The organism is Cryobacterium sandaracinum (assembly GCF_004403415.1).
GTDB classification, from domain to species: Bacteria; Actinomycetota; Actinomycetes; order Actinomycetales; family Microbacteriaceae; genus Cryobacterium; species Cryobacterium sandaracinum.
Map to the genome: position 1 here is coordinate 56,657 of NZ_SOGO01000026.1, position 41,014 is coordinate 97,670.

Annotated in this window: 41 protein-coding genes, 2 tRNA genes and 1 pseudogene (1 of these 44 only partly in view); 29 read left to right on the forward strand and 15 right to left on the reverse strand. The window is 67.3% G+C overall.

The window, feature by feature from the left end; all coding sequences use genetic code 11:
• Positions 1 to 968, forward strand: partial view of a CAF17-like 4Fe-4S cluster assembly/insertion protein YgfZ gene (ygfZ, locus tag E3T25_RS09495; protein WP_134373885.1) — the 3' portion only. 232 nt of this gene lie to the left of the window's left edge; only the last 968 of its 1,200 coding nucleotides appear in the window; its start codon lies off the left edge, out of view; its stop codon occupies positions 966 to 968.
• 80 nt (positions 969 to 1,048) lie between these two features.
• Complete coding sequence (locus E3T25_RS09500; protein ID WP_134342230.1) at positions 1,049 to 1,801, forward strand: phosphoglyceromutase; 753 nt, start codon at positions 1,049 to 1,051, stop codon at positions 1,799 to 1,801.
• A gap of 86 nt (positions 1,802 to 1,887) precedes the next feature.
• Here E3T25_RS09500 and phoU read toward each other — a convergent pair whose 3' ends face one another.
• On the reverse strand, positions 1,888 to 2,544 hold the full coding sequence (gene phoU / locus E3T25_RS09505) for a phosphate signaling complex protein PhoU (RefSeq protein ID WP_104100148.1): 657 nt from the start codon (positions 2,542 to 2,544) through the stop codon (positions 1,888 to 1,890).
• Positions 2,545 to 2,724: 180 nt separating this feature from the next.
• Here phoU and E3T25_RS09510 point away from each other — a divergent pair, with 180 nt between their 5' ends.
• Positions 2,725 to 3,879 (forward strand): sensor histidine kinase, encoded by a 1,155-nt coding sequence (locus E3T25_RS09510; protein WP_104100147.1) that lies wholly within the window; start codon positions 2,725 to 2,727, stop codon positions 3,877 to 3,879.
• Entirely contained in the window at positions 3,876 to 4,556 is a 681-nt protein-coding gene (locus E3T25_RS09515) for a response regulator transcription factor (RefSeq protein WP_104100146.1), read from the forward strand. Before E3T25_RS09510 ends, E3T25_RS09515 begins: the two co-directional genes overlap by 4 nt.
• Positions 4,557 to 4,626: 70 nt before the next feature.
• On the opposite strand, the gene E3T25_RS09520 is transcribed toward E3T25_RS09515, so the two are convergent.
• Positions 4,627 to 5,103 carry a hypothetical protein gene (locus E3T25_RS09520; RefSeq protein ID WP_104100145.1) on the reverse strand — a complete coding sequence of 159 codons (477 nt, stop codon included), beginning with the start codon at positions 5,101 to 5,103 and terminating at the stop codon, positions 4,627 to 4,629.
• A 165-nt stretch (positions 5,104 to 5,268) separates the two neighbouring features.
• Between E3T25_RS09520 and E3T25_RS09525 the strand changes: the two genes are divergently transcribed.
• The 4 genes from E3T25_RS09525 to rlmB all read left to right on the forward strand — a co-directional run bounded on the left by E3T25_RS09525 (position 5,269) and on the right by rlmB (position 9,722).
• Entirely contained in the window at positions 5,269 to 5,751 is a 483-nt protein-coding gene (locus E3T25_RS09525; protein ID WP_134373887.1) for a CarD family transcriptional regulator, read from the forward strand.
• Positions 5,752 to 5,956: 205 nt separating this feature from the next.
• On the forward strand, positions 5,957 to 7,195 hold the full coding sequence (gene ispD, locus E3T25_RS09530; protein WP_104100143.1) for a 2-C-methyl-D-erythritol 4-phosphate cytidylyltransferase: 1,239 nt from the start codon (positions 5,957 to 5,959) through the stop codon (positions 7,193 to 7,195).
• Positions 7,192 to 8,607, forward strand: coding sequence for a cysteine--tRNA ligase (gene cysS, locus E3T25_RS09535; RefSeq protein WP_104100142.1), 1,416 nt, complete (start codon positions 7,192 to 7,194; stop codon positions 8,605 to 8,607). Before ispD ends, cysS begins: the two co-directional genes overlap by 4 nt.
• Positions 8,607 to 9,722 carry a 23S rRNA (guanosine(2251)-2'-O)-methyltransferase RlmB gene (gene rlmB / locus E3T25_RS09540; RefSeq protein ID WP_134373889.1) on the forward strand — a complete coding sequence of 372 codons (1,116 nt, stop codon included), beginning with the start codon at positions 8,607 to 8,609 and terminating at the stop codon, positions 9,720 to 9,722. Before cysS ends, rlmB begins: the two co-directional genes overlap by 1 nt.
• A 125-nt stretch (positions 9,723 to 9,847) precedes the next feature.
• Here rlmB and E3T25_RS09545 read toward each other — a convergent pair whose 3' ends face one another.
• Entirely contained in the window at positions 9,848 to 11,176 is a 1,329-nt protein-coding gene (locus E3T25_RS09545) for a DUF4032 domain-containing protein (RefSeq protein WP_134342234.1), read from the reverse strand.
• A 93-nt stretch (positions 11,177 to 11,269) separates the two neighbouring features.
• A complete protein-coding gene (locus E3T25_RS09550; protein WP_134373891.1) occupies positions 11,270 to 12,367 on the reverse strand; it encodes an ABC transporter ATP-binding protein in 1,098 nt (365 codons plus the stop codon).
• A 252-nt stretch (positions 12,368 to 12,619) separates the two neighbouring features.
• Between E3T25_RS09550 and E3T25_RS09555 the strand changes: the two genes are divergently transcribed.
• Both E3T25_RS09555 and E3T25_RS09560 read left to right on the forward strand, forming a co-directional pair.
• Positions 12,620 to 13,534, forward strand: coding sequence for a DsbA family protein (locus tag E3T25_RS09555; RefSeq protein ID WP_134373893.1), 915 nt, complete (start codon positions 12,620 to 12,622; stop codon positions 13,532 to 13,534).
• Between the two features lie 73 nt (positions 13,535 to 13,607).
• A tRNA-Thr gene (locus tag E3T25_RS09560) sits at positions 13,608 to 13,680 on the forward strand.
• A gap of 16 nt (positions 13,681 to 13,696) precedes the next feature.
• Here the strand turns inward: E3T25_RS09560 and E3T25_RS09565 are convergent.
• Together E3T25_RS09565 and msrB are read right to left on the reverse strand one after the other, a co-directional pair.
• Positions 13,697 to 14,275 (reverse strand): nitroreductase family protein, encoded by a 579-nt coding sequence (locus E3T25_RS09565; protein ID WP_104100137.1) that lies wholly within the window; start codon positions 14,273 to 14,275, stop codon positions 13,697 to 13,699.
• 3 nt (positions 14,276 to 14,278) lie between these two features.
• Positions 14,279 to 14,680 carry a peptide-methionine (R)-S-oxide reductase MsrB gene (msrB, locus tag E3T25_RS09570; RefSeq protein ID WP_104100136.1) on the reverse strand — a complete coding sequence of 134 codons (402 nt, stop codon included), beginning with the start codon at positions 14,678 to 14,680 and terminating at the stop codon, positions 14,279 to 14,281.
• Between the two features lie 190 nt (positions 14,681 to 14,870).
• On the opposite strand from msrB, the gene E3T25_RS09575 reads away from it, so the two are divergent.
• The 5 genes from E3T25_RS09575 (at position 14,871) to groL (ending at position 19,161) form a co-directional block, all read left to right on the forward strand.
• Complete coding sequence (locus E3T25_RS09575; RefSeq protein ID WP_134342235.1) at positions 14,871 to 15,182, forward strand: DUF3263 domain-containing protein; 312 nt, start codon at positions 14,871 to 14,873, stop codon at positions 15,180 to 15,182.
• A 62-nt stretch (positions 15,183 to 15,244) separates the two neighbouring features.
• Positions 15,245 to 15,823: a LytR C-terminal domain-containing protein gene (locus E3T25_RS09580; RefSeq protein ID WP_134373895.1), complete on the forward strand. Its 579-nt coding sequence runs from the start codon at positions 15,245 to 15,247 to the stop codon at positions 15,821 to 15,823.
• Positions 15,824 to 16,035: 212 nt separating this feature from the next.
• A complete protein-coding gene (locus E3T25_RS09585) occupies positions 16,036 to 16,239 on the forward strand; it encodes a cold-shock protein (RefSeq protein WP_104100133.1) in 204 nt (67 codons plus the stop codon).
• A 157-nt stretch (positions 16,240 to 16,396) separates the two neighbouring features.
• Entirely contained in the window at positions 16,397 to 17,410 is a 1,014-nt protein-coding gene (locus tag E3T25_RS09590; protein ID WP_206750256.1) for a DUF3048 domain-containing protein, read from the forward strand.
• A 131-nt stretch (positions 17,411 to 17,541) separates the two neighbouring features.
• A complete protein-coding gene (groL, locus tag E3T25_RS09595) occupies positions 17,542 to 19,161 on the forward strand; it encodes a chaperonin GroEL (RefSeq protein WP_104100131.1) in 1,620 nt (539 codons plus the stop codon).
• Positions 19,162 to 19,288: 127 nt separating this feature from the next.
• On the opposite strand, the gene E3T25_RS09600 is transcribed toward groL, so the two are convergent.
• The 3 genes from E3T25_RS09600 to E3T25_RS09610 all read right to left on the reverse strand — a co-directional run bounded on the left by E3T25_RS09600 (position 19,289) and on the right by E3T25_RS09610 (position 22,160).
• Complete coding sequence (locus E3T25_RS09600; protein ID WP_134373899.1) at positions 19,289 to 19,579, reverse strand: WXG100 family type VII secretion target; 291 nt, start codon at positions 19,577 to 19,579, stop codon at positions 19,289 to 19,291.
• 142 nt (positions 19,580 to 19,721) lie between these two features.
• Complete coding sequence (locus E3T25_RS09605) at positions 19,722 to 21,437, reverse strand: sensor histidine kinase (RefSeq protein ID WP_134373901.1); 1,716 nt, start codon at positions 21,435 to 21,437, stop codon at positions 19,722 to 19,724.
• A 30-nt stretch (positions 21,438 to 21,467) separates the two neighbouring features.
• Positions 21,468 to 22,160: a response regulator transcription factor gene (locus E3T25_RS09610; protein ID WP_104100128.1), complete on the reverse strand. Its 693-nt coding sequence runs from the start codon at positions 22,158 to 22,160 to the stop codon at positions 21,468 to 21,470.
• Positions 22,161 to 22,268: 108 nt separating this feature from the next.
• On the opposite strand from E3T25_RS09610, the gene E3T25_RS09615 reads away from it, so the two are divergent.
• From E3T25_RS09615 to E3T25_RS09625, 3 genes are read left to right on the forward strand one after another with little or no spacing between them, the layout of a single operon-like run.
• Positions 22,269 to 23,513, forward strand: a complete 1,245-nt coding sequence (locus E3T25_RS09615; protein WP_104100127.1) for an NAD(P)/FAD-dependent oxidoreductase — start codon at positions 22,269 to 22,271, stop codon at positions 23,511 to 23,513.
• A gap of 10 nt (positions 23,514 to 23,523) precedes the next feature.
• Complete coding sequence (gene folP / locus E3T25_RS09620; protein WP_134373903.1) at positions 23,524 to 24,432, forward strand: dihydropteroate synthase; 909 nt, start codon at positions 23,524 to 23,526, stop codon at positions 24,430 to 24,432.
• Positions 24,432 to 25,160, forward strand: a complete 729-nt coding sequence (locus E3T25_RS09625; RefSeq protein ID WP_134373905.1) for a pyrimidine reductase family protein — start codon at positions 24,432 to 24,434, stop codon at positions 25,158 to 25,160. Before folP ends, E3T25_RS09625 begins: the two co-directional genes overlap by 1 nt.
• Positions 25,161 to 25,179: 19 nt before the next feature.
• Here the strand turns inward: E3T25_RS09625 and E3T25_RS09630 are convergent, their stop codons facing one another.
• Genes E3T25_RS09630 through E3T25_RS09640 form a run of 3 tightly spaced genes read right to left on the reverse strand, consistent with a single transcriptional unit; the run spans position 25,180 to position 29,028 of the window.
• The gene (locus E3T25_RS09630) at positions 25,180 to 26,835 is read right to left on the reverse strand and encodes a DNA repair helicase XPB (protein WP_104100124.1); all 1,656 of its coding nucleotides are present in this window, start codon (positions 26,833 to 26,835) and stop codon (positions 25,180 to 25,182) included.
• A 40-nt stretch (positions 26,836 to 26,875) separates the two neighbouring features.
• Complete coding sequence (locus E3T25_RS09635; RefSeq protein WP_134373907.1) at positions 26,876 to 28,750, reverse strand: helicase-associated domain-containing protein; 1,875 nt, start codon at positions 28,748 to 28,750, stop codon at positions 26,876 to 26,878.
• A gap of 2 nt (positions 28,751 to 28,752) precedes the next feature.
• On the reverse strand, positions 28,753 to 29,028 hold the full coding sequence (locus E3T25_RS09640; RefSeq protein WP_134373909.1) for a hypothetical protein: 276 nt from the start codon (positions 29,026 to 29,028) through the stop codon (positions 28,753 to 28,755).
• A gap of 93 nt (positions 29,029 to 29,121) precedes the next feature.
• Between E3T25_RS09640 and E3T25_RS09645 the strand changes: the two genes are divergently transcribed.
• Together E3T25_RS09645 and E3T25_RS09650 are read left to right on the forward strand one after the other, a co-directional pair.
• Entirely contained in the window at positions 29,122 to 29,502 is a 381-nt protein-coding gene (locus tag E3T25_RS09645) for a cold-shock protein (RefSeq protein WP_104171911.1), read from the forward strand.
• Complete coding sequence (locus E3T25_RS09650; protein WP_134342243.1) at positions 29,495 to 30,136, forward strand: DUF3027 domain-containing protein; 642 nt, start codon at positions 29,495 to 29,497, stop codon at positions 30,134 to 30,136. The genes E3T25_RS09645 and E3T25_RS09650 overlap by 8 nt, the downstream gene beginning before the upstream one ends.
• On the opposite strand, the pseudogene E3T25_RS17065 reads toward E3T25_RS09650, so the two are convergent.
• Positions 30,062 to 30,232: pseudogene (locus E3T25_RS17065) on the reverse strand (DUF2530 domain-containing protein); the annotation flags it as partial. The gene E3T25_RS09650 and the pseudogene E3T25_RS17065 overlap by 75 nt on opposite strands.
• 8 nt (positions 30,233 to 30,240) lie before the next feature.
• The gene (gene serC, locus E3T25_RS09655) at positions 30,241 to 31,359 is read right to left on the reverse strand and encodes a phosphoserine transaminase (RefSeq protein WP_104100120.1); all 1,119 of its coding nucleotides are present in this window, start codon (positions 31,357 to 31,359) and stop codon (positions 30,241 to 30,243) included.
• Positions 31,360 to 31,432: 73 nt separating this feature from the next.
• Between serC and E3T25_RS09660 the strand changes: the two genes are divergently transcribed.
• The 7 genes from E3T25_RS09660 to E3T25_RS09690 all read left to right on the forward strand — a co-directional run bounded on the left by E3T25_RS09660 (position 31,433) and on the right by E3T25_RS09690 (position 36,371).
• The gene (locus tag E3T25_RS09660) at positions 31,433 to 32,140 is read left to right on the forward strand and encodes an iron-dependent transcriptional repressor DtxR (protein WP_134373911.1); all 708 of its coding nucleotides are present in this window, start codon (positions 31,433 to 31,435) and stop codon (positions 32,138 to 32,140) included.
• Between the two features lie 263 nt (positions 32,141 to 32,403).
• Positions 32,404 to 33,252: a C40 family peptidase gene (locus E3T25_RS09665; RefSeq protein WP_241980770.1), complete on the forward strand. Its 849-nt coding sequence runs from the start codon at positions 32,404 to 32,406 to the stop codon at positions 33,250 to 33,252.
• Positions 33,253 to 33,615: 363 nt separating this feature from the next.
• Complete coding sequence (locus E3T25_RS09670) at positions 33,616 to 34,113, forward strand: HNH endonuclease (protein WP_134373913.1); 498 nt, start codon at positions 33,616 to 33,618, stop codon at positions 34,111 to 34,113.
• Positions 34,114 to 34,355: 242 nt separating this feature from the next.
• Positions 34,356 to 35,243, forward strand: a complete 888-nt coding sequence (locus tag E3T25_RS09675) for a CHAP domain-containing protein (RefSeq protein WP_134373915.1) — start codon at positions 34,356 to 34,358, stop codon at positions 35,241 to 35,243.
• Between the two features lie 57 nt (positions 35,244 to 35,300).
• Positions 35,301 to 35,375: transfer RNA gene (locus tag E3T25_RS09680), tRNA-Arg, on the forward strand.
• Between the two features lie 116 nt (positions 35,376 to 35,491).
• A complete protein-coding gene (locus E3T25_RS09685; protein WP_134373917.1) occupies positions 35,492 to 35,803 on the forward strand; it encodes a hypothetical protein in 312 nt (103 codons plus the stop codon).
• A gap of 205 nt (positions 35,804 to 36,008) precedes the next feature.
• On the forward strand, positions 36,009 to 36,371 hold the full coding sequence (locus tag E3T25_RS09690) for a YihY/virulence factor BrkB family protein (RefSeq protein WP_420898241.1): 363 nt from the start codon (positions 36,009 to 36,011) through the stop codon (positions 36,369 to 36,371).
• Between the two features lie 138 nt (positions 36,372 to 36,509).
• Here the strand turns inward: E3T25_RS09690 and E3T25_RS09695 are convergent, their stop codons facing one another.
• Positions 36,510 to 37,295 (reverse strand): acetoin reductase, encoded by a 786-nt coding sequence (locus tag E3T25_RS09695; RefSeq protein ID WP_104100116.1) that lies wholly within the window; start codon positions 37,293 to 37,295, stop codon positions 36,510 to 36,512.
• A 250-nt stretch (positions 37,296 to 37,545) separates the two neighbouring features.
• Here E3T25_RS09695 and E3T25_RS09700 point away from each other — a divergent pair, with 250 nt between their 5' ends.
• Together E3T25_RS09700 and E3T25_RS09705 are read left to right on the forward strand one after the other, a co-directional pair.
• On the forward strand, positions 37,546 to 38,403 hold the full coding sequence (locus E3T25_RS09700) for a Cof-type HAD-IIB family hydrolase (protein WP_166784970.1): 858 nt from the start codon (positions 37,546 to 37,548) through the stop codon (positions 38,401 to 38,403).
• Positions 38,404 to 38,517: 114 nt separating this feature from the next.
• Positions 38,518 to 41,014 (forward strand): non-ribosomal peptide synthetase (locus tag E3T25_RS09705; protein WP_420898240.1); only part of this gene is annotated, 2,497 nt, incomplete at its 3' end.

The following is a 41,014-nucleotide window of genomic DNA, read 5'->3' on the forward strand; positions in this document are numbered from 1 at the left end:
TCAACTCCATCTCCAGCCAGGAGCTGCGCCGCCTGGCGCCGGGGGAGTCCACCGAGACGCTCCTGCTCGACCCGAACGGCCACGTCGAATACGCCATGGCGGTCATCGACGACGGGGTGGAGACCTGGCTGCTGGTCGAGGCAGCCCAACTGCCCGGCTTGCACGCGTGGCTCGACACGATGCGCTTCACACTGCGGGTGCAGGTCGTCGACCACACTCTCGCCTACGCCGTGATCGGGTCGATGGGTGACCCGTCGGTGTTGCCGCTCACACCGGCCGCGCCGAGCGGAGTGCCTCTGGTGTGGCACGACCCCTGGACCCAGGTCTCCGCGGGCGGATACCAGTACGCGCCTGGACCGGCGCACCCGGCCGCCGCGTGGCACTGGACCGAGACCCTCGTCCCCCGCGCGTCCCTGCCGGCTCTGCGCGACGCCGTGCGGAACGGAGGGGTCGCCGCGGCCGGCCTTCTCGCCGTCGAGGCCCTCCGGATCGCGGCGTGGCGCCCGCGCCGGGCCACGGAGGTCGACGAGAAGAGCCTGCCGCACGAACTCGACTGGCTGCGCAGCGCCGTGCACCTGAACAAGGGCTGCTACCGCGGCCAGGAGACCGTGGCCAAGGTACACAACCTCGGGCATCCGCCCCGCCGCCTGGTGCTGCTGCACCTGGACGGCTCCGACGCGGTGCTCCCCGTGCACGGGGACGAAGTGCAGGCCGTGAAGCAGCTGGCCGACGGAACCACCGAGCACCGCGGGATCGGCCGGATCACCTCCAGCGCCATCCATTACGAGCTGGGCCCGATCGCGCTCGCCACGGTGAAGCGCACCGTTCCCGCCACGGTCACCCTTTACGTAGCCTCCCAGGACATCCTCGTCGCGGCCGCGCAGGAGGTCATCGTGCCTCAGTCGGCGGGCTCGGTGGCCGATATCCCGCGCCTGCCCCGGCTCGGCATCCGCACGCCCGGCCACTGACGCCGGTCACTGACCCCGGCCACTGACCCGGGCCGCCGACCCAGCCCCGGCGCGCTCGCCACGTCGGTAGAGTTGGACTCATGTCAGATGCATACAATCTCATCCTTCTCCGTCACGGCCAAAGCCTATGGAACCAGGAAAACCTTTTCACCGGCTGGGTGGATGTCAGGCTGAGCGAGCAGGGCGCGGGCGAAGCCAAGCGCGCCGGCGAGCTTCTCGCCGAGTCGGGCCTGCTGCCCGACATCCTGCACACCTCATTACTTACCCGCGCCATCCAGACCGCGAATATCGCTCTGGAAGAAGTTGACCGGCTGTGGATCGACGTCAAGCGCTCCTGGCGGCTCAACGAGCGCCACTACGGCGCCCTTCAGGGCCTCGACAAGGCGGAGACCCTCGCCAAGTTCGGGCCCGAGCAATTCCAGCTGTGGCGCCGCTCCTTCGACGTTCCGCCGCCCGTGCTGGCCGACGATTCCCGCTGGTCTCAGGCGCACGACCCGCGTTACGCGGCGCTCGGCGACGACCTGCCCCGCACCGAGTGCCTCAGCGACGTCGTCGACCGGATGCTGCCCTACTGGGAATCCGACATCACCCCCGACCTGCGTGCGGGCAAGACGGTTCTCGTCACCGCCCATGGCAACTCGCTGCGCGCGCTGGTCAAGCACCTCGATGGCATCAGCGACGCGGACATCGCCGAGCTGAACATCCCCACCGGCATCCCGCTGGTCTACCGCCTCGGCGCGGACATGATGCCGCTCGGCCCCGGCCGCTACCTTGACCCCGAGGCTGCCGCCGCCGGTGCTGCCGCCGTCGCGGCCCAGGGAAACAAGAAGTAGCGTCCAACCCACCAGGAACGAGAAAGCCCCGGAAGCGACTGCTTCCGGGGCTTTCTCGTTCCTGGTGACGCCGGAGCGCCTGGACTCTAGGCGTTCGTGTTCTGCTGCCAGGCGCCGGTGCCGAGGTACTGCACCTTCTTCGCGATCGAGACCGCGTGGTCGGCGAAGCGCTCATGGTAGCGGCTGGCGAGGGTGGAGTCGACCGTGTCGGCCGCCTGGCCCTTCCAGGTCGCCCCGAGCACGGCGTCGAACACGCTGAGGTGCAGCGCGTCGACCTTGTCGTCTTCGTTGCGGATGGTTTCGGCCAGCTTCATGTCCTCATTGGTCAGAAGCGCGGTGAGCATGTGCGCGATTGCCGTGACGAGCGTGCCCATCTCGGCGAAGGTGGCGCGCAGGCTTTTCGGCACGACCTTGTCGGGGAACCGGTAACGGGCCAGCTGGGCGATGTGCGTGGACAGATCGCCCATCCGTTCGAGTGACGCGCTGATGCGCAGGGCGCTGACGACGATGCGCAGGTCGCGTGCGACCGGCTGCTGGCGGGCCAGGATCGTGATGGCCAGCTCATCGAGTTCGATGGTCAGCTCGTCGATCTTCTCGTCTTCGGAAATCGCTTCTTCCGCCAGACCGACATCGGACTCGTTGAAGGCGCGCGTCGCCTTGTCGATGGAGATCGCCACGAGTCGGGAGATCTCGACAAGGCGATCCTGCACTTCGGCGAGTTCCTGCTGGAATACTTCACGCATGGTGTGTGGTCCTTCCTGGGCGCGCGTAACACGCAGACGCGTGAGACCCACCTGGCCCCACCGAATCATGGGGGAGGGAGGTTAACGGCAGGTGCCGTGGTCTTGAACTCTACCTAAAGTAGCCTGCGCGCCGGGACGGCCCTGTCACCCACCCGGAATAAACGTCAGTATTCTGGATGAATGGAATCGACAGGGCTTGTGCTTCTGGCGCTGGCCCTCGGCCTGACTGTCGGGGCCGGTTTCATGACGCTGCTGCACGTGGCCGAGCGTCACGGTCGGCGCGCCGCCGAGGTCGTCAACCCGGCCGTCCCCGACGGAATCGACCAGGTGCTCGACGCACTGGAGACGGCCGGTGCCGTCGTCGACCCGTCCAACAACGTGATCAAGGCATCCCAGGCCGCGGTGTCGATGGGACTGGTCTGGAACCGGCAGCTGGTGCACTCCGAGCTCCTGAACCTGATCAGCCAGGTGCGCCGTTCCGGCGAGCCGATCTCGGACCATCTGGTCCTCTCCCGCGGGCCCTTCGGTGATGCCAGCATGCGGGTGCGGGTGCGGTTGGCCCGGCTGGGAACACGGTACGTTCTGGTGCTGGCGGAGGACCGCACCGAGGCCTTCCGGCTCGACGAGGTGCGCCGGGACTTCGTCGCCAACATCAGCCATGAGTTGAAGACGCCCATCGCCGCCGTGGGGCTGCTGGCCGAGGCGCTCACCCAGGCGGCGGACGAGCCGGTGCAGGTGCGCCGCTTCGCGAACCGCCTCACCACTGAGTCCGGTCGCCTCAGCCGCCTGACCCAGGAGATCATCGAATTGTCCCGCCTACAGGCGCAGGATTCCCTGACCGAGCCCGAGATCGTCAACGTCGACGTCATCGTGGCCACGGCGGTGGACCAGAGCCGGGTAACCGCGGAGGCGGACCGGATCACGATCGCCCTCGGCAAGAAATCGGGGGCTGAGGTGAGCGGCGACGAGCGGCTCCTCGTGATGGCCGTGCACAATCTCGTGGCCAATGCAGTGAACTACTCAGCAGAGGGTTCCCGCGTCGGGGTCGGGGTGCGCAAGAACGCCGGAGTCGTCGAGATCAGCGTCACCGACCAGGGCGTGGGCATCGAGGAAGCCGATCTTGATCGGATCTTCGAACGCTTCTTCCGGGTCGACCAGGCCCGCTCGCGGCACACCGGCGGTACGGGGCTCGGCCTCGCGATCGTCAAGCACATCGTTCAGATCCACGGCGGCGACATCCGCGTCTGGTCGCAGCCGGGCAGCGGTTCGACCTTCACCATCCGCCTCCCGGAGGCGCCGCACCCCGCTTCGGCGGCGATAGGAGACACCCCATGACCCACATCCTTCTAGTCGAAGACGAGAGCGCGCTCAGTGAACCGCTGAGCTTCCTGCTCGAGCGGGAGGGGTACGAGGTCACCGTCGCCGAAGACGGTCCGAGCGCCATCAGCGAGTTCGACCGCACCGGTGCAGACCTGATTCTGCTCGACCTCATGCTCCCCGGCATCCCAGGCACGGAGGTGTGTCGGGAGATCCGCACGCGGTCGTCAGTGCCGATCATCATGCTGACCGCCAAGGACTCCGAGGTGGACATCGTGGTCGGGCTCGAGCTCGGCGCCGACGACTACGTCACCAAGCCGTATTCGACCCGGGAACTGCTCGCCCGCATCCGTGCCGTTTCCCGGCGCCGCACCGACGAGGTCGGGGAGGACCTGAGCCTGCTGTCGGCGGGCACAGTGCGGATGGACACCGAGCGGCACACCGTGACAGTGTCCGGCGAGATCGTGAACCTGCCGCTGAAAGAATTCGAGCTGCTGGAGTTCCTGCTCCGCAATGCCGGCCGGGTGCTCACTCGAGGTCAGCTGATCGACCGGGTCTGGGGCAGCGACTACTTCGGGGATACCAAGACCCTGGACGTGCACATCAAGCGGATCCGGTCGCGGATCGAAGCCGCCCCCTCGGATCCGACCATGCTGGTCACCGTGCGCGGCCTGGGCTACCGCTTCGACGCCTGAGGCCGGGGGCGACGGAGGGCGCCCGCGCGGGAATGCGTGCCGCGATCCGGAGCGGCCGGTCGGCCTCGCCCTACGGGGCGGAGGTCGGCAGCAGCGTCGAGTACTCCTCGAGCGAGCCGTCGAGCACCGGGACGAGAACTTCGACGCCGGTCTCGTTGCCGTACTGGAAGAAGACGGGGAACAGCGATCCCGGCGCGACGTCGGCCGCGACGGTGACGGTCGGGGCATCCGGTGTGCCGAACGTGACGCTGGAGTTCGCGTCCACGTTCACCTCCTGGGTGAACTTCTCGGTGCCGTCGTCGTATTGCACGTTCAGGTTGTGTGCCGAATCGCCCGAGTTGACGACGGTGACCACGAGGTTGGCGATGTTGCCGTCGTCCGACAGAAGCATGGCGTTGCGGATGGCGAGGTCGCCGACATTGCCGCTGACTCCGTCGCTCGCGTCGTATTTCGCGGTCGTCGACTGCGGTGCCAGGAGATTGCAACCGCTGGTCCCCAGAAGGATGCCGGTCGCCACAACGACGGACACGATGATACGAGCTTTCACAACGCCTCCAACAGTTTACCGTTCCGCCTGACGGCCAAACGCTGCAAATTTAGCTTTCCCCTTCAGCCTACCGGCTCCCGTCGGGCTGAGCCGCGCGCGCCCGGGCGCGGCGCACCTTACCACTGGCGGCTGTGGTATCCTCGACGTTGCTGAAGGGATACACATATGCTGTTTGAGGTTGGCGAAACTGTCGTTTATCCCCACCATGGTGCTGCGACGATCACCGAGGTGAAGACGCGCAAGGTCAAGGGTGAAGAGAAACTGTACCTGAAGCTGAATGTCACCCAGGGCGATCTGACCATTGAGGTTCCCGCCGAGAACGTCGACCTGGTCGGCGTTCGCGACGTGATCGGCCAAGAGGGTCTCGACAAGGTGTTCGAGGTGCTGCGCGCTCCCTTCACCGAAGAGCCCACCAACTGGTCCCGCCGGTACAAGGCCAACCTGGAAAAGCTCGCATCCGGCGACGTCATCAAGGTGTCGGAGGTCGTTCGTGACCTGTGGCGCCGCGACCAGGACCGGGGCCTGTCCGCCGGCGAGAAGCGGATGCTGGCCAAGGCCCGTCAGATTCTTATTTCAGAGCTGGCCCTGGCGGAGAAGACCGACGAAGAGAAGGCCTCCACGGTCCTCGACGAGGTCCTGGCGTCCTAACCGGCATAGCCGGAACCGGCAGAATCAGAACCCACGTAACCAGACTTGCTTTCGATGGAGGGCGGCGCCGCGAGGTGCCGCCTTTCGCATTTCGTGCTTCCGACGCCCGCACCGACGCGGTCTTTTGCTGCAGTACCTCCCGCACCACCTCGTACTCACCGTCTCGCGTCCATTCGTCGTCGACCTCACCAGATAGCGTCCAGACATGACTGAAACCCCTGCGCCCCAGGTCGCAGTCATCGTCGTCGCCGCCGGGAGTGGCAGCCGGCTCGGGCACGCCGAGCCGAAGGCGTTCGTCTCGCTGGCCGGACGCACGCTGCTCGAACGCGCGCTTGCCTCTGTGTTCGGGATGCGGGATCCGGTGCAGGTCATCGTCGTCGCGCCCGCCACCCACCTGGCTCACGCCCGCCGGGTCGCCTCGAGGGCGGGCGGGGCAGCATCCGTCGACGTGGTGGCCGGCGGCGCCACCCGACAGGAATCGGTGAACCGCGGCCTGGCCGCGCTGCACCCCGGCGTGCGCACCGTCCTGGTGCACGACGCCGCGCGTGCCCTCACGCCCGCCGCGCTCTGCGACGCCGTCGTCGACGCGGTGCAGTCAACCGGTCACGGCATCGTTCCCGGCCTGGCCGTGGTCGACACCATCAAGAAAATCTCCGCTGCCGGCGAGATCCTGGGCACGGTGGACCGCGCCGCACTCTCGGCCGTGCAGACCCCGCAGGGCTTCCCGAGGGAGATGCTCACCGCCGCGGCCGCCGCGGCATCCGCCGGCTCGTCGCTCGCGGCGACCGATGACGCGGGCGTGGTGGCCGCCGCCGGCTACCCGGTCAGCGTGATCGCCGGGGACCCGCTCGCCTTCAAGATCACAACCCTGTGGGACCTGGGCCGGGCCGAGGCCCTGCTCGGCGCGCGCGTGCCGGCCCAGTCCGCGCCCCGCACCGACACCGCGCCCCGCGTGGGCACCGGGCTCGATGTGCACGCCTTCGACGACGACTCCGAACTGTGGCTCGCCGGCCTGCACTGGCCGGGGGAGCGCGGACTGTCCGGGCACAGCGATGGCGATGCCGCCGTGCACGCCATCTGCGACGCCCTGCTCTGCGCCGCCGGGTTGGGCGATATCGGTGGTGTCTTCGGCACATCCGATCCGCGCCTCGTCGGCGCCCATGGCGACGTGTTCCTCGGCGAGACCCTGCGCCTGCTGGCGGCCGCCGGGTTCCGGGTCGGCAACGTCACGGTGCAGATCATCGGCAACCGGCCCAAACTCAACACGCGCCGGGCCGAGGCGGAGGCGCTGCTCGGATCGCTGCTGAAGGCGCCGGTCGCCGTGTCGGCGACCACGACGGATGCCCTGGGCTTCACTGGCCGCGGCGAGGGCCTCGCCGCCATCGCGACGGCGCTCATTCTCCCCGAACCCCCGGCAGACCCTGACCTAAGCTGGGAAGCGTGACCATGCGACTCTACGATTCCAGGGCCCAGGCCCTCCGCGACTTCATACCCCTCACGCCCGGCGCGGTGGGTATTTACGTTTGTGGACCCACCGTGCAGTCCTCGCCCCACATCGGCCACCTGCGCAGCGCCCTCGTCTACGACCAGCTGCGCCGCTGGCTCACCTACCGCGGCTTCGATGTCACCTTCGTGCGCAACGTCACCGACATCGACGACAAAATTCTGGCCCACGCGGTCGGGGGCACCGAGCAGTGGTGGGCGCTCGCCTATCGCTACGAGCTGGAGTTCACCGCCGGATACCAGCGGCTGGGCATCCTCGCCCCCAGCTACGAACCCAGGGCGACCGCCAGCATCCAGCAGATGCAAGACCTGATCACCCGCCTGATCCAACTCGGGCACGCCTACCCGGCCGATGACGCCTCCAGTGACGTCTACTTCGACACGGCGAGCTGGCCCGACTATGGTGACCTCACCCGCCAGCGGCGCGGCGACATGGAACCGGCAGCGGATGCCGACCCGCGTGGCAAGAATGACCCACGCGACTTCGCCCTGTGGAAGGGTCGCAAAGTCGACGAACCAGAGTCCGCCTCCTGGCCGTCCCCGTGGGGAGCCGGCCGTCCCGGCTGGCACATCGAGTGCTCGGCCATGGCGTCCCGCTACCTCGGCTCCCACTTCGACATCCACGGCGGCGGGCTCGACCTGCGCTTCCCGCACCATGAGAACGAGCTGGCCCAGTCCGCCGCCGCCGGCGACGGCTTCGCGAGCTACTGGGTGCACAACGGTCTCGTCAACGTGAATGGGCAGAAGATGTCCAAGTCGCTGGGCAACTCGGTCTTCGCGGCGGAGCTGCTCGACCAGGCGCGCGCCATCGTCGTGCGCTACTACCTGGGGGCGGCCCACTACCGTTCCACCATCGACTACCACGAGGGTTCCCTCGTGGAGGCCGAAGCGGCCCTCGAAAGAATCGAGAGCTTCCTCGACCGCGCCGACCGCCGCCTGGCGGATACCCGCTTCGCCGGATCCGGCGTCGAGATCGTCCCGGACGAATTTGCGTCCGCCATGGACGACGACCTGGCGGTGCCTCAGGCTCTGGCCGTGTTGCACGACACCGTGCGTACCGGCAACGCGGCGCTGGACGCCGAAGATCTGCACGCGGCCGCCGCCGCGCGTGGTCACGTGCTCGCCATGAGTGAGGTTCTCGGAATCAACCCGCTCTCACCGGGCTGGTCCGTGGCCACGGACGAACCGGCCATGATCGCACTCACCGCCCTCGTCGAGCGCCTGCTCGACGATCGCGAAATCGCAAGGCAGGGCCGTGACTATGCGGCCGCAGACCGTATCCGGGACGAGCTCGTCGCCGCCGGAATTACCATCGAAGACACCCCCTCGGGTGCCCATTGGAGTTTTGACTGATGAAGAACACAGACCGTAAGTCCCGCACCGGGGCCGTGCGCAAGGGCAGCCGGGGACCACAGGTCGGTTCCGGCGGCCAGGGACGCCAGGCGCTCGAGGGCAAGAAGCCCACGCCCAAAGCGGAAGACCGCCCCTACCACCCCGCCGGCAAACGCAAGCTCGCCCAGGACCGCTTCGTCGCGGCCGGCGGCGGCCGCAGCCGCGGTTCCGCGGGTCCCAAGAGCGCGCCGCGCAGCGCCACCACCGGCAACACCGGCGGCGGCGGAGCGTCCACCCGCCGGGCCAAGCAGATCGACGAGCATGAGGTTGTGACCGGGCGCAACTCCGTACTGGAAGCGCTGCGGGCGAAGATCCCCGCCACGGCCCTGTACATCGCCACGCGCATCGAAATGGATGAACGGGTGAAGGAGGTCCTCACCCTCGCGACGACCCGCGGCATCCCCGTCCTCGAGGTCATGCGCCCGGAGCTCGACCGCCTGGCCGGCCGGGACTCGGTGCACCAGGGTCTCGCGCTCAAGGTGCCGTCCTACGAGTACGCCCAGCCCCTCGAGCTGCTGGAACTGACGATCAGCCGCGGCCACAAGCCGCTCTTCGTCGCCCTCGACGGCATCACCGACCCCCGCAACCTCGGCGCCATCATCCGCTCGACGGCCGCGTTCGGCGGACATGGCGTGATCGTGCCGCAGCGTCGGTCCGTCGGCGTGACCGCGTCGGCGTGGAAGACGTCGGCCGGCGCCGCTGCCCGACTTCCCGTCGCCATGGCCACCAACCTGACCCAGTCGCTCAAGGCGCTCAAGGAGCGCGGCGTGCTCGTCATCGGCCTCGCCGGTGATGGCGACACCCAGCTGCCCGAGCTCGGCATCGGTTTCGCCGAGCGCCCCATCGTGATCGTGGTCGGCAGCGAGGGCAAGGGGCTGTCCCGCCTCGTCACCGAGACCTGCGACGCGATTGTGTCGATCCCGATCAGCGCCTCGACCGAATCCCTCAACGCGGGGATTGCGGCCGGCGTGACACTATACGAGGTCTCCCGACTGCGCGCGGCTGCCAAGGCCGCCAAGGTCGCGAAGCAGGCAGCCGCCGCGACGACGGCGGCAGCCGCCTCCGCAGCCTCTTAACCCGACCCGCCGGCCGGGCGCCCGCCAGGCAGGCCGAACCGCGAGAAAAGCCCCTTAATCCCACAATTGGCGGCCTTTTCTCACGGTTCGGCTGGGTACACGGACCCGGCGGAGCGCCGGCCGGATCAGACCTTGAGGCGCCAGTCGGCCGCGTCGTCGGCGGCCGACTCGGCCGCGTCCGCCAGTGCGGCGGTCTCATCGTCGGTCACGTCGATCGGGATCGTGATCTCGCCGGTGGCCGGCTCGATCACGGTGGCCTCGTCGCGGCGGTGCCGGAGCACGTCCTTGACGTAGGAGGTGACGGCTTCGGCCAGCGGGATGTCCCTGGACTGGTTCTGGGCCATGAACCAGCGGTGGTCGAGCAGCTGGTGGAAGACCTCGGCCGGTTCCAGCTTGCCCTTGAGATCGCGGGGAATGGCCCGGATGACGGGTTCGAAGACGCGCACCAGCCACTCGTGCGCCAGCATCTCCTCGTCGGCCTCCGGGTCGCCGTAGGAGACCCGGTAGGAGTCGAGGTCGTTGAGCAAGCGCCGGGCCTGGTTCTCCTCGGCGTCGAGCCCGGTCAGCCGCAGCAGGCGCCGCTGGTGGTGGCCGGCGTCGACGACCTTCGGCTGGATGCGCACGGTCGTACCCGTGTTGTCCGTCTTGATGGCCAGTTCCTCGATGTCGAACCCGAGGTCGTTGAGGCGTTCGACGCGTTCCGTGATGCGCCAGCGTTCGGAGCTGGAGAAGGATTCCGACCCGGTGAGCTCTTTCCAGAGCAGCCGGTAGGCGGCCACGATCCCATTGCTGACCCGGATGGGATCCAGCTCGTCGGCCGCTCGACCGCCGGCCTCGAGGTCCATGAGCTCACCGGCGATGTTGACGCGCGCGATCTCCAGGTCGTTCTCGCGCTGGCCGTTGGAGAGCCCGCCTGGATATAGCTGCCCGGTCTCGGCGTCGACCAGGTAGGCGGCGAACGCGCCGGCGTCACGGCGGAAGAGGGTGTTGGACAGCGACACATCACCCCAGAAGAGGCCGGCCATGTGCACGCGTACCAGCAGCAGGGCCAGGGCGTCGACCAGCCGGGTGGCGGTGTCGGGCCGCAGGGTCTGCGAGTAGAGCGCGCGGTAGGGGAGCGAGAACTTGAGGTGCCGGGTGACGAGCACCGAATTCAGCGGCTCGGCGTCGTCATCGGTGCGGTTCGTGATCACGGCGAGCGGCTCGACGCAGGGAATTTCCAGGCCCTGCAGGGTACGGAGCATCTCGTACTCGCGCTTGGCCATCTCGCTGGTGGTCTCCTTGATGGCGACGACACGACCGCTCAAATGAGCGAAGCGCACAAGGTGGCGGGAGATGCCTTTGGGCAGGGCTGCGATGTTCTCGTTCGGCCAGGCATCCAGCGGGAGGTTCCAGGGAAGGTCAAGTAGGGCTGGATCGGCAGTGGCCGATGTGATGTTGAGTGAACCGCTCATCCGTCGAGTTTACCGGTGTGCTCCGCAGTCGGGGAACGACAAAACGGCCGAACGGAGCATGCTCCGTCCGGCCGTTCGTTGACGAGCGGGTGCCTAGTCGGCGACTGCTCCACCGAGGCGCAGGCCGGTCTCGGCGTCGAAAACGTGCATGTGGTGCGGCGTCGGGGTGAGGTAAACGGTGTCGCCGGCGGACGAGTGAGAACGGCCATCGACGCGAGCGACGATATCGGTGCGCTTGCCCTCGACCGTGGAGTGGCCGTAGAGGTAACCGTCGGCGCCGAGCTCCTCGACCAGGTCGACGGCAACTTCGAGGCCCTCGCCATGCGTGGTGGACAGGTGGATGTCCTCGGGGCGAACGCCGATCGTGACCTTATTGCCGGTGGAGCCGGCCAGGGTCTCGCGGGGCACGGGGATCGTTGCGGTGCCGAATTTGACGCCACCGTCGACGGTGTCGGCCAGGAACAGGTTCATGGCCGGGCTGCCGATGAAGCCGGCAACGAAGACGTTGTTCGGCTTCGAATACAGGTCGCGAGGCGTGCCGACCTGCTGGAGCACGCCATCCTTGAGGACCGCGATGCGATCGCCCATGGTGAGGGCTTCGGTCTGGTCGTGGGTCACGTAGACCGTCGTGACGCCGAGGCGGCGCTGGAGCGAAGCGATCTGGGTGCGGGTCTGCACGCGCAGCTTGGCGTCGAGGTTCGACAGAGGCTCGTCCATCAGGAACACCTGGGGCTGACGCACGATGGCACGGCCCATGGCGACGCGCTGACGCTGGCCACCGGAGAGTGCTTTCGGCTTGCGGCTCAGGTACGGCTCGAGGTCGAGCAGCTTGGCGGCCTCGAGAACGCGGGCGGCGCGCTCATCCTTGTTGACGCCGGCGATCTTGAGCGCGAAGCCCATGTTCTCGGCAACCGTCATGTGGGGATACAGAGCGTAGTTCTGGAAGACCATGGCGATGTCGCGGTCTTTTGGCGGGACATCCGTCACGTTGCGCTCACCGATGAAGATGTTGCCGTCGTTGACTTCTTCAAGGCCGGCGAGCATGCGCAGGGACGTGGACTTGCCGCAGCCGGACGGGCCGACCAGTACGAGAAACTCGCCGTCGGCAACCGACAGGTCGAGCTTGTCAACGGCGGGAATAGAGGAACCCGGATACAGGCGGGTCGCCTTGTCGAACGTGACTGAAGCCATGGTTGATTACTCCTTCACCGGCAGGTACGTGCCGGACGATCCGTTGTGATGGGTTACTACGCCTGACACGCGTCATGTGCGTCAGGTCAACTTTCTAAGTATGTCATGTCGGGGGATCGCTGCGACGGCGGGAATTCTGCGGCGGAGCCCGCCCACAGGCCCCGTCTGGACGTTTCCCAGAAAGGGGACCTACTATTTGGGAGGCATTCGCAAATGGCTTGCCTCTGCACTAACTACTCGGAGCGAGCATTCATGACTATTGGCGGATCGGGCGACAGCCGTCCCTCAAAGAATCAGCGACGTGACGCGGTGCGCACCAAGGCCAAGCGGATCCGCGAGGAGCAGAAGAAGAAGGACCGCCGTTACCGGGTCGCCCTGCGCAGCGGAATCGCCGTCGCCGGCGTCGCCATTGCCGCGGTCATCGCCGTGGTCATCATCAACTCGATTCCCCCGGTCGGCCCCGGTCCGGCGAACATGGCCAGTGACGGCGTGCTGATCTCCGAGGGGATGACCCCGGTCACGACCTCTGCACTCCAGCCCGAGGCCAAGCCGATACCGTCCAAGCCGGATGCGACCGGCACGGTCGCCGACATTCGCGTCTACGCCGACTACCTCTGTCCGTTCTGCAGCGAGTTCGATGCCGCCAACAGTGACCAGATCAGCCAGTGGGTCACGTCGGGTGCCGCGACCGTGGAGATCCACCCGGTTTCGATCCTGACCCACAAGTCCTCCGGCACGAAATACTCGCTTCGGGCTGCGAACGCCGCTGCATGTGTGGCCAATTACTCCCCCGCAAACTTCTACGACTTCAACGCCATCCTGTTCCAGGAACAGCCCAAGGAGGGCACTGCCGGTCACGACGACGCGGCCATCAAGGGCCTCGTGAAGGACGCCGGCGTGAGCGACCGGGTGTCGCAGATTAACGCGTGCATTGACGATACGACCTTCAAATCGTGGGTCATCGCATCCACCGACCGGGCTCTGTCCGGTCCGTTGCCGAACACCGAGGTCGAGGCCATCACCGGCACACCCACCGTGCTCGTCAACGGAAAGCAGTACGTCGGCGCACTCGACGACCCGAGGGAGTTCGCGGCCTTCGTGCTACAGGCGGCTGGCGCGACCTACTCCACCTCGACGCCGACCCCCGAGCCGGCACCGGCAGGGTAGTCGCCCCGCTTCGATGGCGGCACAGCACGGGTTCGTCATTTAGAATGATTAGTCAAGGCGTCAATCGCCTCATGCCGGCCTGGCGCAATTGGTAGCGCACCACTCTTGTAAAGTGGGGGTTACGGGTTCAAGTCCCGTGGCCGGCCCTGTTCTCTCATCGCTTCAGATCGTGATTCTCTCGGTGACGGTTTCCTCGAGGGCGCTGAGAAAATCCGTCGGATCGATCGGCGAGCGCACGCCCGGTTTTGCATCGGCCGGAATGCCCCCGACGTACAGCCAGCCGAGCAATTCTTCCGAGGCCGCGAGGCCGTGGGTTTCGTTCACCGGCTGCGTGCGGGCCAGGGCGCCGGAACGCCACATGACGCCCCAGCCCTGGGCGGCGAGGAGAAGGCTCAGCATGTGGGCGACACCGGCCGCGACGGCGTCCTGTTCCCAGACCGCCACCGTGTCGCTTTCGCGACGGCTCGCGACCACGGCGATCAGAAGTTCGGCGCGCAGCGGCTTAGCGGCCAGCCTGGCGGCTTCGGCGCCGTTCAGGCCGGCGGCCTCGACCATGGCCTCGCCCAGGCGGCGCCGGGCGTCACCGCGCAACTCGATCAGCCGCCACGGACGCAGAGCGCCATGGTCGGCGACACGGGCCGCGACAGCCACCAAAGGCAGCAGTTCCGCATGGCTCGGTGCCTGCCCGGTGACCTTGGAGTGGGAGCGTCGATGATTGACCGTATCAAGGAGGTCGGGCAACGCTTACTCGACCGGCTTGAAATTGAGCGAGATGGAGTTCATGCAGTACCGGTCGCCGGTGGGCGTTCCGAATCCGTCGTCGAAAACGTGGCCCAGGTGAGAGCCGCACTTAGCACAGCGCACCTCGGTGCGCACAACCCCGAGGGTGCGGTCTTCGAGGAGTTCAACGGCCTCGGGACGCACCGATTCGTAGAAGCTCGGCCAGCCGCAACCGGAGTCGAACTTCGTGCCGCTTTTGAACAGCTCGGCATTGCAAGCCCCGCAGGTGTAAATCCCGGAGCGGCCCTCATCGAGGAGCTCGCCGGCCCACGCCCGCTCGGTGGCGGCGCCGCGCAGTACGGCGTACTGCTCGGGGCTCAGCTCCGCGCGCCACTGCGCATCCGACTTCTCGACCTCGTAGTCCATGTTCCGTTCCTTCCTGCTCGACCCCGGAGAGGCCGAAATCTGTCCGTATCAACACTAAACTCGCCAGACCGCGGTGGTATTCCTCGATCAGGAGCCCGGCAGGATTTTCCACCTTGGACAGCACGGCCAACGGCCCAGCGAGTACGCAGGCATCGACAATTAGGATTGCAGAGATCGAGGGAGGTGGCACGTGGACGGAGCTCCCGGCTCGTCGACTCCCGCGGAGCCTGCCTCGGAGTCCTCCTCGCCGGCAGGCTTGTCCGCGCGCGACCGGTTGATCCTCGCCTTCGAGCGGCAGTGGTGGAAGCATGCCGGCGCCAAGGAACAGGCGATCCGGGCCGAGTTCGGCCTCTCGGCCGCCCGGTACTATCAACTACTGGGGGTTGTGATCGACTCGCCGCTGGCCCTGGCCCACGACCCGATGCTGGTGAAACGCCTGCAGCGGCTGCGCGACGCCCGGTCGCAGGCAAGGGGCCGCCGGTCGCTACAGTCCACCGATTGACTCCCTGACCTGCACCCTTCCCGTGTCTCATCACCACTACAAAGGATCTGACCAGCCTCACGATGCCGAATTCCTACGCTAAAGACCGCTTCGACCACTTCCCGCACTTCCTGGAGCGGGTGGGGGCCCACCGCGCGCCCGGCAAGAAAGGGCGCGGCTGGGTCGCAGTGTGGTGGTCTCTTGGCGCAACCGTGCTGCTGGTCGGAATCGGAGTCGTCGGCCTGGCCGTCCTGAACAACAACCTGAACTTCGGGTTGCCGGGCACGGCGACGACTGCTGACAGCACGGCCGAGCCGAGCGCCACTCCGAGTGACACTCCGGCGCCGGTGCCGACGCCGGCCGCGACCGTGGACCCTGACTCGACCGTGACCGTTTTGAACGGGACCGCCGGCGAGGGGATCGCCCGGTCCGTTGGCGATCTCCTCGAGGCGGAGGGCTGGACGATCGAAGAGCTGGACAACGCGAGCACGGAGGATGTGCAGACGACGACGGTTTACTACGCCGACGCGGCCCTGGAGGGAGCGGCCCGCGGAGTCGCGGAGTCACTGCCCGGCTCGGAGGTGCTGCTTTCAAGCGATTTCGCAGATTCCGCAGCGGACCTGACCGTTGTTGTCGGCGCCGACTACGAGCCGGCCGAATAGCCGTCGCCTATACGTCCGGCGCTCGCGCGTCAACCCCCTTTCGTTCTTCCGGAGCTTCCGTAAATTGGGCGTTGGTCCCTCATTTTGTTTGACCGGGCGTTCTCGCAGGAGACGTATTCCATCGGTCGAATGCAATGGACGCAATCCTTGCGCCAGGCCCGGTACGGCCAGCGGGCGCGTGTCGACGAATTCACAGCAACAAGGAGTTATACATGGCGAACGGAACCGTCAAATGGTTCAACGCTGAAAAGGGTTTCGGCTTCATCACCGTCGATGGAGGTGGCCAGGACGTCTTCGTCCACTACTCGGCCATCGACATGCACGGCTACAAGGTTCTGGAAGAGGGACAGCACGTCATCTTCGAACTGGGTACAGGGGCAAAGGGGCCCCAGGCAGAAGCGGTTCGTCCGATCTGATCCAGCGGGGGATGTTCCAGCGGTCGACCGCAGGGTCGGGTCGCTCCCAGGCATGTGTGCGCGGCAGTGCAGCCGCGTTAGGGTTTGGGGCGTGACAACGAAAATAGTGGTTCAAGCGCAGCGACGAAGTGCGGCACCGAGAATCCGGTCCATCCGGATGCTCGGGGTCGTCCTTCTGCCGCCCCTTCTGCTGGTCTCCGCATGCGCCAGTGACGCGCCGAAGCCGCCGGCAAGCTCGACCAGCACGCCCTGGAACTCCACCTTCGAGTCGGCCGCAGACCCGGCGGTCGCCCCATTGCGTGGCACGAGTGTGCCGGCCGGGAGCCTCCAGAACCCTGCCCTCTCGGTGAAGATCGACAACCACGAAGCGGCCAGGCCGCAGCTCTCTCTCGAGCGCGCCGACATCGTCTTCGAAGAACTGGTCGAGGGCGGGCTGACCCGTTACGTCGCGGTCTGGCATTCCGACGTGCCTGAACTCGTCGGGCCGGTGCGATCGATCCGACCCATGGACCCGGACATCATCGCGCCCTTCGGCGGAATCGTGGCTTATTCCGGCGGCCAACAGAAATTCATCGACCTGATGGACGCGACGGATGTCGTCAGCGCCGCTTTCGATACCGACGACACCGGCCTCTTCGCGCGTTCGGATGACCGGGAAGCCCCGCACAACGTCATCCTCCAGGCCTCAGCGCTCGTCGCGCGGAACGCCACCGTGCCGCCGCCGAACCAGCAATTTGCCTACTCCGCGACCGTGCAGGGATCGTCCGCGGCCGTCGACGGCGCGCCCGTCGCGGCGATCAACTCCACCTTCTCCACCGCCCGTTGGCCCGGCTGGACGTGGGATGCGGCCGGTGCTGCCTACCTGCGCTCGCAGGAGGGCGCACCTGACCTCGACGCCACCGGTGCGCAGCTGCGGGCGACCAACGTCCTGGTCCTGCGGGTCGCGATCGACGGCACCTACGGGGATGTTCCCACGACGACAATGATCGGTTCGGGGGAAGCCTGGGTGTCGGCCGGCGGCAAGTCCGTGCATGCGGTCTGGTCCAAGGCCGACCAGACCGCCCCCATCCGTCTCGTCGATGACTTCGGCGTGACGATTCGTCTCGCCGCCGGTAACACCTGGATCGAGCTGGTGCCGTCGGACCGAGGCACGGTTGTGCTGGTGCCGTAGCCGCGGCCGCGGCACCTTGCCGTTCACTTGCACTCTCGACCCCAGAGTGCCAGAATCTACTTGGCACTCTCTCTGTTTGAGTGCCAACCCATCACCGTTTTGGTAACGTCCGGGAGGGACGAGAAACACATATGGCAAAGATCATTGCTTTCAACGAAGAGGCCCGTCGCGGCCTTGAGCGTGGCCTGAACATCCTCGCTGACACTGTCAAGGTCACCCTCGGCCCGCGCGGACGTAACGTGGTGCTGGAAAAGAAGTGGGGCGCTCCCACGATCACCAACGATGGCGTGTCCATCGCCAAGGAGATCGAACTCGACGACCCGTACGAGAAGATCGGTGCCGAGCTCGTCAAGGAGGTCGCCAAGAAGACCGATGACGTCGCGGGCGACGGAACCACCACCGCCACCGTCCTGGCTCAGGCGCTCGTTCGTGAAGGCCTGCGCAACGTCGCGGCCGGAGCAGACCCGATCAGCCTCAAGCGTGGCATCGAGAAGGCCACGGCCGCCGTGATCGCTGAGCTCATCGCCAACGCCAAAGAGGTCGAGACCAAGGAAGAGATCGCGGCCACCGCTTCCATCTCCGCCGGTGACGCCGAAATCGGCGCCATCATCGCCGAGGCCATCGACAAGGTCGGCAAGGAGGGTGTTGTCACCGTCGAGGAGTCGAACACTCTCGGCACCGAGCTCGAGCTCACCGAGGGCATGCGCTTCGACAAGGGCTTCCTGTCCGCCTACTTCGTGACCGACCCCGACCGTCAGGAAGCGGTCTTCGAAGACCCCTACATCCTGATCGTCAACTCCAAGGTCTCCAACATCAAGGACCTGCTCCCCATCGTGGACAAGGTCATCCAGACCGGCAAGCAGCTCCTCATCATCGCCGAGGACGTCGACGGCGAGGCCTTGGCCACGCTCGTGGTGAACAAGATCCGCGGAATCTTCAAGTCGGTCGCCGTCAAGGCTCCCGGCTTCGGCGACCGTCGCAAGGCCCAGCTGCAGGACATCGCCATCCTCACCGGTGGACAGGTCATCAGCGAAGAGGTCGGTCTCAAGCTCGAGAACGTCACGCTTGACCTCCTCGGCAACGCGCGCAAGATCGTCATCACCAAGGACGAGACCACCATCGTCGAAGGCGCCGGAGACCCCGAAGCCATCGCCGGACGTGTCCAGCAGATCCGCAGCGAGATCGAAAACACCGACAGTGACTACGACCGCGAGAAGCTCCAGGAGCGCCTCGCCAAGCTCGCCGGCGGAGTCGCAGTCATCAAGGCCGGCGCCGCGACGGAGGTTGAGCTCAAGGAGCGCAAGCACCGCATCGAGGATGCCGTCCGCAACGCGAAGGCTGCCGTCGAAGAGGGCATCGTCGCCGGTGGTGGCGTTGCGCTGATCCAGGCCGGCAAGACCGCGTTCGAGAAGCTCGAGCTGGTCGGCGACGAGGCAACGGGAGCGAACATCGTCAAGGTTGCCATCGACGCTCCACTCAAGCAGATCGCCCTCAACGCCGGCATGGAGCCGGGCGTTGTCGCCGACAAGGTGCGCAACCTGCCGATCGGTTGGGGCCTCAACGCCGCGACCGGTGAGTACGTCGACATGCTCGCCGCCGGAATCAATGACCCGGTGAAGGTCACCCGTTCCGCGCTGCTGAACGCAGCGTCGATCGCCGGACTGTTCCTCACCACCGAGGCCGTAGTCGCCGACAAGCCGGAGAAGAACGCTGCTCCGGCCGGCGACCAGGGCGGCGGAATGGACTTCTAAGTCCACACCGCTTCACCGCTTCACAACACAGGGCGCCTCCGCCGGGAGGCGCCCTGTGTCGTTAATGCAGGCCTCGCTAAAACAGGCGTCGTCAAAACAGGCGTCGCCAATGCGCAGGCCGTCGCGGCTAACGCAGGAAGAGGCGCGCGTTGGCCTGCTCGATCTCGGCGTACTGCTGGCCGGCTTGGTTCAGGGCCAGATTCAATCCCTCCGCGCTCTGGGCCACCTGCTGTTGGGTGGCACGCCAGTCCGAGACCGCCGCCTGGAACGCGGTGGCGGCCTGGCCCGTCCACGAGCCCTCCAGCGCGGTCAGCTGGGCGATGAGCCCGGCGACCTCGCCCTGGATGTGCCCGATCGTGGCGCGCGCCACCGAGGTGGTGTGGAGCACTGCTTCGCTGTCGACCTGATAGCGGGTCATGGGGGTCCTTTCGGCAGGGGAAGATACCGATCAGACTACGGAGCCGCCTGCAGCCGTTCCCGTTGGCTGCCGTTGTGCCATGGCAAATCATCCTCCCGGACCGCGGGGGAGGAACCGCGGGGGTTTGACGCCGCGGCACGCGCTACGACGTGATGACGGGGGCGACGCGCTGGGGCGCGCTCGGAGAACAGGCCAGTGGGAACCAGACCCGGAACGTTGCGCCGCCGCCGGGGGTGTCCACGACCTGGACGGTGCCGTTGTGGCTGGCGACGATCGAGGCGACGATCGCCAGGCCGAGCCCGCTGCCGCCGGTCTCCCGTGCACGGGAGGTGTCCGCACGCCAGAAGCGCTGGAAGATCTTCTCCCTGATCTGCGGCGGGATACCCTCACCATGGTCGATGACGGCGATGGAGGCGCGCTGGTTTCGGCGGTCGACTGCGACCTCGAGCTCGACCGGGCTGTCCGTCGGGCTGAAGCGTAGCGCGTTGCCCATCAGGTTCGTGATGATCTGGCGGATCTTGTTCTCCTCGGCCATCACCACGGCCTGCACGGTGCCGGGCTCGGTCACCGGAGTCTGTTCCGGAGCCGGCGGCGCAACATCCGCTTTGCGTGGTTTGCGGGTGCGCAGCCGCGCCAGGGTTGCCCCGGCGAAAGAGACGGATCCGCCCGCCGGTTGGTTCGGCTCGTTGGGCTTCGAACCTGGTGCGGCAGCGGAGGGGACTTCTCCCGTTGAGTGAGCGAGGTCGATGGCGGGGCGTTCGGTGCTGTCCTCGATCTCGGCGGGGATCGGCGTGACGACGGTGATGGTGCGACCGGGGGAGGAGGCCATGGCGTCGAGGGCCGCGTCACGGGCGAGCGGCATCAGGTCGACCGGCGCGAGGGCAAGCGGCTTTGTCTCGTCGAGCCGGGCCAGCTCGAGCAGGTCTTCGACGAGGCCGCCCATGCGGATCGCTTCTTTCTCAATGCGCTCCATGGCCAGTGCGATTTCTTCCGGGGCCTGCAAGGCACCCATTCGGTAGAGCTCGGCGTAGCCGCGCACCGAGACGAGGGGAGTGCGCAACTCGTGGCTGGCGTCGCCGACGAAACGGCGCATCTGGTCGATGGTGCGGGCGCGGTCCTTGAACAGGCGGTCGATGCGGCTCAGCATGGTGTTGAGCGATCGGTTGAGGCGCCCGACCTCGGTGTTGGGCGTGGCGCCGCCGAGCCGCTGGCTGAAGTCGCCATCGGCGATGGCCGCGGCCGTGCGCTCCACCTCTCGCAGCGGTGCAAAGGTGGTGGTCACCAGCAGCCGGGTGAGCAGGGCGCCCACCAGCACGACCCCGAGCCCGAACCCCAAGAAAATGGTGAGGTAGGTGGCCATGGTGTTCTCGGTCGGCCTCAACGAGACCGCCATGACCAGCGTGCCCAAGGTTCCCTGAGGCGAGATCACGAGCGGCACGGCGACCGCCAAGAACTCGGTGTCGTGTGCCGAGTCCACCAGAGTCATCGTCTTGCCGTCGAGCTCCATCACGGTCTGCAGGTCGAGCGGTGCGGTCAGGATCGGCAGCTCACTGCGCGGGACATCCCGCCAGGTGTGGTCCTCGAGGCTGCCGTGCTCGTCATACAGGGCGACGTAGTAGTCCGAAGAGACCACGGCTGTAGTGCCCTGGCCGAGAGCCGCCGCCGAATAGCTGTTCGAGGCGGACTGGGCGTCGATCTGCAGCTGCGAATCGACCTGCTGGACCACGTATTGGCGAAGCATGGCCATCGTGCCGATGCCGGAGACGAGCAGGCCGAGCGTCAGCATCAGGACCGTGACGCCCGTGATTTTGGAACGCAGGGAAATGCGGCTCCACCGCTCCATAAGTGACTGATGCATAGGAAACCAGTGTATGAGCGCAGCCTGTGTCTACGCCTTGGCGGCCTTGAGCATGTAGCCGAAGCCGCGCTTGGTCTGGATGAGGGGTTCGGTCGAGTGCGCGTCCACCTTGCGGCGGAGGTAAGAAATGTAGGACTCGACGATGCCGGCGTCACCGTTGAAGTCGTACTCCCAGACATGGTCCAGGATCTGAGCCTTCGACAGGACCCGGTTCGGGTTCAGCATGAGGTAGCGCAGAAGCTTGAACTCGGTCGGACTGAGTTCGATGGGGGCGTCGCCGACCAGGACCTCGTGGGTGTCCTGGTCCATGGTGAGTTCGCCGGCGCGGATGATCGCGTCTTCGTCGGCCTGCATGGTCCGGCGCAGGATGGCCTTGATCCGGGCCACAATCTCGTCGAGACTGAACGGCTTGGTGACGTAGTCGTCGCCGCCGACCGTCAGGCCGGTGATCTTGTCTTCGGTGTCGTCCTTCGCCGTGAGAAAGAGGATCGGGGCCGTGTAGCCGGCGGACCGCAGGCGCTTGGTTACTCCGAAACCGTTCATGTCCGGCAGCATGACGTCAAGGATGATGAGGTCGGGTTCTTCCTCGAGGACGGCGGAGATCGCCTGCGCGCCGTTCCCGACGGCTCGCACGGCGAATCCGGCGAAACGCAGGCTGGTGGTGAGGAGATCCCGGATATTGGGTTCGTCGTCGACAATAAGGATGCGTGGGCCGTCAGTCATGAATTTATTATCTGCGCGTTAGCTGAAGGTTTACTGAAAATGCCCGGTATGCGCGCTGGCGAGTAGATTGGTGATCAAACCAGACTGCCGCGGCGTGGGGAGACCAGAATGACTGTTCCGACTTTTGCGATTGTGGGGGCCGGCTTGGCCGGGGCCAGAGCGGCCGAGGCCATCCGTTCCGAGGGGTTCGACGGGAGCATCGTGTTGCTGGCCGGGGAGACTGAGTACCCCTACGTGCGGCCGCCCCTCTCCAAGGACTACCTGGCCGGGCGGGCCGCCCGGGACACGATCGACGTGCACCCGGCACCGTGGTACGACGAGCGGGGCATCGACGTGCGGCTGGGTGCCCGGGTGACCGGGCTGGCGCTCGATACTCACGAGCTGACCCTGCGGGAGGGCAAATCCGTGCGCTACGACAGATTGCTCCTCGCGACGGGGGCGTCGTCACGGCGCTTTCCCGGCCCGGGCGCAGACCTGGCCGGGGTGTACCATCTGCGCACGGTCGGCGAGTCGCAGGCGCTCCGAGCCGAGCTGGAGCCGGGAAACCGCCGGGTCGTGATCGTCGGGGCCGGCTGGATCGGTCTCGAAGTCGCCGCGGCCGCCCGCGGTTACGGCAACACCGTCACGGTGCTCGGGCGGGACGGCGTGCCGCTGGCCCCGGTGATCGGCGACGAGGTCGGGTCGGTGTTCGCGGAGCTGCACCGCGTGAACGGGGTGGATCTGCGGATGGAAACTCAGGCCGACCGACTGATCGGGACGCAGGGGAGGGTCACCGGAGTGGGACTCCCCGGCGGCGAGGTCGTTTCGGCCGATGTCGTCGTCATCGGCATCGGCGCGGTGCCGAACACGGACCTGGCCCGGGACGCGGGCCTGGCCGTCGACGACGGCATCGTCGTCGACGCGGCGTTCCGGTCCATCGACCCGGACGTCTACGCGGTGGGTGACGTCGCCACGGTCTTCCACCCCGTGCTGCGGCACCATCTGCGCGTCGAGCACTGGGACAACGCCGAGCGGGCCGGCGCCGCGGCCGGCCGCTCGATGCTTGACCAGGCGGTCAGCTACGACGCGATCCCGTACTTCTACACCGACCAGTTCGACCTCGGGATGGAGTACTCGGGGTACGGCGCACTTGCCCGGGATGCGGAGGTCGTGTTTCGCGGTGACCCGGCGAGGCGGGAATTCATCGCGTTCTGGGTGTTGGACGGCAGGGTCGTCGCGGGCATGAACGTCAACGTGTGGGACGTCAACGAGACGGTGCAGCGCTTCATCCGGACGGAGGTGCGGGTCGACACGACCCGGCTTGCGGATGAGAGCATTGAACTGGACGAACTTCTCGCCGGAGCACCCGACTGAAGGACCTGACATGGACAACGCGACCACTCGACCTGGCCCGGCGCTGCCCGACCTGATCCATCCACGGCGACTGATCGGGGAGAGACTGTTCGATTTTTCCCGTGAGGTGGCCGTGATGGCCATCGTCAACCGCACGCCGGATTCCTTCTACGACAAGGGGGCGACCTTCGCTCTTGACGAGGCCGTCACGGCCGCCCGGCGCGCCATCCTGGACGGCGCCGACTGGGTCGACATCGGCGGGGCGAGATTCGCGCCCGGCCCGTCCATTCCGATCGAGGAGGAGATCGACCGGGTCGTCCCGGTGGTCGAGGCCCTGCGCGGCTCGGGCGTCGTCATCTCCGTCGACACCTTTCATCCCGCCGTGGCGCGCGCCAGCCTGGCCGCCGGCGCCCACGTGATCAACGACACCACCGGGGTGCACGACCCGGCCATGGCTGACGTCGTCGCGGACAGCGACGCGACGCTGGTGATCACCCACAGCCTCGCGCCGCCGCGCACACCGTGGCCGGGGCCCACCTACGGCGACGTGGTGCACGAGGTCGCAACCTTCTTGGATGAACGGATCGAGCTGGCCCGGAGTCGCGGCGTCCCGGCATCCCGCATCATCGTTGACCCCGGGCACGACCTGAACAAGAACACCTACCACTCGCTCGAGCTGACCCGGAGGCTCGGCGAGATCACCGCGCTCGGCTACCCCACTCTGGTCGCAGTCTCGAACAAGGACTTCATCGGGGAGACGCTGAACCGTGAGCGGGGCGACCGGATCGCGGGATCGCTCGCCGCCGCCGTCTACAGCATCCTGCAGGGCGCCCGGATCGTGCGGATGCACAACGTCGTCGCCGCGGTCGACGCCGTGCGGATGACCGAGGCGATCCTGGGCTTCCGCGAACCGGCGTACGTGCGCCACAACCTGGCCTGATGATGCTGGATCGTGACGAGCTGATCATCCGTTACCGGGTGCCTGACCGCACTCTGCCGCACCTGCGAGTGAATTTTATCGCCAGCCTCGACGGCGCCGCCACCCGGGAGGGTGTGAGTGGCGGGCTCGGGAACGCCGACGACAGGCTCGTCTTCGATACCCTTCGGATGCTCGCTGACGTGATCGTGGTCGGTGCGGGCACGGTGCGCGCCGAGGGGTACGTCGGCATCCGTCAGGGCCCCGCGGATGCCGCGTGGCGGGTCCGGCACGGACTTCCGGCGCAGCTGCCCGTCGCCATCGTGTCCTCACGGCTGGACCTCGAGCCGAGCCACTCGCTGTTCGCGGACGCCGCCGTGCGGCCGCTGGTCGTGACGCACGCGGCGTCACCGCTGCGGCGACGCGCGGAGCTCGCAGAGGTGGCGGACGTGCTGGTCTGCGGGGAGGACGTCGTGGACCCGCGGCTGATGCGGGCGGAGCTGGCTCGGCGCGGTCTGGCGCAGATACTCTGCGAGGGTGGGCCGAACCTGTTCGGTGCGCTGATCGACGCCGACTGCGTCGACGAGCTGTGCCTCACCGTCAGCCCCGTGCTCGAGGGCGGCCCGGCCGGACGGATCTCCGCCGGTCCCGCCGCCATCACCCGGGAGATGTCCCTGCTGCACGTGCTGACCGCCGGGGACATGCTGTTCCTGCGCTATGCCCGCCGGAAGGCTTCCTCTCCGACCGCCTGACCGGCCGTTTCACCGCCGGTCAGACGGAGACGACCTGCGCGTCCAGATTCTGCGAGTCAAGGATCGTGTAGCTATAGCCCTGCTCGGCGAGGAAGCGCTGGCGGTTCTGGGCGAAGTCCTGGTCGACGGTGTCGCGGGCCACCAGCGTGTAGAAGTTCGCGGACAGACCGGACTCCTTCGGCCGCAGAAGCCGGCCGAGGCGCTGCGCCTCCTCCTGGCGTGAGCCGAAGGAACCCGAAACCTGGATGGCGACGGTGGCCTCCGGCAGGTCGACCGAGAAATTCGCGACCTTTGACACCACGAGCAGGTTCTCCTCGCCGACTCGGAAGGCCTGGTAGAGGCGCTCGCGCTCGTCGACAGGGGTCGCACCGGTGAGCTTGGGGGCATTCAGGGCCTCGGCGAGCTCGTCGATCTGGTCGAGGTACTGTCCGATCACGAGGATGCGTTCTCCGGGGTGCTTGGCTACCAGGCGCTTGACGACGTCGAGCTTCGCGGGTGCGGTCGCGGCCATCCGGTAGCGCTCGTCGTCGGCGGCGGCGGCATAGCTGAGTCGCTCGGACTGGGGCAGGTCGATGCGCACCTCGAAGCAGGAGGCTGGGGAGATGAAGCCCTGGGCCTCGATCTCCTTCCAGGGCGCGTCGAACCGCTTCGGGCCGATCAGGCTGAATACGTCGCCCTCGCGGCCGTCCTCGCGCACCAGGGTGGCGGTGAGGCCGAGGCGGCGGCGGGCCTGCAACTCCGCGGTCAGCTTGAACACGGGGGCCGGCAGCAGGTGCACCTCGTCGTAGATGACGAGGCCCCAGTCCATGGCGTCGAGTAGCTCGAGGTGCGCGTATTCGCCCTTCCGTTTGGCGGTGAGGATCTGGTAGGTCGCGATCGTGACCGGCTTGACCTCCTTGACCTGCCCGGAGTACTCGCCGATCTCGTCGGCGGTGAGGGTCGTGCGCTTCTGCAGTTCGTCGCGCCACTGACGGGCGGAGACCGTGTTGGTGACGAGGATGAGCGTGTTGGTCTTGGCGGTGGCCATGGCCCCGGCGCCGACCAGCGTCTTTCCGGCCCCGCAGGGCAGCACGACCACGCCGGAGCCGCCGTCGAAGAAGCTGGAGACGGCCTTGTTCTGGTAGTCCCGGAGCGCCCAACCGTCTTCCAAAAGACCGATCGGATGCGGCGTTCCCGGCGTGTAGCCGGCGAGGTCCTCGGCCGGCCAGCCCAGTTTCACCAGTTCCTGTTTGAGCTGGCCGCGCGCCCACGGCTCGACCAGGAACGAGTCCGGCGACGGATGCCCGATCAGGAGGGGCGCGATGCGCCGGGCCCCGGCGATCTCGGTGAGCACGGCCTGGTCGTTGCTCTGCAGGATGAGCTGACCCTCGGTGTCACGTTCGATGATGAGCCGGCCATACCGGCCGACCGTCTCGGTGATGTCCACGCTGACGGTCTGCGGGATGGCGAACTTCGAGTACTTTTCGAGCGTGGCCAGCATGTTGGAGGCGTCGTGCCCCGCGGCGCGGGCATTCCACAGCCCCAGCCGGGTGATGCGGTAGGTGTGGATGTGCTCGGGGGCACGCTCCAACTCGGCGAACACGGCCAGGTCGTGGCGCGCATCCTCGGCAAGAGGGTGGGCGACTTCGAGCAAAACCGTACGGTCACTTTGGACGATCAGAGGGCCATCAGACATAGCCGTTAATCCTACGCCCGGTCAGCGTGAAGGCCCGCACCTACGGCGCCGGCGTGATGCTGATAATGCTGGACAGAGGCAGCGTGCGTTCGATGTCGGCGCGACGGTCTCGGGCCCGGAAACGCCCGCCGCCCACACTGGCCGGCTCGAGCAGATAGTCGACCACCACACCGCCGGGCATGGCGATGCTGACGACGACGGTCTGCTTCGCCTTGATTGCCAGGTCGAGCTGGCGGGCGAGCCAGGCATCCGCTGCCTGGCCCTCGCCGCCATCGGCGGCACGCAGCCTCTCGACCAGGGTGACGGCCGGATCCGGGGCGTCCACCGGCACGACCCGAGCGAGCTGGTGGCGGCGCAGGTGCACGATCTCATGGGTGGCGTCCTCCGCGGCGACGGGGTAGCGCGCATCGCTGAGCGCCCAGAAGACCACGTCGGAGGGGAACCGGCTGGTCAGTCGGCTGCCCTCGGCAGGCACAAGGCCGAGGGAGGCGAGCGTCTGGTCCACGGCGATGGTGCTCAGCAGGGCCGCGTCGTCGGACTGGACATAGGCCTGGGCCGGGGACTCCATCGGGTCCGTCGGGCCGACGCGCACGCGCCCGTAGCGGGCGGCGGATTCCCGGATCAGGTAGTCGACGGGCTGTGGGATGCCGGTCAGGGAGACCGTGCGCAGGAAATCGAGCAGTGACTCCGCGCTTTCGCCGGCCGCCAGGGCGCGGTTCACGGAGTTGGCGGTGATGCGGTAGCTCAGGGCGAGTTCCCGGCTCTCCACGTCGGCGAGCCCCCGCAGGCGGCTGTCGATCGAGGGGGCGAGCGGTCCGGGGGACACGATCGACAGGTCGTTCTGCAAGTACACCGCGCCGCCGGTCGCCGGCAGCGCGGCCGCCATGGTGGCGACGGCCGCCTCGAGGTCACCGGCCAGCACCGATGCACCGGCCGGGCTGGTGGTCTGGTGGGCGGTGATGCCGATCAGTTCGGCGTCCTCGGCGAACTCGGTGACCCGGTCGTCCATCCACTGGCCGCCGGCCGGGTAGAGCCAGGCCACGAAGCTGCGCAGCACGTCGCCCCAGGACACGCCGGGCCGGCGGGCGAGTATCCCGCGCACATCCGGCGGCAGGGCCGCATGCCAGGCGTCGGCCAAGGTTGCCCAGCGGCGGGCGGTGCTCTCGAGCAGCCAGGCCTCGCCGGCTTCGGTTTCATTCCAGTAGCCGTCGGAATGGGCGATGAGTTCGGCTCGGGCCGCGGTCGCGACGAAGGAGGGCACGAATTCGAGTTCGACCCCCATCACGGCGGCCAGACGCTTGGTGTCGGGCAGGCCGAGCCCGCCCCGGCTGAGCTCCCTGGCCGGCTCGCGGGCGAGCTCGGTGACCAGTTCGGCGATGGAGGACACCGCGGCGAAGGCACGCTCCGCCGCGAGACGGTCTGTGAAGCGGGTATCGGTGGTGTCGACACTGGCCAGCGCCGCGGGTGCTGGCGTCGAAGCCAGCTCGAGCGCGGTCGGCAGGCCCAGGTCCGGCCAGGTCAGCAGTTGCGCGGCCACCGCCGGGTAGGAACTGAACCGCCCGTCGGTCAGGCGCGCGAGCATGAGGGAGTCCAATTCGGCGGCACGGCCGGCGACCTCGGCCACGTCGACGGGCGAACCTGCCAGTTCGGACAGGCGCTCGGCGAGGTCGAACAGCGACGGCGCGGAAGCCGTGCCGACCTCCGTTCCCTGGCTGAGCTCACCGGCGACGGCGAGAACGGCGAGGGTGGCCCGATCGAGCCGTGCCAGCACCCGTTGGATTGCGGTTGGTTCGAGGAGAGCCTCGGCCAGGTCGAAGAAATCACGGATGCCCGTGGCCGAGACCATGCGGATGTCGATCGTGCGACGCAACGTTGCGTCATCCAGCGCCCGAAGGCGCGAAGCGAGTGTGAGCATTGCTACTCCTTATTCTGTCGTGCCTCACGAGCGCGACGCATGCCGGACAACACCATGAGGACGATGATCAGCACGAATCCGAGAGGCAATCCAAACAGCGGCAAAGCAAGCACCGCCGGCCAGACCCCCTGGCCGAAACCGTTGTCCGCCCCGGCCCCGGCCGCTGTGCCGAGGATGACGGCAAGGAACGCGAGGATGGACAGACCCACCACACCCGCAACCATGTAAGCAAGGATGCGTTCGAGCCGGCTCGCGGCGGGTGGAATTTGATTGGTCACAGACTCAAGGATACGGGGCGGGAACCGGTCCGACCGAATAGGCTGGGGGTGGTTGGCGCGCAATCCGCGCGCCCGGAATCCAGCGAGGTCCAGATGCCCACCGGCAAGGTCAAGTTCTACGACGAGGAGAAAGGTTTCGGCTTCATCACCTCTGATGACGGCCACGAGGTCTTTCTCCACGCTTCTGCACTGCCCGCCGGAGTCACGGTCAAGGCAGGAACGAAGCTCGAATTCGGCATCGCCGACGGCAAGCGGGGCGCTCAGGCGCTGTCCGTTCGCGTTCTCGAGGCACCGCCGAGCCTGGTCAAACTCAGCCGCAAGCCGGCTGACGACATGGCCGTCATCGTCGAGGACCTGGTGAAACTCCTCGACGGCATCGGAGCGAGCCTGCGTCGCGGCCGCTACCCCGACAAAACCCACAGCCACAAGATCGCGGCCATGCTGCGCAAGGTCGCGGAGGAACTCGATGCCTGAGGCCGCTGCCGACGAGCGCCTGCTGTCCGCGGTCGACCAGGCGCGCACCGCGCTGCTGGAGATCACGCCGGCCGACAGCATCGGCGAACCCCTCGGCCACCTTGTCGAAGGCGAGCATGTGCTCTCGCTGCTGTTCGACTGCAACCTGTCCGGCTACCCGGGCTGGCGTTGGACGGTCACCCTCGCCCGGGTGGACAAGAGCTCCGAGCCGTCGGTTCTGGAAGCCGAGCTCACGCCGGGCGACGACGCCCTGATCGCGCCGGAGTGGGTGCCGTGGTCTGACCGCCTGGCCGACTACCGCACGGCCCAGGAACTGGCTGCGGCCGTGGCCGACGCCGAGGCGTTGGGCGATGATGACGAATCGGACGACGACGACGAATCTGACGACGAGGACGAATCTGACGACGACGACGATGACGGCGACGACGGCGACGAGTCAGACGACGACGAAGACCGCGGCGAAGATGTGCTTGACGGGATCGACTTCGGTGCGGCCCTAACGGCGCCGGAACCGTACCCAGGCAATCCCGAGCAGGCCGAGGCCGAGGCCGATGAGGGCAGCCCAGAGCCACCAGCCCACCCCGGCGGCGGCGAGTTCGTCCCGGAAGACGAGCGCGAGCGCGAGCGCCACTAGCCAGCCGGCGGAGCCCGCAAGGAAAGCCTTGCGGGAATTCGTTCGAGCCGGCAGCGGGTCTGGCCGACGCTCACTGTCTCTCAGCCAGAGCCGCATGTCGAGGCCTACTTGCCCAGGTTCTGCACCACGAACTCGATCGAGCGGACGAGCTGGCGCACGTCTCCGGGCTCGATCGCGGTGAAGGTGGCAACCCGCAACTGGTTGCGGCCGAGCTTGCGGTAGGGCTCGGTGTCGGAGATCCCGTTGGCGCGCAGGGTCTTGGCGATGGCGGCGGCATCGATCGCGTCGTCGAAGTCGATCGTCGCGACCACCTGTGACCGGTGCTCCGGGTCGGTGACATACGGCGTCGCGAACGGCACGCTCTCGGCCCAGTCGTAGAGAACGGATGACGATTCAAGGGTGCGCGCGGACGCCCACGCCAGGCCGCCGCTTCCGTTGATCCAGTCGAGCTGGTTCTCGATCAAAAGAAGCGTGGCCACGGCCGGAGTGTTCAGAGTCTGGTTGAGGCGCGAGTTGTCGATCGCGTTCTTCAGGCTGAGGAACTCGGGAATGTAGCGCCCGCTCGCGGCGATCTGCTCGACGCGCTCGATCGCGGCGGGGGAGAAGAGCGCCATCCACAGGCCTCCGTCGGAGGCGAGGTTTTTCTGCGGCGCGAAGTAGTAGACATCCGCCTGGTCGGCCTCGTAGTCGATACCGGCCGCCGCGCTGGTGGCGTCGATCACCGTCAGGGCGTTGGGGTCGGCAACCACGCGGGTGACCGGAGCCATGACGCCGGTCGAGGTCTCGTTCTGGGGCCAGGCGTAGACGTCGACACCCTCGGTCACGACGAACTCGCTGCGCGATCCGGCCGGGGCCTTGACCACGTCGGGCGCTTCGAGGAACGGAGCGGCCGCGGCCGCGGCGAACTTGCCGCCGAACTCGCCGAAGACGAGGTTCTGGCTGCGGCGGAGAATAAGGGAGAACGCGGCGGCGTCCCAGAACGCGGTGGACCCGCCGTTGCCGATAATGACTTCATAACCGGCAGGGGCGCGAAGGAGGTCCGCGAGGCCGGTGCGCACGCGACCGACCAAGTTCTTGACGGGTGCCTGGCGATGGGAGGTGCCCATCACGCTCGCGCTGAACTCTAAGAGGTGTTCGAGTTGTCCTTTTCGAACTTTCGACGGGCCGCAGCCAAATCGTCCATCATCGGGCAGAAGTTCCGTGGGAATTATCAGGTTCGACATAGGGCGATTCTAACGGCCGCTCTCGCGGCGATAAGGTTGGGCAGTACGTACCGAGCCGAGAGGAACGCTGGGCATGACGGATCTCATCGACACCACCGAAATGTACCTCCGCACGATTCTCGATCTCGAAGAGGAGCACATCGTTCCCCTCCGAGCACGCATCTCGGAACGCCTCGGGCACTCCGGGCCGACCGTGTCGCAGACCGTGGCCCGGATGGAACGGGATGGCCTCGTAGTCGTCTCCGGCGACCGGCACCTCGAGCTCACCGTCGACGGACGCAGCAAGGCTGTGCATGTGATGCGCAAACATCGGCTTGCGGAACGCCTGCTCAGCGACGTAATCGGGCTCGAATGGGAATTCGTCCACGACGAAGCATGCCGCTGGGAGCATGTGATGAGTGAGCGGGTGGAGCGCAAAATCCTGGAGATGCTCGATCACCCGACCGAGTCTCCGTATGGCAACCCCATCCCCGGCCTCGATGAGCTGGGCGATTCGCCGGCCGTCGCGTTCATGGCCGGGGTGACGAGCCTCGTCGACCTGGTCGCCGGATCTGCCGGTCCGGTCACCGCCGTGGTGCGCCGTCTGGGCGAACCCGTTCAGGTCGACCCCGAGCTACTGGCCCAGCTGAAAAACTCCGGTGTGCTCCCCGGGGCCACGGGGGTTTTCTCCGCCGTGGGCTCCTATGTGCTCGTGCAGGTGCATGGGTTCGGGGACGGACTGGAACTGCCCAACGAGGTCGCCGGCCACATCTTCGTCGCCACGCCGGCAGCGGTCGCCTAGCCATTCGGCGGTCACCGCCTGCCCCGTCACCATTGATCACTCGCCCCACAATTTTGTTATCAATATGTTAGAAAAAGTAGCCTGCGGCGTGACAAACGGATGAGCGTCAGTTAGCTTGGAGTCGTCCACAGTCCAGATTCCGGTCGACGGACACGGATCAAGACGCCTTTCTTGCCCGTCTCTTGATTCGTTCCTTACACACGCGACGAGCGCAGTGGACGGGGCAACTACCTAGTGTTGTCGAGGCGTCGGAGGTAATCACTTTGGCCGCATTAGGTAAGAAGATCTTCCGTCGAGCCCCGAACTCGGTAGCCACCACCGGATCCATCACCAGCCCTCCCATCACCAACGACAATGAACACGCGGAGCTCAGCCACTATCGGGCCGCCAGTCCCCGTTCCGGCCGGCGGTCACGCCGCCGAGGCGCCGTGGCGAACATCGTGTTCATGACTCTCGCCGGCGGCCTCGTCGCGACCATGGCCATCCCGGCCTATGCGTTCGCGCCGACCGAAAAGGAGTACGCGTCAACGGCCTCGGCCGAGTTGACCGAATCGGGTGCGCAGTCCGTGGCGGTCGCCGCCGCGGCCGATACCGTGAGCGTCGCGCGCGACGGGTTCACCGCCACCACCCCCGAGGAACTGGCGGCGGCAGCGGCCGCAGCAGCGGCAGCCGAGGGGCGCCGACAGGAAGCCGCGGCCGCGATGACCTCCTATGCCGCGTCGTATTCCGGTCCGTCGTCGGCCGACTACCTGGCTGCCCCGGCATACCCGAATTTCGATCTGGCATCCGTCTACAGTGTCGCGGCCGGCTACCAGGGTGTTCCCTATGTCTACGGCGGGGCCACCCCGGCCGGCTTCGATTGTTCCGGTTTCATCATGTACGTCTACGCGCAGTTCGGCATCTCGCTGCCGCATTCCTCGACCGGGCAGGGCGCGGCGGGCACCCGAATCCCCGAATCTGAGGCTCAGCCGGGTGACCTCGTCATCATGGACGGCCACGACGGGTTCTATGCAGGCAACGGCAACATCCTGCATGCGCCGTATGAGGGGGCGGCCGTGCGCGTGCAGCCGATCTGGACCAGCTCGTACTACATCGTGCGGCTCGGCATCTGAGCCTGCCGGAAGATCCGAGCCGGCCGGCTGCCAGATGAATGTTTCGTAACACCTAGCACATTCGGCGTCCCGCACTTCGCGGTGGCGCCGAATGTGGGTTAACCTGTTGCTCTGATGTTTTGCGAGTTTTCGGGAGAGCCCATGCGCGAGCGGCGCACGATCCACACCATGGATGTGCGCTGCCGCTCCGCGCTGCGGCAGAGCAGTCGAGCAAACTTGAGTTGCGCGTGTCAGGGACACCGTGTGGCCGGTAGGGCGTTGTCATGGTGACGGCGCCCTTTTTGTTTGCCTGTTCGCTCCTTCTCACTGACTGTCGTAGTTCGAATGGCTGGAAGCCGTCCAGCCCTTTTCGAAAGGGAACGCATGCGCACACTGGTCCTCAATGCGGGGTATGAGCCCCTTGCCGTGGTGTCCTTCAAACGAGCACTCGTGCTGGTCATGAATCACAAGGCAACGATCGTGCAGGCCGACCAGGGGCATCCGATCTGCGCCGCCTCCGGTTCCTGGGAGCGACCGAGCGTCATCTTGCTCACGCGTTACGTGCGCATCCCTCGGTCCAGGGCCGTGCCGGTCAGCCGTCGCGGCGTGTTGCGCCGGGACGAGCATCGCTGCGGGTACTGCGGCAAGACCGCCAGCACGATCGACCACGTAATGCCTCGGTCGCGCGGAGGTCGGGACACCTGGGACAACCTCGTGGCCTGCTGCCTGCGCTGCAACAACCTTAAAAGCGACCGGACGCCGGCCGAGATGGGCTGGAAACTCTTGTTCCACCCGGGATTGCCGGTCGGCACGACCTGGGTGGTGCGCGGCGCTGAGCGGCCGTCACCGCAGTGGGATGAATTCCTTGCTCCTGCCGCCTGACCCGCGAATGTAACAGGGATGTAACGCCCGAAGGTGACTTCCCGATCGCCGTCGCCTATGGTTGAGGAGCACCGAACCTCGATCTCGGTGCGTTAGAGGATCTTCTTTTGCCCCAACCCGGCGTACCCGGCACTTCTGGTTCGCCAGAGACCCCGATTTTTCCGCTCTCGCGCCGCGAACTGCGTGCGCAGCGTGAGGCGGCAGAGACCCGAGCCGACGCCACCGTGAACACTCCGGTGCGCATGGACGTGCCGGTGGCTGTGCGCATTCCCGATGCGGTTGCGGAAACCAAGGCTCTGGACCTCGAAAAGGCATCGATCGCGGCGCGGAGCAACCGGCTCAATCCGGTCGCTTCCCCGCGGGTCGCACCGGCCGTCAGCCGCCCGGTGCCCCGGTCGCGCCGCCGGCGGCCCATGAAAATCGCCGTGACCCTGCTGGCCATTCCGGGACTGTTCCTCACCGCCGGCCTTCCGGCCTATGCGTTCGCGCCCGGTGCGAGCGACACCGCCGCGACGACTTCGCGGGTTGCCGACACGCAGGGCGTCACGGTGGACAGTGGCGCCGCAGCCATCACCGTCGCTCGCGACGGTTTCACGGCGACCACGAGCGAGGAACTCGCCCAGCGGGATGCCGAGGCCAAGCGCGCACTGGCCGCCCAGCAGACCGCCGAGGCAGACCGATCGGCTGCCACCGACTTCGCTGTATACAGCGTGCGTGCCAAGGGCGACGACTACCCGTGGTTCGACCGGGCCACCGACACCCAGGGCGGCGGGCTGTCTCCGCTTGGCTACTATTACCGCGAATGCGTGGACTTCGTGGCATATCGGCTCAACCGCGACGCCGGGTCGACCGGCTCCCCGTGGACCTGGACCTGGAGCAAGCTCACCCCCAGCGGCGGCAACGCGAGCAACTGGGCCAGCGCCTGGGCTGACCAGGGCTGGGCCACCGGCGACACTCCCGTCGTCGGCGCGGTCGCCTGGTTCAACTACAACCACGTGGCCTACGTGCAGTCGGTCAACAGCGACGGCTCGGTCATTCTCGAGGAATACAACTGGAACGGCAGTCACGCGTACAACACGCGCACCGTGTCGGCCAGTGAGGTTCCGCTCTTCCTGTACCCGCCGACGTAAGCGCGTCGCAGCGGTGCGCTGCGGCGCCGGCAGACAACCACTAAACTTCAGGAGCCAGCCTCTGTAGCTCAACGGAAGAGCAGTTCCGTCCTAAGGAAACGGTTGGGGGTTCGAATCCCTCCAGGGGCACCACTAATCATCGGTCGATGCCGACCGACCAGCACATCGCCCTTGTGTCGACGTGTCCACGGAGCGGTCGACTTCCTCCTTTAAAGTCGGGGAATTTCCCGTTTCGTCACGGAAATAGTGTGATTGACCTGATGTGCAGATTTGGTTTGAATTCCTTCCCGGAGTCAATGAAGCTAATCGAACTCACTCAGCGGCGGCGCAACGGATGCGCGCACGAATCGATCGCTGGCGAAGCCGAGGAGAGCACCCATGGCAGAAATAGCGTGCGCGAAAAAAGCGAGCGAGCACCGGCGCCCGACGATTCCCGCAAACCCGACTCGCTGAGCGAGATCGCCAAGCCGTCCTGGCGGTATGGGCTGCGTCAGCAGCCCCGTCCCGTTCTGGTGACGCTTGATCGGGACGTAGACCCGGCCTCGCGATATCCCCAGTGAAAGCGCTGCAGCGTCGACCGCAGCCCTGCCCACAGTTCCCCGCTCGGGCAGTTCAGCTCGTCGCCGGCGGTCGGCGTCGCCCTCGTCGTCGGGATCCTGTTGGCGCTGTGGTCGGCATCCGGGTGCGTCGGCGCGTTCAGCCGGGATCGCAATCCTGTACTAGGCAACCCCCAACGCCCAGCAGCCCAAGTTCCGATGGTTCAGCCTGAGTGCGTTACTCGCATTCCTCACTCTGGTGATCTCCTCATTCCTGTTCGGCCTCTACGTCACCATTTTCTCCAATGACGACCGCACGTATGATTCCCTGGCCGGCATCGTGGTGTTCCTGCTCTGGCTGTGGATAGCCAACCTCGCCCTGCTCTTCGGTGCCGAATTCGACGCCGAGCTGGAACAAGGCCGTGAGCTGCAGGCGGGCATCGCCGCAGAAGAAGAACTTCAGCTGCCGCCGCGGGACACCCGCAAGAGCGACAAGGCCGCTGACAAGGTACAAGAGGGCATCGCGATCGGCCGACGGTTGCGGCTGAACAGACGAACGAGTGACGACAGCGAGTCGAAGAAGAAAAAATAGGGCGACGGCCGGGAACCGGTTGGGGATTCGAATCCTTCCAGGGACACCCAGCGTCCGCGCACGGATGGCGAGGTCCGGATTGCTCCCAACCTCGCCTCCGGGTGTCACTGAGCGTCGTTCCCCGGGGCGCTCCAGGCCCTAGTTGTAGAGCATCCCGCCGTCGACGAGCAGGACCTGGCCGGTGACGTAGTCGGAGTCGGGGCCGGCGAAGAACGACACGATCTTGGCGACGTCCTCCGGGGTCTCGATGCGGCCGAGCGCGATGCCGTCGACGTTTTCCTTGAGGTTCTGGCCGAGCGGCTTGCCGTTGATGGCGCTGAGCTTCTCGTCGATCAGGTCCCACATGCCGGTGCCGACGATGCCGGGGGCGTAGGCGTTGACCGTGATGCCCCGAGGTGCGAGCTCCTGGGCGGCAGCCTGAGTGATTCCGCGGACGGCGAACTTCGAGGCCGAGTAGGCGCCGAGGATGGGGAAGCCCTGGATGGCGGCGATGGAGGCGGCGTTGATGATCTTGCCGGCGTGGCCGAGTTCGTCGAGCTTCGCGACCGCGGCCTGGATCCCCCAGACGACGCTGTTCACGTTGATGCGGAAGATCTTCTCCAGATCGTCCGCCGTGACCTCGAGCATGGGCGTGACCTGGGCGATGCCGGCGTTGTTGACGATCACGTCGAATCCGCCGAGCTTCTCGGCCGCGGTGTCGACGGCGGCGAACACATCATCGCGGTTGGAGACGTCGGCGGTGACGAAGACGGCCCTGCGCCCGAAAGCCTCGATTTCGGCGACGACACCGGCCCCCTTTTCTGCCTGGAAGTCGAGGTCGGCGACGGCGATGTCGAAGCCGTCCTGGGCGAGGCGGAGTGCGATGCCGCGTCCGATTCCCTGCCCGGCTCCGGTGACGAGTGCGACTTTGTTCGAAACGGTCATGGTAGTTCTCATTTCTGGTTCGGGCATGCTGAGCGCCATTTGGCGTCGTTGGCCCGCAGCCCTGACGGTGTCGGTCAGACGACCATCCGGACCCCTTCAGGCTAGGCGACAGATCTGTCGACCGGTTCGCCGATGTTATCCGGTCACGCAGTACACGCCTCAGCAGCTAGCGTCGATGTATACGATCACCACACTCCGGTCGTCTCCGATGATGCACACGTCCCGGAGACCACCTCGTCTGGAGTGCCTCATGATTTCCCCCCGCATCGCGTTCGTCGACGTCGACGGCACGCTCATGGAGACCGGCTCGATGATCGCGGAGTCGGCGATCGACGCGGTGCGCGCCGCCCGGCACAACGGGCACCTGGTGTACCTCAGCACCGGACGGGCGTCCGTGGAGATCTACCCCGCGATCCGCGACATCGGATTCGACGGTTTCATCAGCTCCGGCGGCGGGTTCGCGGAGATCGGCGATGAGCTCGTGATCGAACGCACGATGCCCGAAGCGGCCGTGGCCCGCATGATCAGCTTCTATGAGGAGTCAGGGTACGACTTCTACCTGCAGTCCTTTGACGAGCTGTTTCCGAGCCCCGGCGTGCATGACCGCTTCGCGGACTACTACGCGTCCGGCGAAAAGCGGAAGGCGGGAGCCGGGTATGCGACGGCATCCGTCACCGGTGCCGTCGCACACCCGGCGCTGAAGGCCTTCGCCGATGTGCGCCCCTTCAGTCTCACGGGCATCGCGAAGTCGGTGTTCCTCGCCGGCGACCTCCGGGCGTACGACCGGGTGTCGGACGCGCTCAGCGGAGACTTCCATGTCATCACCGGAACCATCCCGCACATGGGGCGCGGCAGCGGCGAGGTGACGCTGAATGGTGTGAACAAGGGCTCCACGATCCTGCGGCTCCTCGACCGGCTCGGCCTCGACGCGGCATCCGCCCTCGGCATCGGTGACAGCAGCAACGACATCGAGATGCTGCAGGTCTGCGGGGTCGGCATCGCCATGGGCAACGCCTCGGATGCCGTCAAGGCCTACGCCGACGAGGTCACCACCACCGTGCAGGGCGACGGCGTCTGGAACGCCTTCCGCCGCCACGGTCTGATCTGACGCGTCGCGGCACCCGTCGCCGGTGTCACCGTAACCGGACACCTCCCTGTTACCTGCGGGTTCTAAACTGGTGGCGCGCGGTGGCTGGCACCGCGACCTGGACGAGGAGCCTGCGTGACCCTGACCCCGATTGAGCCCGGCCAGGACGTGCTCGAGGCCGGACACCGCGCGGCGCCGGCCCGCACCCTGGTCGACATCCTGCTCGCGACCGCCGGTCGGCATCCGGGCGCGCTCGCCCTCGAAGACGTCGACGGGGCGATCAACTACCGGGATCTGGTGCGCCTGGTCACCGAGCAGGCGGAGCAGCTCAGTCGCCGCGGGGTGCGCCGCGGCGACACCGTTGGCATCCGGATCCCGTCGGGAACCCGGGAACTGTATCTCTCCATTCTGGCGACCCTTCTGGTCGGCGCCTCCTACGTGCCCGTCGACGCCGACGACCCCGAGGAACGCGCCCGGCTCGTCTTCGGCGAGGCCCGGGTCGTGGGCGTGATCGGGGCGGGCGGCGTGTTCGAGGTGCGCACCGGCATCGACGCGGAGATGTTCGCCGAACGGATGCTGGCGCCCGGGGACGACCTGGCCCTCGCCGGCACGATCGGCGCCATGCCGGCCCCCGACGACGATGCCTGGGTGATCTTCACCTCGGGCTCCACCGGGGTACCAAAGGGGGTGGCGGTGGCCCACCGCTCCGCCGCCGCGTTCGTCGACGCGGAGGCCGACCTGTTCCTCCGGTCGGACCCGATCGGTCCCGCGGACCGGGTGCTGGCCGGCCTGTCTGTGGCCTTCGACGCCTCCTGCGAGGAGATGTGGCTGGCCTGGCGGAACGGTGCCTGCCTCGTCTCGGCGCCCCGCTCCCTGGTGCGCTCGGGGGTCGACCTGGGCCCGTGGTTGATCAAGCACGGCATCACCGTGGTGTCGACGGTGCCGACCCTCGCGGCCCTGTGGCCGGAGGAATCGCTGGAGCGGGTGCGGCTGCTGATCTTCGGCGGCGAAGCCTGCCCACCCGAGCTCGCCTCGCGCCTCGCCGTGCGCGGCCGGGAGGTCTGGAACACGTATGGCCCGACCGAGGCCACCGTCGTCGCCTGCGCCGCCCTGCTCGACGGCCGCGGGCCGGTGCGGATCGGGCTTCCTCTGGCCGGCTGGAACCTTGCCGTGGTGGACGCCGCCGGTGCCCGGGTGGCCCACGGCGAGACCGGGGAGCTCATTATCGGCGGGGTCGGGCTGGCCCGCTACCTCGACGCCGGCAAGGACACCGAGAAGTACGCCCCGCATACCGAGCTGGGCTGGCACCGCGCCTACCGCAGCGGCGACCTGGTGCGCTACGAGCGCGAGGGTCTCGTGTTCGTCGGCCGGGCCGATGACCAGGTCAAGCTCGGCGGCCGCCGTATCGAACTCGGCGAGATCGAGGCGGCCCTGCGCGCGCTCCCGGGGGTGGCCGGAGCGGCCGCGGTCGTGCAGAGAACCCCGGCCGGCAACCAGATCCTGGTCGGCTACCTGGCCCAGGTGGAGGGGGCCCTCTTCGACCGGGCGGCCGCCAACATTCGTCTGCGCGAAGAGTTGCCGGCCGCGCTCGTGCCGCTGGTGCACGTCGTCGACGAGCTGCCCACGCGTATCTCCGGCAAGGTGGACCGCGGTGCCCTGCCCTGGCCCCTTCCCGCCACCGGGGGTGAGCAGGCGGAGGCCTTCTCGCCGACGGCGGCGTGGCTTGCCGTCGGCTGGGCCGCCATCCTCGGGGTGTCGGCCGACGGCCCCGACGCGGACTTCTTCGCCCACGGCGGCGGGTCGCTCTCCGCGGCCCAGTTCGTGTCGACCGTCCGCGAGCGGTTCCCCGACACCCGAGTCTCCGACATCTACGACTACCCCCGGATCGGTTCCCTCGCCGACGAGCTCGACGGACGCGCACCCGCGGCGGCGAGTATCGTGCGGGAGGTTCAGCCGGTGCCCCGGCGCAGCCGCCTCGCCATCACCCTGCTGGGCGTGCCGCTGCACGTGCTGGTCGGCGCGCGCTGGCTGGTCTACCTCTCGGCGGCGAACAACCTGCTCGCGGGCTGGTCTGGCGCCTCCTTCGCGCCCACCATCTCCTGGTGGTGGGTGGCGCTCGGGTTCGTGCTCTTCGTCACCCCGCCCGGCAAAATGGCCATCTCCGTCGTCGCCGCCCGGCTGCTGCTGCGCGGCGTGGAGCCCGGCAACTATCCGCGCGGCGGATCGGTGCACCTGCGCCTCTGGCTCGCCGAACAGGTGGCACTGCTCTCGGATGCCGTGAGCCTGGCCGGTGCCCCCTGGATCAGCTACTACGCCAGGGCTCTCGGCGCCCGCATCGGCACCGACGTCGACCTGCACTCCCTGCCGCCGGTAACCGGAATGCTGGACATCGGTGCCGGGGCAGCCATCGAACCCGAGACCGACCTGTCCGGCTACTGGATCGACGGCGACGTGCTGCGCATCGGGCCGGTGCGGATCGGCGCCGGCGCCACGGTCGGCTCCCGCAGCGCACTGCTCGGCGGCGCCGACATCGGGCGGGGCGCCGTAATCGAGCCGGGCTCGGCCGTCTCCGGACCGGTGCCGCCGGGTGAACGCTGGGCCGGGTCCCCGGCCGCCCGCATGGGCGCCGCCC

What these genes read in the sequence shown, in the direction of transcription:
- E3T25_RS09700 (WP_166784970.1), top strand. Translation starts at nt 37,546, where the DNA reads ATGATTTCCCCCCGCATCGCGTTCGTCGACGTCGACGGCACGCTCATG.
- E3T25_RS09675 (WP_134373915.1), top strand. Translation starts at nt 34,356, where the DNA reads ATGGACGTGCCGGTGGCTGTGCGCATTCCCGATGCGGTTGCGGAAACC.
- E3T25_RS09610 (WP_104100128.1), bottom strand. Translation starts at nt 22,160, where the DNA reads ATGACTGACGGCCCACGCATCCTTATTGTCGACGACGAACCCAATATC.
- E3T25_RS09500 (WP_134342230.1), top strand. Translation starts at nt 1,049, where the DNA reads ATGTCAGATGCATACAATCTCATCCTTCTCCGTCACGGCCAAAGCCTA.
- E3T25_RS09590 (WP_206750256.1), top strand. Translation starts at nt 16,397, where the DNA reads ATGCTCGGGGTCGTCCTTCTGCCGCCCCTTCTGCTGGTCTCCGCATGC.
- serC (WP_104100120.1), bottom strand. Translation starts at nt 31,359, where the DNA reads ATGTCGAACCTGATAATTCCCACGGAACTTCTGCCCGATGATGGACGA.
- E3T25_RS09555 (WP_134373893.1), top strand. Translation starts at nt 12,620, where the DNA reads ATGACTATTGGCGGATCGGGCGACAGCCGTCCCTCAAAGAATCAGCGA.
- rlmB (WP_134373889.1), top strand. Translation starts at nt 8,607, where the DNA reads ATGAAGAACACAGACCGTAAGTCCCGCACCGGGGCCGTGCGCAAGGGC.
- E3T25_RS09510 (WP_104100147.1), top strand. Translation starts at nt 2,725, where the DNA reads ATGGAATCGACAGGGCTTGTGCTTCTGGCGCTGGCCCTCGGCCTGACT.
- E3T25_RS09670 (WP_134373913.1), top strand. Translation starts at nt 33,616, where the DNA reads ATGCGCACACTGGTCCTCAATGCGGGGTATGAGCCCCTTGCCGTGGTG.
- E3T25_RS09525 (WP_134373887.1), top strand. Translation starts at nt 5,269, where the DNA reads ATGCTGTTTGAGGTTGGCGAAACTGTCGTTTATCCCCACCATGGTGCT.
- E3T25_RS09585 (WP_104100133.1), top strand. Translation starts at nt 16,036, where the DNA reads ATGGCGAACGGAACCGTCAAATGGTTCAACGCTGAAAAGGGTTTCGGC.
- E3T25_RS09580 (WP_134373895.1), top strand. Translation starts at nt 15,245, where the DNA reads ATGCCGAATTCCTACGCTAAAGACCGCTTCGACCACTTCCCGCACTTC.
- E3T25_RS09550 (WP_134373891.1), bottom strand. Translation starts at nt 12,367, where the DNA reads ATGGCTTCAGTCACGTTCGACAAGGCGACCCGCCTGTATCCGGGTTCC.
- E3T25_RS09625 (WP_134373905.1), top strand. Translation starts at nt 24,432, where the DNA reads ATGATGCTGGATCGTGACGAGCTGATCATCCGTTACCGGGTGCCTGAC.
- groL (WP_104100131.1), top strand. Translation starts at nt 17,542, where the DNA reads ATGGCAAAGATCATTGCTTTCAACGAAGAGGCCCGTCGCGGCCTTGAG.
- E3T25_RS09605 (WP_134373901.1), bottom strand. Translation starts at nt 21,437, where the DNA reads ATGCATCAGTCACTTATGGAGCGGTGGAGCCGCATTTCCCTGCGTTCC.
- E3T25_RS09615 (WP_104100127.1), top strand. Translation starts at nt 22,269, where the DNA reads ATGACTGTTCCGACTTTTGCGATTGTGGGGGCCGGCTTGGCCGGGGCC.
- E3T25_RS09695 (WP_104100116.1), bottom strand. Translation starts at nt 37,295, where the DNA reads ATGACCGTTTCGAACAAAGTCGCACTCGTCACCGGAGCCGGGCAGGGA.
- E3T25_RS09650 (WP_134342243.1), top strand. Translation starts at nt 29,495, where the DNA reads ATGCCTGAGGCCGCTGCCGACGAGCGCCTGCTGTCCGCGGTCGACCAG.
- phoU (WP_104100148.1), bottom strand. Translation starts at nt 2,544, where the DNA reads ATGCGTGAAGTATTCCAGCAGGAACTCGCCGAAGTGCAGGATCGCCTT.
- E3T25_RS09515 (WP_104100146.1), top strand. Translation starts at nt 3,876, where the DNA reads ATGACCCACATCCTTCTAGTCGAAGACGAGAGCGCGCTCAGTGAACCG.
- E3T25_RS09545 (WP_134342234.1), bottom strand. Translation starts at nt 11,176, where the DNA reads ATGAGCGGTTCACTCAACATCACATCGGCCACTGCCGATCCAGCCCTA.
- E3T25_RS09600 (WP_134373899.1), bottom strand. Translation starts at nt 19,579, where the DNA reads ATGACCCGCTATCAGGTCGACAGCGAAGCAGTGCTCCACACCACCTCG.
- msrB (WP_104100136.1), bottom strand. Translation starts at nt 14,680, where the DNA reads ATGGACTACGAGGTCGAGAAGTCGGATGCGCAGTGGCGCGCGGAGCTG.
- E3T25_RS09660 (WP_134373911.1), top strand. Translation starts at nt 31,433, where the DNA reads ATGACGGATCTCATCGACACCACCGAAATGTACCTCCGCACGATTCTC.
- ispD (WP_104100143.1), top strand. Translation starts at nt 5,957, where the DNA reads ATGACTGAAACCCCTGCGCCCCAGGTCGCAGTCATCGTCGTCGCCGCC.
- E3T25_RS09630 (WP_104100124.1), bottom strand. Translation starts at nt 26,835, where the DNA reads ATGTCTGATGGCCCTCTGATCGTCCAAAGTGACCGTACGGTTTTGCTC.
- E3T25_RS09635 (WP_134373907.1), bottom strand. Translation starts at nt 28,750, where the DNA reads ATGCTCACACTCGCTTCGCGCCTTCGGGCGCTGGATGACGCAACGTTG.
- folP (WP_134373903.1), top strand. Translation starts at nt 23,524, where the DNA reads ATGGACAACGCGACCACTCGACCTGGCCCGGCGCTGCCCGACCTGATC.
- E3T25_RS09645 (WP_104171911.1), top strand. Translation starts at nt 29,122, where the DNA reads ATGCCCACCGGCAAGGTCAAGTTCTACGACGAGGAGAAAGGTTTCGGC.